The sequence below is a fragment of the Niallia sp. genome (genome assembly GCF_031978665.1).
Lineage (GTDB): Bacteria > Bacillota > Bacilli > Bacillales > Cytobacillaceae > Niallia.
In genome coordinates this window covers 69,063-126,733 of record NZ_DALZDK010000008.1, presented here as the reverse complement: position 1 = coordinate 126,733, position 57,671 = coordinate 69,063, and the positions used below count along the sequence as shown (strand labels likewise).

Below are 57,671 nucleotides of genomic sequence, written 5' to 3'. Positions count from 1 at the left end.
CTAACTTATACATATCACTATATACTAACAACTGCCTGATAACCGTTTGTCTCTTTTGGTAATCTTTTAATACTTCATGCGTTTTATCCGGATCAAAATCATTGGAGAACAATCCCCACACTTGATATCCCTGTTTATGCGCCCAATCCACATAAGCAGTTGACCCTAAATTCGTTACCTTTCCATCATTTCCAGAAAGCTTAAACCATGTTGGAGAAACAACATTTACTCCATTCATTTTTGGTATGGTAGATGTATCTGGATTACTAGAATACACCGCTTCCCACGTTAATTGAATAGGTCCATCGATTTTATTCAGTTTAGGTTCCTTCTCTTCCAATTTTACTTGAACAACCTCTGATTTTCCTTTTTCCACGTATTTCTTTTTCACAAAACCAGCGATTCCGTTCTCTTTTCTTACAAAATAAAAATCTTCTACCTCTTTTTCAATTGTTACATGCTCACCAGGAGCTAACTCTTCTGTATAAGGGGAAGATATTGCTGCCTCAGAACGCAATCTTGTGAAATCCTTCCTTACCTTCTTAGAAGTAAATGTTCCATCTGCCCTTTCTTGTCCACTCTCTTCTAGAAGTACAATTTGTTCCTCTTCTAAAATGGTATATTTAATTGGATAAAACTGAGCTAATGGATCAAGCGCAACATATATCGTCCCGTCCTCATCTTTTAAAGGATGAAAAGACAGTTCCGTATTTTTATCATTTACATAGTACGAAACAGAATCAGTTGGAAATTGAATAACCTTATCATCTGTTGTGACGATAACGGAATTGCTGTTCGTATCATAAGTAATGCTTTCATCTATTTTTTCCTGCCAAATGTTTAATGGTAAATACACAGTACCTTTGTCAAAAATGGCATTTCCAATTTGTTCTCCATTAAGGAAAACTGGATTTTCACCTTGAAAGTAAGTTACTTTCTCTTTATTACCAAACGGAAAAAAAATCAGTAGAATTGTCATACTAATCACTAATAATGCAGCTAGGATAAGACCAACCATTATTTTTCTATTTGTTGGTTTTTTCTGATACGAAAAATTTATTTCTGTCATTTGAACCTCCTTGAAGTAATTCTTGCGAAGTTATGCTACTAGAATAATAGACGTTATGCAAACATTCCTAGTTTCATATTACCATAAATTTCGACAAAAAAAGAACCATCCAGTATTTACAGATGGCTTCTTCAACTAATATTTAAGACTGATTGCTTTTCATAATATTTATTCTTCAAATGGAGTAAACTCACTATTCAACGAAAGTCTTTCTAAATCCATAAAAAGGACGAAATCCTTGATTTTCATAATAGGAATGAGAGGTACTCGAAGCAAGCATTTCTACTCTCGTTGTTGGAAATAAACAGTGTACATAGTATAGAAGATTATGCCCCAGACCTATTCCTCTGTATGCTTGATCGATTAGTAATTCACAAATATATAATGTAATCGAATGATCGGTCATTCCTCTGATATAGCCGATTGTTTGATTATCTAACGTTGCGACATAAGCAATGTTAGAATGTCTCCAAGCGGCTTTTGTCCCTTCTTTTTTCTCTACTAAGTTAGTCCATTGTTCTTGTTCATTTAATGCGTGAATCGATGGAAAGTCAGCTTCTTTATAGGAACGAATCTCAATTTCTATCTCATTTTTTAAGATAAGCATGCTTCTTGACCTTCTTCCTGTTAATTTCTATTCATTTAAGTGATGAATGAGAGAATAATCCTTATTAAAATGATTGTATCATCCATCTATAACATTTCACTATTATGTTGTATAAAACAAAAGACGCTCCTAACGGAACGCCTTTTTTTACAATTTTATTGGTTTTCGTTTTTATTAAAATGCAATACTTTCTAATTTTTAGAAACGCCATTTGATGGTCTATCAAGTACGATACGAGGAGCGGAAATTAATAAAAGAACAAGGACGATTGAACATAGAATAGTGGCTCCTAAGTAAGAACCACCGTTTACTATCAAGGAATTGATAAACGGTGACATTCCTTCAGGTGCATAGCTTGCCCAAATAGTTACTCCTGCGATGAAATGCCAAATATAACGTGTGAAACCACCAACTATTACCGCTAAAATAATTAGGCCAGTTGCTAATCCTTTTTGTTTCTTCTTTAAAGTATTTTGAATAGCTGAAGCAAATAAACCAGCAAATCCAATACATGCAAAAGCAAATAAATACTCTAGAATAACCTGCCAAAAGGTTAATGCCTGCAGGTCACCAACAACAATCTGTAAAACACCCCATAAGAAACCTGCAATTGTGCTTGCTTTAAATCCCCAGCGAAAAGCAACGATAAAAATAGGTACCATTGCAAAAGAAATGGATGTGTTAAAAACCGGAATAGATGGCAATAAATCTAAGATAAGTGCAATCGCAGCCATAATCGCCACTTCGATCATGACAACTAATTTCATATTTTTCATAAAAAAATCTCCTTTTTCTGCAGACCAAAAGGAGAACTTACGCGCGAAATGAATCATATAGTTATTACTATCTTAATTCTTCCCACATTCCTTCGCTAGTATTAACTAACAGGTTCGAAGGGTCAGATCAATGGATCACTCTCAGCATTACGCTCCCCTTGTGGTTTGCTTATTATCAAATTAAAGTCATTATAGCATAAATCATTCCGATAATATGCATTTTTTCTTAAATACAGAATTTTTCATTACTTTTATATAGAGAAGCAGAAACCTGCACTGGATTAATAAGTATGCGTTACATTCAAAAAAACTCCTCTAAATCTATTTCTTCTCTTCTAACCAAATGATATTCACAACTTGACGGCTTACTTACATAATCTCTTTTCCATTCTCCATGATAGATTAAAATCTTTTTGATTGCAGCTACAATATAATAGATGTCTTCATTACTCATCGTAGGATGAAGGGAAATCCGTACCCAACCTGGTTTATGCGAAAAAATCCCTTCTTGAATTTCTTTGCTTAATTCCTTTGATTGTTCCTTCGAAATAGGAAGTAAATAATGTCCATATGGTCCAGCGCATGAACATCCTCCTCTCACTTGAATACCAAATCGATCATTAAGTAGCTGCACAACTAAGTCATAATGGACATCTTCACAAATAATCGAAATTATTCCTAATCTATCTACATTTTCCTCTTCAAGAATCCGAACTTCGTTTATTTTTTTCAGCTCTGTCATTGCTAGTTCAACTAATTCCTTCTCTCTTTGTTCTATTTTATCAATACCCATTTCTTCTTTTAGTTGAATGCAAAGGGCTGCTTTAATTGCCTGTAGAAATCCTGGAGTCCCTCCATCTTCTCTTTCCTCTTCATCTTTTTTATATAGAATATCCCCCCATTCATTCGTGAAATCCACTGTCCCTCCCCCAGGATGATCTGGTGTATTCGAATATAGGAGATCCTTTGCCATTACCAATACGCCACTAGTACCAGGACCACCTAGAAATTTATGTGGGGAGAAATAAATAGCATCTAAACTTTCGTCGATATTATCAGGATGCATATTAATCGCTACATAAGGTGCTGATGCTGCGAAATCGACAAAGCAATATCCTTTATGCTGGTGCATGATTTTAGCAAGCTGATGATAATTTGTTTTTCTACCTGTTACATTGGAACAAGCAGTAAATGCTCCAATTTTTATTGGGATGTCCTTATATTTTTCAAGCATGGACTCTAAATAATCTATATCTACATCACCTGTTTTATTCGGCTTAATCATGATTACTTCTGCGTTTGTCTCAAGCCAAGATAAATAATTGGAGTGATGCTCCATATGTGTGACAAAAACCACCGCTATTTTTTCCTTTATATAACATGAATTCTTTAACCCTATTAATCTCTGCAATTTATTTACAACTCCAGTCATGCCAAAACCATCAAACAAGATAATATCGTTTTGACCAGCATGAACATGGTTTTTAATGATTCGTTTTGCTTCCTTATATGCTTTTGTCATATAAGTCCCTGTAATATTCGATTCAGTATGAGTATTAGCAACATACGGACCTAATTTATGAATAATCTTCTCTTCAATATTCTTATATAATCTGCCACTTGCTGTCCAATCAGCATACAGCAGCTTTTGTACTCCATAAGGTGTAGAAAAGGTGAAATTATTTCCGATAATATTGTTCTTTATTTTTGAAAAATAATGCTCCAATTCAGTATTATAATGGTATAAAGATTCACCAACTTTAATTCTGATCAATTTAAATAGCCCCTTTCTCTCTCCTACTTTAACCTATGTTAAAATAAGAAGAGAGGTTATTGCATTTCGAATTGTTTGAAAAAAATTCATAAGAAGGATGGAACACAAAATGATGATTACCTTACCTGATTATGCACTTGATTATATGGACAATTTAATCCAAACTGGACGAAGTAAACTAACATTAAAGCAGTATGAATCGGATTTAAAGAAATTTTTTAGCTGGCTAGCTGTTTATAAAGAAAACACAAGATTCGAAACGGTTAAGGCGTTACGTGCAGAGGATATCCGCGCCTATTTTCAATACTTAAAGGAAAAGCAATTATCTCAAGCTACGATTCGCCGTCTAGCATCTGTGCTGAGCCGATTAATGATTTACCATCAATGTGTTTGTGCACATGAAATTCATAAACTAGCTGAAGCTTCCCCATTGCGTTCCCTAACTACAAAAGATTTTATTACTCTAGAAGAATTTAATAAATTATCACGGCAGCTCTTAACGAAAGATTTGGAAGTAACAAAAAAATCAGCTCGAAATTATCTGCTGACAAGAAATTGGACAATCGTAGCATTATTAAGAACCTTTGGCCTAACACCTTTCGATATACATAGCATCATGATGAAGGATTTAAACCTTGCACAAGGAGAGCTTATGCTTACTAGAGATAAAGCTCCGTTAACCCTTCAACTTCCCCATGACATAATGGCAAAATTGCGAGATTACTATTTTTCCATACCTGAATCGTTTCGCCCAAAATATTATTCAAATGATCCCGTTTTTGTCGCTTTCAACAATATTTCTTATTCTTTCCAATTTGATTATGATCGTCAAAAACCAAAAGCCCTATCTGTCCGCGCCATTCAAGAAATGATTAAAGACGAAGTAAGAAGAACAGGATTACGGAAAATTTCTGCTGTTAATTTTCGAAATGCAGCTATATTAGAGGAACTAGCAGCCGGCACAAGCGATGAAAAAGTGATGGAACAATTTCATTTAACAAGTGAAGCGGCGTTACGCAGGTATAAACAATATTTACAGGCTGAAAGCAAAGGGTAAATGTATTAAAAAAGAGATGGACCTCTAATTTATCTGGTCCATCTCTTATTAATTTATTGTTGTGTTGCGTCGTTTTCTTCCCAGTATACTTTGCTGAAAACTTCTGCAAATGCCTCCATGCTCCGATTTAATTCTGCTTGAGTATTATCTATTCCCCCTACTTCTAAAAGAATAGCGCGATCTGAGAAGTTTTGGTTATAAATACCATTACCTTCATCTTGTCCTTTTAAGCCTACTCCCCGCGTTATACCTGGATACTTCTTTTTCAGTTCATCATTAAGCTTTTTAGCGAATTCCAGATTCTTTTCATACCCTTTATGCTCTTTACCAATGATAAAGAACAATCTTGCATAGCTCTTTCCATCTATTGTAGCCGTCGTTGTCTTTTTTCTTGCAGCATCACGATGAATATCAATTAAGTAGTTTAAATGTTTATTTTCACTGACCGCAGCTTCGACCACTTCTTTTGAAACCGTATAGGACGAAGCATAGGTCCAACTTCTGTCTAATAGCTTTTGATTAATATTTGTCTTATCTAATTGAACGCCTATGCCTTCTGCTTGCAATAGATTACTTAGTTTATTACTCAAGCCAACCACATTTGCCCGTTCGTCTGAGCTTACTGCTTCATTTTCGTTTGCATTCTTTAATAGTGGTAAATAGGCTTCTAGATTATGCGTATTGTAAACCAATACCGTTTTATTTTTAGGAGTTGTCACTGGTGCCTTATTCTCTGGCGGCTTTTCTTCTTTCTCTACTTTTTCCTCGTCCACTTCTTTTGGATTTTTCATTAGCTCTTCAGAGGGAGTAGATTCAAACGGGAGAGTAGCAATGGTTGTCCCTTCTTCGGCAACAACAATCTCCGTATGAAAATAGGTTAATGCAGGTAATTCTCTTCCTAACAGAGTTCTCGTATCATCTAACCGTATATTGGTTGCAATTTGGAACAGAATATTGCCAAGAGAAAGTCCTTTCCCATCTGCTTTTGGAAAAAGATGATTTTCACTATGAAAAATATCGGTATAAATATCCGTTGTATTCACTGATTTTAAAATACTGGCAACGTTATCAGAAGTCAATTTGAAGGAAAAAATAGAGGTCGTGATTCCCCCAATAAGGATAAACATTAGGATGATTCCTAATATTGTCGTATTCAAATATTGGATTAATGTACGTGTTTTGGAGGTTTGCATAATAGGTACATCCCCTTTCTCCATACAGATATATGCCTAGTTACTAGAAAATAGTCTTGTAATCTATGAAATATTTGATAGGGAAATGTAATTTTAATTTAGGGAATGTTTGAAGATTTTATAAATATTTTGAGTGCGTAAAATTCTTAAAATTACGCTTTTTTCATTTGTTTTCTTATGCCATTTTATGCAGTTATCCATAAAAACTGGTTCCTTCCATTCCCCTTTCGTTTTAATATAATTTTCAAAACCAATAATCTTTCTGAAAACATTTGAATAAAAAAGGTAGCTGAATTCAAAGTGTTTATCCTTTAATTTCAGCTACCTTTATGTTCACTCTACTTTTTTACTGGAACGAAAATAGAAATTCCGCTTCGCAAATCAATTCTCCAGCAACAGTTGCTTTTCCTTTTGCTTTGGCAAAGCTAGTTTTTACCTTTTCTACCATCACTTCCATACACAATTCATCACCTGGAAAAACAGGTTTTCGAATTCTTGAATGGTTGATACCGGCTAAAAGGGCGAATTTATTGTTATGCTTTTCTTCGCTATGAATGGCAACTGCTGAAACTTGCGCAATTGCTTCTATAATAAGAACGCCTGGCATGATGGGATTATTTGGGTTTTGCCCCGTTGCAAATGTATCTTCCTTATTAATTTGCTTAACACCTACAGCCATTTTTCCTTCTTTTAACTCTAATATTTCATCTACTAGAGGCAGAGGATACCGACTTAGTATATCCTTCACTTTCTGTAGATTCATCATTTCTTACCGCCTCTTTTATCTAATTCAGTTTGTAATTTTGCCATAACATCACTTAATTCCGTTGTAATATCGGCTGGATCTTTCTTTGTACCATCATCATTTTTTAAAGAAATAGGATCACCAAATATGACATGAATTTTCTTTCCACTTAATAGTCCTTTTAAATCCGTTGGTCCACTATAGGCAGCTGGAACAATCGGCACTCTTGCCAAATTCGCAATAGTAGCCGCACCTTTTTTTAAGGGTACATCCTCAGAAGTTCTTGTTCCACTAGGAAAAATTCCAACAACTTTCTTTTCCTTTAATAGTTTAACTGGCGTCTTAATACTGCTTGGTCCTGGATTTTCTCTATCAACTGGAAAGGCATTAATGCTATGCATGAATTTTGCTACATTCGGTTTAGCAAACAGCTCTTTCTTAGCCATAAAATGAATTTCCTTTGGTAACATGGCAGTTCCAAGTGCCACTACATCAACCCATCCAATATGCGAACAAGCAACAACATATCCTGTATCCTTCGGTAATTTATCTTTATTAATTACCTTCGTTCTCCCAAAAGTTTTTAATACTACATTCGCAAATCTACTCGTAAATGCATACATTCTTCTTTCTCCTTTATGTACAAAATAACTTAAATTATGTGAAATTTCTTATATGTAAGATTTTTATAAAGACGTAACGCTTATTCAAAACAACACTGATAAAAACCATTATTTTATATAAATAATACTATCTACTATTAGTAGTAGATACTATATTTTTTTACTACCTACTTATTATATCTCATTATTGCTAAAAAAAATAGTGTCTATGCATTCGGATAGCTGCTATCTATATTGTAATAAATCATTTGTCAATAAATGTTTTTTCGTTTCATAAATGGCTAGCTGTCTAATGAATTCAACAAAAAAGAAGAAGGACATACCTTCTTCTTTTTTGTTGAATTATATAGCAACCGAAGCTAAAACAAGTCGCGAGATTGTATTTGCTACACCATGCTGATCATTCGTTTCTGCAATTTCTATCGCTGCATTTTTCACATCTTCTCTTGCATTTCCCATAGCAACTGGATATCCTACTTTTTCTAACATGGAAAGATCATTCATACTATCACCCATTGCTAATATAGCTTTTAATTCTATGCCTAAATGATTTGCTAGTTTTACGAGTGCGTTTCCTTTAGAAGCCTCTTTATGTTCAAATTCAAAATTATAGGTACCGGATGTAACAAGTGTAATAGATGAATCGCATCTAAATGTTTCCCAGCCGGCATCTAACTTCTGTTTATCATAGGAAAAGGCTAAAATATTGTATACATTAATAGCTGGATTTTCTATTTCCTTATAGCTATCAATAAAAGAAAAACCTGTTTGCGAAAATTGGATTACCGCATGTTTCTCAAGGTCCGCTCTATTAATATCCGGATTAGCAGTACATAAACGATCAAGCTCTATTTCAATTAATTGTCTCCCTCGTTGTGGAGAGTATAAATAATTATCACTGAAAATCTCATAATAGTAATCTCTTTCTTCTAACCATTGAAGAAGCTTCATCGCTTTTTGTTTATCCATAGGAAGATGATCAAATCGGTTGCCATCTGGGTCATGAATCGTTGCTCCATTGGCTCCAATCACCCATGTTTTTAAACCAGTATCTTTAAAAATGTCGATAACATCTGGATAGTTTCGTCCTGTAGCTACAATAACTTCTACGCCTTTTTCTTGTGCTTTTTTCAAGCTGGCTAGGTTCTGTTCGCTTATCTTACTCTCATGGTTTAAAAGTGTCCCATCTAAATCTGTCACGATACATGTAATCATACTTCTCCATCCCTTCTGTTTGCTACTAATAATTCCACACCATTTTCCTTTAATAATTGAATAAATGAATCTTCTGGCTCTTTATCTGTGATAAAAAGATCGATATCAGAAAGCTCGGCAAATTGATAAAAATCGGTAATACCAATTTTGCTAATATCTCCTACGACAATGACTTGCTTTGCTTGCTGCATCATCTTCTTTTTGACAGCTCCATCTTCTTCATCTACAATTGTCAGTCCTTTTTCCGAAATCCCAACAATTCCGATAAAAACTTTGTCTACATAATATTTATCCAATCTTTGGATAACCGAATTACCGTATAAATAGCGATGTTCTTTCTGCATTACTCCACCTAATAAGTGAATTTTCGGCAATTGCTTATCGGATAGAATATCTGCCAAATTAATAGAATTCGTAATGACTGTACATTCTTGGTCAATATAATTTCCCATTGCCTGAACTGTCGTAGAGGCATCCAAAATAATATGGTCATTCTCTTGCACGAAAGAAGCAGCAATTTTGCCAATCGCTTTTTTGTCTTCTGAAACTGCTTTTAAACGATTATGGTAATTGTCAACTTTCCGATGAATTTTCGGTAATAATGCACCACCTCTTGTTCGAATAATCGCCTGTTCCTCTTCCAGCTTCACTAAATCTCGTCTAGCCGTATCTCGAGATACCTGAAAGAGTGTACAAATTTCCTCAACTGTGATTTTTTCATGTTTGTTTAAATATTTGACAATGTCTAATAACCTTTGCTCTTGTGCCATTTTACCTCCTTAAGTAATTTCTTCTCCTTTTATCATAAGTCATTTACTTATTTATTTCCACAAATATAAGTAATTTTAAGTAAAATAATTATTTTCATTTAAAAAAATACGCAAATGGATGCTAATACAACCCATTTGCGTATTTTTTTATTTACTTTCTAACCATTGAATCGTACCGCTTATTAATTCATTAAACTGACTAGCTGATGAAAAAGTGTGTTTCCCATTTTCGATAAGTAGCACTTCCACCGACCCCATTTCTCGCTGTAAATAATTATTTTTGTACTCATTCATATAGTGATAGGGTATATCTTGATCTGCTGAACCATGTGCTAATAGGACATCACCAGAAAAATAGTGGCAAATTTCTAACGGATGATATTCAGCTAATGATTCGAAATATGTTTGATAAAAGGAATAACCATTAAAATCAACCACTTCTTTTTCTGCTAACTCGCTCAACCTATCGGCACCAAATATTCTTCTAATATCAAATGCTGGATTCCCGACAGCAGCCCACTGAATTAAACGACTAACTCGAGAATCATTAATGGCAGTACATAATGCGACAGCTCCGCCTAGACTATGTCCGAGTAAAATAAGTTCTTTTATCGAAATTTCCTCATATGCAAATTGAATAATTGCTTCTGTTTGTTCTATTAAATCGGACAATCGATTACTACCATATTCACCACTAGATTCTCCACACCCTTTATAATCAAAACGAATCACTAAATAACCTTTTTCGGTAAGTAAATTACTTGTCTTTACAAATAAGCGATCTACACCAACTCTACTGCCAATTAATCCATGACAAATAATCACGGTCTTATATTCGTTATATTCTTCTTTAGGATAATCAATAGAAAGTACGATATTCTCATCTTTCCATTTGATCGTCTTCACCTCAGTCATTTCCGGTCCCCCCTAATTACGGTTAATAATTATTTATTATACATTATTCCTACCTGTTTAGTAAGTTTAAATTATTAATTTTCTGAATTCTTTTTCATCATAATAGGATGTTCTAATTATGACTAGTTGTGATTTTAAAAATATGAATATGATAAAATAGCTATAGCAAAAAAATAGCTACTGCCCAAATAAAATAGTCGTCATAAAAAGGAGCTTCTTATGTATTATATTGATTATCATCACCACTCCAATCATTCATTTGATTCGAAAGCAATAATGAAGGATATTTGCGAAAATGCAATAAGTAAGGGTGTAAATGAAGTTTGTTTTACAGAACATTTTTCAGTAAATCCAAATGCACCAACCTATGGTCATATGAATTGGACAAACTATCTAGCCGATATCCAAAAATGTCAGGTTGTTTATAAAGATCAACTTTTAATAAAGTTAGGGATTGAATTATGTGAACCACATCTAATGCGGGAACAATATAAAGCCGCTTTATCCACTATTCCATTTGATTTTATTCTCGGTTCTGTTCATAATCTTGATGGAATCACCCTTCGAAAATATATGAATTCACACCTAGATGAGGATATTTATCTTACCTATTTTAAAGAAGTGCACGAATTAGTTACCTATGCAGATATCGATGTCCTTGCTCACTTTGACTTAATGAAACGGTACGCCCATACTACAAGAGGACTTTATGTCTTTTCAGACTATCAAGACATCATTACTTCCATATTAAAAACAGCCATTAAGAGAGACATTGGATTAGAAATCAATACTTCAGGTTGGCGAACAAGCTTGAATGAATCATTGCCTTTTATAGACGTTTTAAAACGTTATCGAGAATTAGGTGGAGAAATATTAACAATTGGTTCAGATTCCCATAAGAAAGAAGATGTTGGCGCAGGGTTCATACAGGCTCTTAATCTTGCGAAAAAAGCTGGCTTTACTGCTTATTATATATTTGAAAAAAGAATACCAATTCGTATAGATATGTAGAATAATTGCTGATTGCTTATTCTTATAAATTATATCAACTTGTAATAGATTCTAAAATCATCAGAAAAGAAGAGTGTCCGATTAGACACTCTTCCTGTTTAAATGTAATAGACTTCGATTAAATATAGGAAACAATAATCTCTGCTTTCCCCTTTAATTCAAAATTACCAAATTTATTTGGAAGCAAGAAATGATCGCCTTTTTGGAATGCAAATTCTTCTCCGTTCTTATCAAGAGAACCATCTCCCTCGATTACGCTGCATAATAAGAAAGCTTGATTTTGCTCTCTTACTGTCTTTCCATCTAATACCCATTTTTCTACTGTAAAATAGTCACATTTAACAAAGTTCGTAATCTCTATCTCCCCTTGTTGTTCAACAGATGGCGAAGTCGCTGCTAATTGATGAGGAACGGTCGTAACATTAATTGATTGCTCAATATGTAATTCCCTTGTATTGCCTTCGCTATCACGACGATCATAATCGTATACACGATAAGTTGTATCGGAATTTTGTTGGGTTTCAAGAATGATAATTCCTTCTCCAATTGCGTGAATCGTTCCACTCGGTACGAAGAAGAAATCGCCTTTCTTCACAGGAACTTTGTTTAGTAACTCATCCCATCTATTTTCAGCAATCATTGCTGTTAATTCTTCTTTTGTACTAGCGTGATGGCCAAAAATGATTTCAGCCCCATCTTGACAATCAATGATATACCAGCACTCTGTTTTGCCAAGTTCTCCATTTTCATTAACTTTAGCATAGTCATCATTTGGATGAACTTGTACAGATAAATCCTGATTAGCATCTAATATTTTCGTTAATAACGGAAAACGATCGCCTTCCATATTCCCAAAAAGCTCACGATGATTTTCCCATAATTCCTCTAAATTTTTGCCCGCTAACGGTCCGTTTTTGACCATACTCTGTCCGTGTGGATGCGCGGAAAAAGCCCAACATTCGCCTGTTGTTTCGCTCGGTATTTCATAACCAAAGCTACGTAGCGCTGTACCGCCCCAAATTCTATCTTTAAATACTGGCTTAAAAAATAATGGTTCGTTCATATCGATAATAGAACTCCTTCTTTACAATATTTACTAGACTATTCTATCATATTCTTTAGAAAAACGGTTTTGATTTTCAAAAATAGAAAATAAAAGAAAAAGTGTAGAAGCTTCCTCACTTTCAAGATTAATCAAAGCAAGGAATGCATTTTTTCTAAGTTACAAAAATAAGGCTCTCCTTTATAAACATTATTGTTTCTTAGGAGAGCCTTATTTTTTTAAGCGCCTGTATTTAATTGTTCTTTCTTGGTTACTATTATTTCTTTTCTGATTAATTTACCATGCAAATAGTAATAAACAGCAATACCAATTAAAATATATATACTACTAAACGAATAAAAAGCATTAAGACCGATTGCATCCCCAATAATTCCTACTATATAGGAACCAAAACCAATCCCTATATCAAAAATAGATAAGAATGTTGCCGTTGCAAGCCCTCTTCTATGTGGAGCTGCTTTTTGAATAGCAATCGTTTGAAGACATGGAAACATGGATCCGTATCCTAAGCCAATTAATGCAGCTGAAAGTAAAAACATCCATTCAGATTGAGCCATTCCAAGCAAAATCATTCCAGCAGAAAATAATACGATACATGGATAAACAATTTTATTTGCGCCATAACGGTCGAACCATTTACCAGCAATAGGTCTAGCCATCAGCATAAAGATCGCATATACAACAAAGAAATACCCAGAAACACTAATAAATCCTTTATTTTCAGCATACACGGAAACAAAGGAAAGAATAGATGAATAGACAATTCCAAACATTGCTGCGACTATACTAATTTTCACTGCCGTATTTTCAAAAATTTGATTAAATTGAAATCCTTTTTTCCCAGGTCCCTCTATTTCCACCTTTTCTAGTTCTGCACCAGTTTCAATTTTCATAAATCCACCTGTTAAAATGGCTAAAAATGCAAAAATAATCGCTAGAATAAATAGAGTTGAAGTTCCCCATGAATTAATAGCTTGAAGGCCAATAAATGGACCGATAACCATTGCTAGATTCATGCTCATTGAATAATACCCCATGCCTTCTCCTCTTCTGGAGCTTGGCAGAATATCAGCAACAATTGTCCCTGTTGCTGTTGTTGCCATCCCAAACCCAATCCCGTGCAAAGCACGAACAATAAGTAAACCACTTAGAGAATCAGTAAATAAGTAAAAGATGGATGCCACTAAGAAAATAAGTAAGGATGTTAGAAAAATTGCCTTTTTCCCAACCTTTTGCATTAAATTACCGGCGACAGGTCGTATAAGAATAGCTGTAATAATGAAAACAGTAACGATTAAGCCTGCTGTTGACTGTTTTACGTTTAATTCTCGAATCGCGTAAATTGGTAATGAAACTAATAAAAAATAAAACGTTATAAATAAAAAAAAGTTACTTATCCATATTTGAATAAATCCCTTTGTCCATAAGGCTTCTTTATTCACTTTTTTTCCTCCTTGATTGCTAATGAATGGGACCACCTAGAAATGATTTGTTGTAAATATTCCCATGATTCAACTGGTAATTGTGCAAGCAACTCCTGATTTGCTTGTAAAACAACCTCTTCCCATTTTGCGTATTCTTGTAATGCTAAATCTGTTAGAAACACTTTATTTGTGCGTCTGTCTTCTCCTTTCACTTGGAGAACATATTTTTTTTCCACGAGCTTTTTAACCGTGCGTGTAACAGGAGGAGCTTCTATGGATAAATACTCGGCAATTTCCTTTTGTGCAAGAGGTCCTCTTTCTTTTAATACAAACAATATTGCCCATTCTGAACTATAAATATCGAATGGCTCTAACGCTATATTTAACTGTTTTGTAAATTGTCGCGCGAGCTGCTGGATAGAATGGAATAAGTCATGAGTTGTGTTCATCGCTTTCTCCGATCCGCATATTAATTACCTAGGTAACTATATCATATTTTAACAGTTGTAAGCAATCCCCTTATTAATCAAACGTTTGATTAATTTAGATAAAAAAACTGCAGACATTGTCTACAGTAAATTTTACATCCTTATTTTCCTTATAAGATAGTAATTTGATCTCCAACATAAATGGTTCCAGTCTGGATAACACGAGCATAGAAACCAAATTGATTGTTTCGTTCTTTTACGATCTGTTTTAATAGCTTAGGCTGTCTCTTACCCGTATTCGGATCAACCGTTATTATCACGCATCTTTCACAGTACTTTGTTATTTCAATAATTACCTCCAACCCTACTTTTAGCCGTTTCCCGATTAAATCTTGTTCCTTTATTCCACTATCTTGCAGATCATAAACAATATTCCCTCTAAATCTTCGCTCATCGATTGGTTCACCATATGATGAAGATAATTCTGATAGTGCTTTTGTTGAGATTATCAGAATATTGTCTACTTCAATAGCTGGAAACGGTACATGGGTAGTGGAATATGTAATTGTCTCTAACGTTCGATTTGTTTCCTTTTCCAGCCTCTTCCGTAATGCTTGATCCTCCCAATTGTATTGTGCTCCATCACTTGCTGAAACCTTTATTTTCGGAAAAGCATCTAACGACTCTTCTCCTAAAAATTGTGCTTTGTACGTTACCATTTCAGGAAATTGAGTAATCGTTAAATGCTTATCTTTATTAGTCTTATCAACAAAAGCATGACTTCTATCCCCATAGATGCCGTATGACATAATCTGTGCTTTTAAAACATTTTCCCCTGTAAAAGATTTTACAGGATAGCGCATGATTTTTTGTATATTGCCAATATTCATTACTCGTTCCCTCCCTTTCACTTTCTTTCATTAAAACAAAAAAACTCTCTAAAACCAATTACTTTTTAGAGAGTTTTTTGAAAATTATGGTTTTGTTTCCTGCATATCAACAGATATCAGACGTTCTGTTCTCGTATCAAAGGTTAAGTTTACAAAGACACCAATTTCCTTTTGATCGTTTTTTACAATAAGCTTAAACTTTTCCACCGATGTTCCTTTTTTATCTTCCTTGCCAACATGCAGATAATCAGTAACTTCACTATTAGGATATTTTTCTTGTGCTTTTATCATGGCAATTCTGCCCCATTTCACATAAGAAGGTAACCCTTCAGCCTCCGCGTGTATAGGAAGGTATACCTGCATAAAGAATAAACTAATTAACAAGACTCTTATGAATGGAAACTTTATTTTTTTCATGCAAACATCTCCTTTCATCCTACTTTTAGTATGAACATCCTATTAGAAATTATGTAAAATTAATATGTTAACTAAAAATTATTCAAGTTGACATATTCTTATTTGAAAAGTATATTTAATAAGGGAAATATCTTAAAAGGAGTGACAAATTTGAAACAGTGGAAGACGATTGAAATAACGATGATTGCATTATTTGTTGCTTTAATGGCAGTTGGTGCAAATATTACAAGTTTTCTTGTAATTGGAGGTGTTCCAGTAACACTGCAGACATTTTTCGCCATTCTTGCTGGTCTACTGCTTGGCAAAAGATTAGGAAGTGTTGCTATGTTTGTTTATATGCTCGTCGGTCTTATTGGAATTCCTATTTTTGCTGGAGTATCTGGAGGTCTCATCATTATTACAAAGCCGTCTTTTGGGTTTATATTATCTTTTATTATTACGGCATTTATCGTTGGCTTAATAGCTGAGAAAAAACAAACGATTCCAACCTTTATTTTCACTGCATTTATTGGATTAATAATCAATTACATAATTGGAACAACTTGGATGTATATGGCTTATAAAACATGGTACGCCGCTCCAGATGGCTTTACCTATCAACTATTATGGAGTTGGATGGCCCTACCGCTTATAAAGGATATTATCCTGACTTTTATCGCCGGGACTGTTGGCTATCGATTATATAAATCAGTTATTAAGAAAAGCTCTCTTCAAGTACATTGGAGTTCTCATTCCTCCCATAAAAAAACAAGACCCTTGTGAAAGGGTCTTGTTTTTTTAATCGATTACTTTCTATGTTTTTCGTCATTTAATGACTTATTTATTAAAAATCCTGTCTGATTCTGCGCTTTCCCGAGAAATACTTCTTTATTTCCATTCCCTTATTTTCAAAGAATCAAACCTTATCTTACTTGTATCGAAAAGGAATAATCGAGTGATTCTAATTCGTCCGTTAACACATGTACTTCCACATTCCAATTTCCTGGCTGATTTAGTTGGAGATTTTCTGCAAAATAATGCCCTTCCTTCTCTTTCGTTAAAGGAAAACTCGTTTCTTTGTCCCCATTTATTAAACTAATCGTAATTTGTTCAATTGGATCAATGGTTTTGCGATTATTATCAAACACAAATACTTCATATTGATTTTGAACACCTGTTTTTTTGGGTGTAATGGATAAACTGATATTTTCATTATATCCTAATTCTGCTTCCTCATAAAACGGCAAATCAATTGGCAAAGTTGGTGTTTGAATTTGTGTAAAACCACTAGTTACTAGCAATATTAAGATTCCAAGTGCTATTTCTATTTTAATGGATATTTTATAGAACTCTTTCTTTTTTAAAAGATTTCTGCTAACTAAGTGATAGGCTCCAAAAATCAACATTAGTACTAGTAATGCTATCTTAATAAGTAAGATTTTTCCGTAGGCAGTACTTACTAGCGAATGGAAATCCGGAATTAATAACGAAGCGTTTATCGCACCTGAAATAGCAAGAACAGCAACAGAGAAAAGGGCCCATAACGAATATTTTTCCATACTAGCCCAATATAGATCATGTCCTTCTCCTCGTTTAGCAAAAATCCCTTCCCTTAAAAACAAGATAATAACAAGCATTCCGCCTAGCCAAATAGAAGCTGCAACCAAATGAGAAAAATCAAATAAAATAGCGACTGTTTCATATGGCGAACTAGATGGATGACCAAGAAACGCTTTTGAAAGCAAAATACCTAAAAATGCTATTCCGGGGATAATCCAACGTTTTTTTTCTAAAAATCCTTCCTTTTTCAAAATGGATAGATGAGCAATAAATAGAGTAATCAAGAGGATTATTTGCACAATCCAAATGGTTCCTTCTTTCGTACTTTTCAACGTTTCCGTCAAATTACTAACGTTTAGAGAAGCTAGTAAACCACCACCTGCATAGCTTTGTGTTTGAATGAAGATGGAGCTGATAATACTAATGGCAAGTAAGCCTATAGCAGTAATCGAAACGGTCTTCGTTCTTTTTACTAATCTACCAGTTAATTTATTACCTTTATACCAAATCGCATAAAATAAGAAAAGTCCCATATATAAAGAAAAGCCAATATAAAGGAATCCCTTATTTATCATAGTACTAATGAATGTAAGCAGATTTCCATTTTCTTGTTGCGTTGGAAAGGTTGCACCCTCAGGTAGTTCTCCAATACTAAAAGGAATCATCCCAGAAACAGAATGCCCATCTGCTGATACTACTCTCCATTCAATCGTATAAATATCGTTTGGCAAGTCAGATTCTAAATCGACTTTTATCGATTTTTCCGTTTTTGGATCTATCTCGACATTCTTCTGATCTACCCTTTCTCCAGAAGAATTTAAAACATTTAATATAGTAAAACCAGTTTGGATTTTTTCATTAAACTCTATGTAAACATTAGTCGGTGCTTTCTCTAATATTTCATTTTCACTAGGATTAGAATTCGTTATGTATGCATGTGCTGATACTGTATGAATTCCGGTAAAACAAAATATAAGTGCAAACACTTGAAGCAAAAGCAGCTTTTTCCATTTCACGTTTTAAATCACGTCCTTCTATATTCATCCTGTATACCTTTCAATTATAGCGAATGAAATCCTATTCGTACAATGAAGCGAATTAACGGATAATGAATCGATTAAACCTGAAAAATTAAGTCATTTTTTGTCTTCCTATAGCAAATTCTGCGCTTTCCCAAGAAATAATTACTTTATTTTTTGTATTAACATCGTATATTTTTGTTCCTAGGTGTAAACAATAAGAACAAAATAAAAAGGAGGTAAGTCAATGGATATTAGCATGACTGCTGATGAAGTGATGTTGGCTATTCAACAATTGCGTTCAAATGGCATGAATATGAATAAAAAGAAAGTAAAACAAAGCCATCCAGATTTAATGCGCCATGCGCTACATTATTTCCCCGATTGGAACAGTGCGGTTGAAAAAAGTGAATTAGCTTAAAGTAACCGACCGCTTACTTCTTAGACATACATATTCAAAGTTTCGTGTGACAACACCATAGACTTACGAAAAAGCCTTCTGTAATGTTTTTTCTACAGGACCACTATAAAGAAGAATACAGAAGCTCATAGAAGCTTCCCATAAACATGAAAACTATCTTTTAAAGATGGCCATTTATTGGGAAGCTCTCTTTTTATTTCCATCTAATTGGATAATGTAAGGAAGAAGGGTACTACATTACGATGAAGGAATTCATAATTTTACTTAAAAATGGAAATCGCTCGGCGCTCCTTGCTGCGCTCGTAAATACAATTATCTCTATATTAAAAGGAGTTGCTTATTTTCTCACTGGCAATGTAGCTATGTTTGCCGAAACCATGCATTCTCTAGGGGACGCAGCCAACCAAATTTTTGTATTTATCGGGTCAGCATTAAGTAAAAAAGCTCCGACTAAGCGGTTCCCTGGTGGATTTGGTAGACTAGTTAATGTAGTTTTATTATTTGCTGTTCTTATTGTAGGTATTATGGCATACGAAACAGTCCGAGAAGGCATTGATCATGTCATTAACCCAGAGGAATCCACTGGCTTTTTACTAAATATCATTGTTCTTTCCATCTCTGTTTCTTTGGAATTTACTGTGCTAATAAAGGCAATGAAAGAAATTGTAACAACTGCTGGTTTAAAACCTAGAGGACTGAAATTATTCACCTCTAGTTTCACCTATTTAAAATCTGCAAAACCAGCAACAAAATTAGTTTTTTTAGAAGATTCAGTGGCAACAGCCGGGGGAATTCTAGCCATTCTTGCTGTAGTTGTATCTGAATGCACAAGTTTTAAACAGGCAGAAGGAATAGTATCCATCATAATTGGAATCTTTATGTTTATCGTTGTCGGAAGAGTTTTCTTAGACAATGCAGCAGGAGCAATTGGTGAAGCTGATTTAGAAATGCAGGGAGTAATTGGCGAAATTACGATGAGCGATCCTGATGTCCGTGATATTCAAGACCTCACTGTTATTAAAGAAGGCGAAGATTTCCATGTCGAACTTAGTATAGAAATCGATAGCAAATTAACAGTTGAACAAGTAGACAAAATAAGACAGCGCATTGCACAACAAATATTAACAGAAAAAGGAGTAACTGATGTTATTATTGAGTTCGATAAAGACGATGGCATTTTAAATTGGCCCCATTCCATTCATAAATATGAAAAACGCAAAAAAATGATAGAAAAACAATCAACATGGAAAAATGTTGATTGAATTATTTTGATTTTTTATTAGGTTGATTTTGTAAAATTTGTTGACAGCATATTTTTCTTTCGATAAACAATCTACTCTTAATTGAAACGCAAAAAAGGTCAGGAAATCTTAATTTAGACACCCTGACCAAAAAATCAAACTACTTATTCAATTATCGCATCTTCAAAGGGTGCATAAAATACTCCTTTTGGGGCGAGGATATTAGTTTCTGATTCCTCTTCCCTCCCATTAACTATATAGCTACCTGCTGGGAAGTAATCATAATAACCAGACTTCACATGCAAATCCACGTAATATTCATCCAGTTCTCTCATTAATACATGATAAGCTTCTCTATCCATAATTTCTCCTATTTCATCGAGTTCAAAATTTTCTCTAACTGCCTCTAAGAAAGGTTCGTAGGAGTCTGCGGCAACATATAAATCGACATCACAGCAATCCATGCAAAGTAGGACCTCTTCTCCTTTGATATTTTCATATGCATGATCGACCATTTCTTTTAAAATCTGTTCTATCTTTTCTTTATTAACCAAATTCATGGTTGTTTTCACTGAAATTCCCTCCACCTATTTACGAGCTACACAAAATACCGTATAGCTTAATCATACACAAAAACAAGTACAAAATGAACTAATATCCTTTTAGTACTTGTCTTGTTTCGTTTAGATAACGATATATGCATCTACTCGTATGAACGAAGACTATCTTCGCCTGAAAATAAATTAGTAATTTTCTATATAGCTGTTCCGTTTTAGTTTTCTCGTACAACTAAACTTTTCATTCTATTTTAGTCTAAATGATTTAATAACTGCTTGCTATTCATATACTCCATTGTTTCCTGTTGATACCTCGAAAGGATGTATTCGATTTGCGGCAACGGAGATACAATTGGTATTTTCTTTTTTTTAATAATCCGAATGATTGGCTTCGCAGTTGATTTTGAATCCTTTATTAGCCATTTCTCCTTTTTCTTTTGCAGGGTCAAATCGATAATCCCTAGATGATTCCCCCAATTCCCTGCTTGTACAGATGGTATCCCATTAATCAATCCTTTTTCATGGTTAACCCCTTTAGGGCCCTTTTCTCCTTTTACTGGAAAAACGCCATGTGAATGACCATAAAGAATGACGTCAATGCCCTCCACCCTACTAATATCCCTAACATTATTACCAGATTTCGGTCTGTAATCCTGATCAGAGTACAAACCAGCATGTACTAAGGCAATAATTAAGTCAGCACCCTCTATTTTCATTTGCGGGACGATTTCTTCGGCTGTTTTCCGCATATTTTTTATTATTAGCTTATTTTCAAAATGTTCCTTATCCCATACCTGGGTTATGGGGGTAATTAGCCCAATTACTCCCACCTTTATCTTTTCTATTTTTCCATTTTCGTTTACGACTTCTTTATCTAATAATAAATATGGTTGAAAAAAATGGATGTCGTCCTGTTCATAATCATTGCGATCATCGACATAAATATTCGCATTTGTATATGGGAAATCCGCCCCCATTAATGTATTTACTAGAAAGTCCAAACCATAATTAAACTCATGATTTCCGACTGTTGCTGCATCATACCCCAATAAATTCATGCTTTTATATGCTGGATGAATATCGTTTGAATAAAACATTGGGGAACTCGCAACATATTCTGCTAATGGACTTCCCTTTATAACATCACCTACATCAAACAATAATGTATTCCTTTGTTCCCTTTTTGCTTGAAGAATCATGCTTGCAACACGGTTAAATCCATATTCAATCGTTTTCTTTCTTTTCTCATAATTATAATCCAATAGATAAGAATGAATATCTGTTGTTTCTAAAATTCTCAGTTTTACTATAGATTCTTCGATATTTGTACTTTTTGCTTGTATTTGTTTAGCGCCAATTTGGATGAAAAGGATAAGTGCGATGGAAAGAATAAATACAAATTTCTTCTTCATATGGATATCTCCCCTATTTCCAGCTTTCCTTTCGATTCTCTTAGTTTATACATTTAACGATAGAACTACACAAGAATCATGAAAGGATTCTACAAAATGATTTCCTGTATTAGAAAAATCGGGAAAATTGTCAACAAATTAGAAGTTTTGATAGCTTTTGTCTTGTTGCAGGATAATCCTTAACCATTCTTTAAATATTACATTAAAGATGATTATATTACGGTGATTATTACAAAGGAGAGAGAGAAATGAAGGCATATACGATAAGAGAAGCATCTAAAAAGCTTACAACAACACCTACAACGTTAAAACAATGGGAAAAGGATCTACAAGGAATTCTCGTGATACCTAGAACCAAAACAGGTGCCCGTATTTATACAGAAAAAGAGATTACTTTACTCCATGAAGTAAAAAACTTATATAAAGAAAAACGAAAGACTGCAGAAGTCAAAGAAACTTTAACAATGCTCATTAATCGACCTAAAAAAGTAGAAATTCAAGAGCAAAAGACAGTCGAACCAATAACACATACTTCGATTGAAGTACTTGAAAATAATGTGAACGAATCATTAGAAACGGATTATTCAAATACAGCAGAGAAAAACTTCCGGTTGCTTCTTTCCTCTTTGGAAAATTATAAGCAAGATTTTCTAGAAGAAGTCAAAGGTGAAATCAGAAATGGAATAAAAAAAGAAGTTCTAGAAACGATTACGAAGGAAATGAAAGCGGGCCATGAAGAAACGATTCATCATATTACAAATACAGTGAACAAGACTCAGAAAAAAACTACTGAACATTTAGAGGAATTCTCAGAACTATTACATACCAATACCGAAAAAACAACAACTGAATATGAAGATATCCGTACCAAAATCAAAAAACTTTCACAAATATCGAAAGCTGAAAGAAAAACGTATTCTAAACAATGGACATCAAACGAATCTTCTACCAAGGAAATTAAATCAATGATTGACCATCTTTCGAAATCGAATGAGGAATTGAATAAAACAGTCGAGCAATTAAATGAAAATGATCAATATTTAATGGAAACACTTCGACTAGAGCGAGAACAAATGAATAAAGAAATCAAACAAAGAGAAAGAAACTTTCAAGAGTTAGTGCAAACCTTTCGTCATACAGCTGTAGCCAATGAAAAAAGGAGACAATGGTGGAAAATTTGGTAAAAATCGAATGGATTAAGCTTTATTCCAGCCTTACCCTCCATATACAATAAATCTTCTGTAAATTTAACGTAAAGAGTAATCAAAAATTTCTCCCTTTTTGATTACTCTTTTTCCTTTGCTCTTTTTATATGATAGTATGTAATGGCAGAGATGTATTAGTATTTATTAATTGGAGGTAAAAATGTCTACAAATTATAAAATTTTATTCCTTGATATTGATGGAACCATCTTAACACCAGATGATACAATTCAAGATTCAACGAAAGACGCAGTACAATTGATGAAGGAAAAGGGATTAGAAGTCTTTTTAGCCACAGGAAGACCATTACATGAAATCTCACATATCGGGGAAACACTTGCTATAAAATCGTTTATCGGCTACAATGGCGCATACGCAATACATAATGGCAAAGACGTATTTAGACAGCCGATGCACCCAGACTTAGTAACTAAATACTTAGCTATCGCAAATGAAAAAGGAAACGAATTAATTTTATATACAAATATGCATAATCTTCTTTCCCATCCGGAAGGAGAAATGACTAAGCAATTTAGCCAGAAGTTCCATCTAAAGCAAAATAAAGCTTTTACACTAGAGGAAAAAGAAAATATCCTTGGAATTACAATTATTAACTTAAAAGAAGAGGATATTGCCTTATATGAAGAATTCCCAGATATCCATTTATCTCAAGTAAACATCGATGGGTTTAGACATTCTTATGATGTCATAAGTGATAAAGTCAATAAAGGGTTTGCTGTATCCCTCATTCTAAAAAAATTAGGGATCGAGAAGGAATCCTCTATTGCCTTTGGAGATGGCCTTAACGACAAAGAAATGCTACAAGTAGTTGGGGAAGGTTTTGCAATGGGAAATGCCCATGATATGCTTTTTTCCTATGCAAAACATAAAACTACTTCTGTTACAGATTCAGGCATTTATAATGGACTAAAGTGGCTTGGATTAATTAACGAATAGATGTAAAACGGACTATAAATCAAAAGGGTCAGTCCTCCGTATTTCCTGGAGGCTGACCCTTGTTTTAAACTTCTGTACTCTCTTCGCTAATATCCTTGTCATTTAAATGCTGCAATATTTTCTTATCGAAATATTCTTCGTTCATTTTGTAGGAAATTTCAAACGCCGGCGTTGTTGCGAACTCTCTTTTTATCCAATAATAATTATCTTCTTTTAATGGCTCTGCTAAATCAAGCATAATGGAAACTTCAAGAGAGATAAGATTCTTATTCTTTGTAATAGTTACCGTTGGATTCGTACTTCTTGCCACTTTATTTATTAGCTTTTTATTAAAAAGCATGGAAAAATGAAGCTCATTGCCGCTTTTATTTTTTTTGTTTAGTTTCAGTAAATAGGAATCACCTAGATCTACTAATTTCTCTTTATCCATATCTTCAATTGCTAAAACTAATCGTATGTACATGTTTTCCACAGGGGAAATATTTATTTTTGTCGAACTCATTCGTAACCTCCTCTTACTTGAAACCGTGAAATTGACCCTTTTTATCATATGACAACATACCCTTTATTATAACGAAAAAAACAATCCAAAAAAATATCAGAATGAACAAAAAAATTATTTCAATATATTTTCCCTAACACGCTTTTTTCTGCCAACTTTTCCTACCTTGTATATTCTTCTCTTTCTAATGCTATATTGCAAATAAAATGCTTAGACTTTACTTCATAACGATTAAAAAAATGCTTCACAAAGGTAAAAAATGCTGCTTAAGTGTATAATAAACGTTATATAACTTATTAATAGTTAAATGAAATTTATAATGAGGAGTTTAGAAAATGAAAAAAATTAAAACAGTAGAATCATTTGAAGAAATCATTCACAATGGGGAAACAAATATCGTGAAATTTTTTACAACTTGGTGTCCAGATTGTACAAGAATGGATATGTTCATCGGTGAAATCATCGAGGCTAATAATGACAAAACTTGGTATACCCTTAATAAAGATGAACTACCAGAAATAGCTGAAAAATATGATGTAATGGGAATTCCAAGTCTACTAATTTTTAAAGATGGCGAAAAAACAGGTCACTTACACAGTGCAAATGCAAAAACGCCTGAACAAGTAGAAGAATTTTTAGCAGCTCATAAGTAATGCTATTTTTTAGAGTACACAAAAAAGACGAGAGGAATTCTCGTCTTTTTTTGCCTTCTCTATATTTCCATCAACCAGTATTGCGTAAGCCTGCAGCAATACCATTGATCGTTAAAAGAACTTGATTCATTAATTCCTTATCTGGCACTTCCTGTTCGCGAAGCTGCTTAATTAACTCCACTTGGAAGAAATTCAATGGATCCACATATGGATTTCTTCGATATACTGATTCTTGAATACTAGGAGTATGATCAAGCAATTCTTCAATCCCTGTAATTTCCAATAAGATTGCCCTTGTTTTATCATATTCATCTTTTATATTTTGATAAATACGATTCCCAATCGCTTCATTTTCAACAAGTGATGAATATTCTCTAGCAGTCGTTAAATCTGCTTTCATTAAAGCCATCTGCAAATTATCAATTGTTGAACGGAAGAATGGCCATTTAGCATACATTTGCTTGAGGACATCAATATTACCTTGCTTTTGTTTTGCAAATTCAGATAGACCCGTACCAGACGCATACCAAGCTGGAAGCAATTGTCTACTTTGCGTCCACGCAAATACCCATGGAATGGCACGTAAATTTTCAAATGTTGTCTTATTTTTTCTGCTCATTGGTCGAGAACCAATTTTTAAATTGCCAATCTCATTTAAAGGAGTTGCTTCCTTAAAATAGGTCATAAAATCAGGATCATTAAATACCAATGCTTGATATTTTGCAAGCGAAATAGCTGATATTTCTTCCATGCAATTTTCCCACAGATTTCTTTCCTCTTTATGTTCGCTAACATCCTTCGAGATATGGGCAATGGCCATAAGCAATGTTGACGTTGCTTGTTCTAAGCTTCGATAAGCAATATCCTCTAATAAATAACGGGATGATAATACTTCCCCTTGTTCTGTAATCTTTACCCCATCCCCTAATGTTTCAGCTGGCTGAGAAAGAATACTTTTATTTAAAGGACCGCCACCACGACCAAGTGAACCGCCACGACCATGGAAAAACTTCAAGCCGACTTGATAATTACTTGCCATTTTATGAATTTCTCGTTGTGCCTTAAATAGCTTCCAGTTTGCCGTTAATGTTCCTCCGTCCTTACTACCATCGGAGTAGCCTAGCATAATTTCCTGTTGGTCATTGTGTTGTCGTAAATGCTCACGATATACTGGCATACGGAATAAAGTTTCAACAATTTCGGGACCAGCAATTAAATCGTCAATTGTTTCTAACAATGGCGCGACATTTAAATGACTTTCAACCGTTCCGTCTGCATGTAAGCGATAAATCCCTGCTTCTTTTGCTAATACTAACACTTCAAGAATATCACTTGGTGATCTTGTCATACTTATTAAATAGACATTTATAGCCCGTTCTCCAAATTTCTTATGTGCCTCTCTAATCATTGTAAATGTACTAATCATTTCCTGTGTTTCTTTTGAGTAGTCCTCATTTAACAACAGAATCGGCCGAGGATCATTTAAGACTGATTCAAGAATACGTAATTTTTCATTTTCAGGCAGGTTTTTATAATCATCTGATATGCCAACTTTACGTAAAATCTCATCAATTGCTGCTTCATGTTCCCCACTATGATTACGAATATCCAATGTTGCTAAATGGAAACCAAACAATTGCACTTGACGAATCAATTTTTGTAAATCCTTTTGTTGATGTGCTTTCGGTTGATGTAATGCAAAGCTCTCTTGAATTAAAAATAGATCATCTAGTAATTCTTCTGCTCTAACATAGCCTTTTTCAGACTTTCCATACTCTTTCAATCTTTCTAAAATAATAGAAAACTTTCTTCGATAAACTTCTTTTTCTACAGGCCATTTCTTTTCAGGAGTTAAATATAGCTGTTCTTCCTCCGTAATCGTCTGTATTAACTTGGAGCTCACCTTGACGCGATTTGTAGAATGACTAAATTTCTTCATTAATTCGTCAACTGCTTCAATGTATTTCTGAATAACCAATTCATTTTGCTTATGAAGTGTCTGCCATGTAACATCTGGTGTTACATTCGGATTTCCATCTCGGTCTCCACCAATCCAAGAACCAAACCATAGGAAATTAGGTACTTTCCATTCAAAGTTTGGATAGTTTTCATGAAGTGCATCCTGAACTTCTTGATGGATTTCTGGCAAAACATCAAACAAAGTTTGCTCAAAATAATACAGCCCATTTCTTACTTCATCCATTACAGTAGGTCGCTCTTGACGAAGTTCATCTGTCTGCCACATGATAGTAATTTCTTCAAAAAGATCATCGTTTAAATGTTGGCGTTCTTTCTTTGTTAACATTGGATTATCCAGTTGTATAAGGATATCCGCTATTCTTTTTTGAATTTCTAAAATAGTACGTTTCGTTGATTCAGTCGGATGTGCAGTAATAATTAGCTCTAAAGAAAGAGTGTTTAATACTTCTTGTATTGTTTCTTCCGATAAATTTTTATCTTTAAATGCCATAATTGCACGATCAATTGAATATGGCTGGACACCTTTTTCTTGGCTTAATTGATATTCTCTTCTACGACGAATGCGATGATTTAATTCGGCTACATTCACTAAATGAAAATATTTAGAAAACGCTCGAATCACTTGACGTCGCATAGGTTTCTCTAATTTTTCCATTTCAATCTTTAATTGATTATATGTATGTTCATTATTCGTTTCCCGCAGTTCTTTTGCTAACTTCCGAATATTCTCTACCTTTTCCAATAATTCATGGCCGCCATGGTGGATAAGTACTTCACCTAGTATATTACCAAGGTGTTTAACATCTTTTCGTAAAGGTAAACTGCTCTCATTTCCTTTTATCGTTGTTGTCATTAGATTACCATCCCTTAATCTAAATTTTTTAACATAAATACTTTATTACCATTAATCCTATCACTATTCTTTTAAAAATTCATTAACAAAAACCAATAATTAATAGATAGAAAAGATAGATTTCTGCTAATTTATCTAATTTTTATATCATTCATTCAAAAACAGGAAAAAATTGTATTTCATACAGCGGATTTGCTGAAACTAATCGGTCGATAATTTTTTTTCTGCAACCTGATAATTTATGTTACATAATGTATATAACCTAAATAATTTAATGTGTAAACCTTTTTTCGTAAATTCATTTGAATTTGACGGTTATTTTTTAGTACAAGTTCCATTAAGTAGCAACTTGGTTAAAATATCAAACATAATGAAAAAAATGCGAGAAATTATATATTGTGGAGTATGTAAAAAGGAAGTGTTTCCACTTCCTACTTTTTTAATGATGATGATGTTCTTTAGCTGGATTATAAATTGTAAATCCTGGTTGTGGCACATGGAAATATTGAATCCATACGCCATCCAAGAAGTCAGCATCTCTAGTATCCAATAATATTGGAATGTCCTTGTCCGACTGCACAACTTCATCATGCTCAGTCTTTTGGTCCAATTTCAGATCATAATGAGCATGATTTCCATGATTCTCTGTTATGTAGACGCGAATCATTTCCCCTTCTTCAGCTTTTGCTAGCATTTGGTTAAGTACTTTAACCGCGTGTCTGTTTATTTTGACTTTCATCTAAAAATTCCTCCTAAGCAAACCTTTTGCCTTCTTCTAATACTCTTCCATTGTAATCGCCTGATGTGTCGTTTGCAAATAATCAAGACTTTTTGGTGAATTTAATAAAAATATAACTTATTCACAAAGTCTTCTTTCGAACGAACAAATTCTTATTTTTCAATAAATACAGTTAATTTAGATAGACGCAGCAACACACTATCCGAAAAGCCAAATAAAAAAGCAACCCCGCAGCGAAGTAGGATTGCTAATTAAATTTACAGAATTAAATCATTGCAAGTTCTTTTTGTATAGACTTTAATTCATTTAACTCCCTTGCAAACACTTCAAAATCCGCTTTATTTAACCCATCTAAGGACTCGTTTACTTTATATTCTAAATAATTCATTCTCAATTCCATATCCAATAATGCAGTTATTTTCTTATTAGCGACAAATTCTTCAATTTCATCTACAAACATATAGAAACTATAATCCTTGATCATGACAAGTATAAGCCAACCAAGTGAATCCACATATTTTCTTTCCTCTGTAACCGCAATAATATCTCCTTTATGTAAATCTAGAATGAATGTATGTTCAGGTCTAGGACAGGTACATTCGATCATATATTGAAATGGAGTTAAAACAATGAAATCATTATTCATTATATCTTACACCTTCCTATTCTTTTCATTTATTTGTTATCATTTTAAATGAAAATGATTATCAATGTCAATTATTTTCCCTATAATTATACTGAAAATATAAATATAATTATTTGCCATCAAAAAAAGAAACCCTCTCATATATTCTTTGATTTTCTAATCAGAGAATATCCATGAAAGGGTTTCTTTTTTCTTAACTTAAACCGACTGTGTTTCTACAACTTGGGAAACTTTTTCTACATTGCTTTTGCTCGTATTTTGACTAGCTATTTTTTCCTTAAAGGTACTCATCATAAAGGAAATAATAAACACAGACACAATACTATATAAACCTCTTATTAAACCTACACTATATAAGCCAATTAAAATAACAATTGTATCAAAAATAAAATTCGTTTTCCCCATATTCCAATTAAATTGTTTTTGTAGGGTAATAGACAGAATTTGTGCCCCACCCAAAGACGAACCATTCATAAATAAAATAATTGTGCCTATTCCGATAATGAACCCACCGATTATCGAACCTAATAAAGGATAAAACGCTATTCGTGGCAGAATGATTGGAAGCAGATATGAAAACAGGGTAACTAATGACACGGCTAATATCGTTGAAAAAGTAAATTTCTTGCCCATTTTAAAGTAAGCTAAAATATAAAACGGGATGTTTATTAAAGTGAATAAAATGGAAAAAGAAATTGGTAGCAAATAAGATACACTTAATGCAAGCCCTGCTGTTCCTCCAGTAACAATGGACGATCCTTTTAATAAATACAAACCAAATGATGTAATGAAACATCCAAACATCATAACTATTATTTTTTTCAAATAAAACACTCCTAATGTAATGTCAAGTAAGTGGAATGATAAAAGAGGATTCATGGGTGAAATCCTGAACTATATGTGGTTTTTTTGGTGGATTTATTACATATATAATGATAGAATATATCGAAGCAATTTTACATACCAATATGAATGTATTTATCCTGTACACCCTCAAATTCGTATGAATAATCGTACCAATACATTCAATTTGCAAAAAGGAGCATTTATTTAAATGGATAAACTTGACATACAATTACTTAAAATTTTACAAGAAGATGCCAGAATTACTGTTAGTGATTTATCCAAAAAATTAGCTTTAAGCCGTCCTAGTGTTTCGGAAAGGTTGCTGCGACTACAAGAAAAAGGCATTATCTTAGAGTTCAGTGCGAGAATATCCCCTGCAAAACTAGGGAGAGAAACACTTTTATTCATTCAAATTAGTGAACTTAAAGAAGAACCACATGCGTTTGAGGAATTTATCAAAACCGAGACAGATATTATCGAATGCCACCGCGTAACCGGTCCAGTAAGCTATACCATAAAAGCAGCTGTTTCGGGAATAGATGGGATGAGAAACTTAGTCGATCGACTGATTCCGTATGGCACGATTAACACATCTGTCATCCTAGCATCCCCTGTCCCATACAGGCATATCTTACCAAACGAACAACCAGTAGATTAAGAAAAGCTTATATACTTTTTCTTTGTTTATAAGCTAAACAAATGAGCTGAAAATAAAAGTAGCCTGGTAATCATAAGCAACATTTGATGCTTCATATGATTACCAGGCTTTTATTCTCTCTAATCTAATAAAGACAATAATTCATGAAGATGTTTGATTTCATAAGTAGGCTGGACATCCTTTGTTTCTATGTTTTCACGATTTATCCAGACTGACTTAATTCCCGTTCGATTAGCACCTATTATATCTGTCATTAAATTATCGCCGACCATTAAGCATTCCGACTTGTCTACACCGAGTAAAGATACAGCATATTCAAAGATCGAAGGGTCAGGCTTCCCTTTTCCAAAATCCCCAGAAATGACAATATGATCAAAATAGGGAGAGATTTCAGGCGTAATGGATAGTTTGGTATTTTGTAAATGTGGGGAACCATTTGTTAATAATAATAAGGAGTATTTCCCCTTTAACTGATCTAAAACAGAAAAAGTTTCTTCAAAAACGTATGGTGATTTCTTTCTGTTTTCTGGAAAAGCTTCTGCCAATTCCTCTCCAAATGAGGAATCATTAATCCCCAACGCCAGCAAGCCCTTTGTCCATGCCTCTTTTCGATAAACAGGAATAAGCTCCCTCATTTTCGGAAATAAAGCATGTTCTTCTAGAAACTCCCCCCAAAGTCCTTCAAACGGATTTATACCAATCATTTTTGTAAACGCATATGTATCATAGCCTTCATATAAAGCTTTCGCCTCTTTTCGAACCGCTTCTTCTAAACGTTCAGCAGAGATATTATGTCTTTCTTCTGCAAGCTTGCATGTCTTCCAAAAAGCATCTTGTACACTTTTTTTATCCCATAGCAACGTGTCATCCAAATCAAAAAGAATTGCTTTAATCGTCATTCTCCACGTTCTCCTTTTTTATATGAGGTTTATCAAAAAAGTACTTTTCCATTACATTTTCATAAAAAAAGTAATCTTTCATTATAAGATTACAAGTGTTTCTATATCTCGTAAACCCTTCTTTTAAAAAAAAGGATTTTACATCCATTGGCAAAATCCTTATTTTCTGAATCCATCCTCAGAAAATAATATCCTAAAATATCATTTAAGTTTTTTTATAAAAACGACTTTCAAATAATTACTTTCTTTCACTTCTTTGATATTGGCAAAATCCTCGGGGAGGCCAAATTGCTCTAAAATCTGATATCTTTCTTTTTGATGATCAAAGGCTGCATCAATAAAGCTTTTAAACTTTTTCATATCAAAGGTGGAGCAATTTGTAGAAGCGACAATAACCCCACCGGTATTTGTAATTGCAATGGCTTCTTTCAACAAATTTGTATAGTCCTTTGCTGCCCGAAAAGTGTGTTTTTTTGAACGAGCAAAGCTTGGAGGGTCAAGAATGACCATATCAAAGGAAAGCTGTTTCTTTACAGCATATTTGAAATAATGAAAAACATCTTCTACTATAATTTTTTGCTGTGTTAAATCTATTTTATTTAGCAAGAAATTCTCCGCTGTTTTTTGCTTTGAGCGATTCGCCAAATCGACGCTCGTTGTCGATAAGCTCCCTCCGACTGCTGCTGCTACAGAAAAGGCACCTGTATAAGAGAAAGTATTTAGGACGTTTTTGTCTATCGCATATTTGTCTCGAATCGTTTTACGAACATCTCTTTGATCTAAAAAGATCCCAGTCATTGCCCCTTCATTTAAGTTTACCGCGTATTTAACCCCATTCTCTAAAATGGTCATGGGAAAATCTCCTTTTTTCCCACTAACAAAATCATCATCTTCTAAATAGGTTCCGTTATTATCAAATCGCTTTTTCTCATAAATACCGTCTACATCTAATAACCGCTGTAAAGACTCAACGATCCAGCTTTTATAATTATATATGCCGATACTGTACCACTGTATTAAAAGATAATTGTTATAAAGATCAACGGAAAAGCCACCAATACCATCGCCTTCTCCATTAAAAATGCGAAATGCTGTAGTTTTAGTATCCTTAAAGTAGGAAGCTCGTTTTTCAATCGCTTTCTTCAAATGCTGCTCAAAAAATGGAGCATCTATAGGCACATTTTTATCTCTCGTTAAAATCCAGCCAATACCTTTATTTTGAATAGCATAATATCCTCTGCCTATAAACTTATTCTTTTTTGTTACAACATCGATTACTTGGCCTTCTTCTAGCCTGTTGCTAGTTGCAATAGCGTCTTTATATATTAAGGGATTACCATTTAGTAAGTTTTTTTCAAAGGCTGCTTCAATTTGTACTGTTACAATATTCATTTTGTCTCCTTTTACTTTCAGAGCTAATATTTTATTTCTTTTTCTATTATACATGAAAAGAAGATAGACGCTAGTACACAGGGGTGTTCCATCAGAAAAGGCATCCTGACACGGATGCCCCCCTTTTTCTATTCTATTTTGCGGTAATTATCTCATCCACAATCCCATAGCTTTTTGCTTCCTCTGCACTCATAAAATAATCTCTTTCCGTGTCATTTGCGATTTTTTCGATAGACTGGCCCGTTTTCTCTGCAATAATGTGATTAATATGACTTTTAAGCTTTACTATTCTTTTTGCTGATATTTCAATTTCTGTCGCTTGCCCTCTTGTACCTCCAAGCGGCTGATGAATCATAATTTCACTATTTGGCAAGGCATATCTTTTTCCTTTTGCACCTGCAAGGAGCAGTAATGCTCCAAAGGATGCAGCCATTCCTGTGCAAATCGTCCGAACATCTGGCTTAATGTAGTGCATCGTATCATAAATAGCAAAACCAGCTGAAGTCGAGCCACCTGGACTATTAATATATAAGGAGATATCTTTATCTGGATCTTCCGCTGCCAGAAATAACAATTGGGCAACAATATTATTGGCAACTTGATCATTGATCTCATCTCCAAGCATGATAATTCTATCCTTTAATAAGCGTGAATAAATATCATAGGACCTTTCTCCGCCTGCTGACTGTTCAATAACATAAGGAATCGTACTCAACCCTTTTCCCTCCCATTCAAATAAAGTTACTATGCTGCTGTAAGCATGGCATTGCATGTTGGATATTTTTTCACTGGTTTCGCTAATACCATTTCTTTATAAATGGTATCCATTAGAATAGCTGGATCTTCCATTTTTAACACTTCATAATACATCAAACGAATTGCATCTCTATTTTCATGATGATTGACTTTCCATGTTGATTCTTCATTTTTCAACTGATTCCTCGCCCGAAATAAAATCGATTTAACAGCCGTTTCTGTTATATTTAATAGCTCTCCAACTTCTTTCAAACGAAATTGAAACCCTTCTACAAGCATATAAACAATCCCTTGTTTAAGCGTCAGTTTTTCAGCGAGATATTCTGCAAGAATCATGGATGTTAAGCTGCTATTTTCGGTCCCGCTTTCCTTAACTTCTATTCCAATGATTTCTTTCTTTTTTCTTATCTTATCAATCCGATGATTATTGGCAATTTTTTTTAGTAAAGCAGGGGTAATATCATTCTCATGGTAATTTTCCATTGCCTTCAAAAAGGAGTCTTGGATTAAATCTTCCTTCTCCCATTTATCCATCGAAAGATACTGACAATAATGATCAAGTTTCCGATACATTTCCTTTATATTTGCTATTTCCCCCCTCATCATTGAATCCCTCCTTTAACTGTTTATATATAGAACGTTTGAAATAGCGAAAAAGATACGGGGATATGAAAATTTTCTTTTTATTTATCGTCGCTATCTTCCAATCGATATTTTTTTCCATTCTGTTTATTTGGCTTACCATTTTCAAAATCAATCGTCCCAAGTAATCGTCTTGCTCTGTCATCTACCATATTATAGCTTTGCCACTTAACATCACTTTCATCGAGAAGCTTCTTTTTAGCAAGCAACAAATGTTTTACGCTATTCATTTCCGGGTTCTTTTGATAATATTCGGTTAATACTGGAATAGTGGAATAGGATAATGATTCTATATACTCCCAATCAACTAAATTTGTTTCTTCAAAACGTTGTAAATTTTTACTAACGATAAATCGATCCATATCGATTAGATTTAAACCACAGTAATATAATAAGGAAAGCAATAAGAAGAAGCGCATAAGCTGAATTTTCTCTAACCAAATTTTAATAAACGTAAACGCAAAGAACACCGCTAATAGGAAAATAAAGGAATGAGAAAACAAACGTAAATATGTATAACCATAAGCCTGTTCATATAGGGATAATCGTAAATGAGCAGATATGAGAATAATAAAACTAAAAACAATTAAGAAGGATAGACCCATTTTTAAGAAGACAGTTCGTTTATTAGTATATATGTTAACTAATAAAGTGATTGAAATATTAATTATCGTTACGATGATAAGTTCAAAAAACCCCTTTTTTGCATAAGCAGCATAGGTAAAGCCCTTCATTAATACATCATTGAAAAAATATTGAAACTGAATAATTGTATAAAGCAGATACAATCCATTAATGGCCATGAGTATCGTTAATAAAGTAGCTTGCTCCCATTTCCCTTCTGTTACTTTGCTTTCCAGCGGAATAATAACCGACTTCTTACTAATTGTTTTCATTAATAATGCTAGAAAAACAAATAAAAATACGATTCGAAGGAAAATACCTATTTCTTTTATATTTAACGAGACAAGGTGAGCTAGTATTTTTTCAATCATGATACTAAAATTCTGGTCTGATAAACTTAAGAGGAAAATTAATATCATTAATATCGGTAATGCAATGATGATTCCTAATAGTATTCTTTTTATATATGTATAATTCCTTTCATTCCCACGTTCCTTTATCGATTTTCGGAAGAAAAAAATTAGATATTTGCCTAATTTAAAAAAGAAGGAAACTTTCTTTTGCATATAACGAAAGATGTCGACATTGCTCCAGCTAAGAAAAGAAGGACTTGTGATTAGAATAGTATGTACACTAATTAAAAGAAAGATTATTAATAGATTGAAGCGATAAAAATAAGGGTTGGCAATGAACACGAAAGACAATGTTAAAACCCAAATGCATAAAAATAAAAAAATACCTATTATTCGATGTGTATGTATCTCTTTTTTTGTTATGTAAAAATAAAAAACGTAAAATGCGACAACAAAAATGCTTAAAGAAATTCCGATTGTCTCTGTAAATAATGTCACTTCTGAGATAATGGCAAGTAATAAACAGCCAATAAAATATATACTATTTTTCTTGTTCATTTAAATCTTCTCCTTTACATAGAAATTCTATATAGAAATTAAAAATAAGAAGAATTACGATATACAGTAATTCTAGGTAGTTAGCCGCAAGAACAACTTAGATTGATCTCGTTGTTCCAAAGCGAAATGCGAGAAAACATATTGGATATAGAATAATCGTAAAAAAGATGCAGATTAGAATAAATTTAGGCGTTAACAAAGGATCAAATACAGATAAAGGAATAATCTTAAAAACAACAAAGCACATAAGTAAAAGATTGGGAACCAAAGAGACAACAAATGTTCTCATCAACAGTTTTTTACCACCAAGTCCAAATTCCTTGCCAACTTCATATCCTAGCAAGAGCCAAAAGAATAAATAAAGCAGAATTAGAAAAAAAGGAATACTCGTAAGAAATAACCATAATTTACTGATGGTTGGATTCGATAGGTGGTGGTAAATCACGGTTAAACCAATACCTCCAACAAAGAACAGCAAATTAGCAAAAAAGAAATTCCATTGTGTTTTCTTTGCTGTCATGGTTAACTCTTCTTGATACAATGCTGCAATTTCCTCTGGAGAACCTAACCTTTCAACCACAGCAATCATCGCTTCTTTTTCTATACATTGCTTTTCCAAGAGAATATCTTCTAACAAATCGGATAGATGAAGCTCATATTCTATGCATATTTCCTCTGTTTGATCATGATCCTTCAATAAATCCCTAAGTTGTTTCATGTAGGATTCTCTTGAATAAATCATATTCCTTTTCTCCCAATCACTTTATCAATGGTTTGCACAAAGTTTTTCCATTCTGTTGTTTTTTGCTCCAGAATTTGATGGCCAGCCTCTGTTATTCGATAATACTTTCTTGCAGGTCCTTTCTCAGACTCCTTCCAGAAAGATTCCACATATTCTTGTTTTTCTAATTTATGTAGTGCCGGATATAGCGTCCCTTCTTTTACTTGCAGAGAATAGTCGCTTCTTTTTTCCATCTCTTTTACAAGTTCATATCCGTACATTTCTTTCTCTGCCAAAAGCTGTAGAAGTATTAAGGATGTACTCCCTTTTACTAATTCCCTGTTAAACATATTTTCACCTACCTAGAATTAAAATGTACTATGTTAGTATTTTAACGTTCGTATCCTGATAATGCAATATATAAATAGCTATTCGTTCCGCTAATTTTTTTCTGGCATTTATTTATGCTACTATATACTACGTAATCAGTTTGTGTATTTTACATAGGTGAAAGGTGTTTTAATCATGGCAAAAACCCACAAAAAAGAAAGTACCTCCCATTTAATCATGCGATACTTGTTACTCACAATTGGTGCTGGTTTTGCAGCAATTGCGATTGATTTATTTTTAGCTCCAAATACGATTATTGATGGAGGAGTCATCGGGATTTCCTTGATTCTAAAATATAGTTATGGCTTGAGCTTTGGAATCCTCGTGTTTATTCTCAATCTCCCTTTTTTATTTGCGGGCTATAAATACATTGGGAAAAACTTCTGTATTTCTTCCCTTTATTCCATTATCATGCTTGCGATTATTGAATTTTTGCTCGAACATTTTGAACCAATTACAACCCAGCCACTCCTTGCTACAGTTTTTGGCGGTTTATTGCTTGGAGCAGGTGTAGGAATTGTAATCAGAAATTCAGGTGCGTTAGATGGGACCGAAATATTAGGAATTCTTCTTACAAAAAAAATTCCTTTTTCTGTCGGAGAATTTGTAATGTTTATTAATGTCTTCATTTTCTCTTGGGCTGGTTTTGTTTTAGGTTGGGAGCAAGCTATGTTCTCCATCCTTACCTATTATATTGCGAGTAAAGCGATTGATGCTGTTATTCAAGGGTTTGATGATACCAAAGCTGCGATGGTTATCTCAGATGAGTATGAAGAAATCGCGCAAGCACTATCAGACCGTTTAGGCAGAGGGGTTACAAAGCTTAAAGGAAAAGGCGGTTATTTGGATAAAGAGAAGGAAGTATTATATGTTGTATTTACAAGGTTAGAAGTAGCAAAATTTCGAAGCATCGTCCAGGAAATCGATCAAAATGCTTTTATTACCATTATGGATACGCAAGAAGCTCATGGGGGGAAATTTTCTAAATCTGCGATTCATTGATCTTTTTTCTAATCATCTAATCGATTTCTGTTAATAATCACAAAGAGGCAGAGACATAAGCATACAAGCAATAGCCCAACCTGAACAACCATAAGGAAATTTCCATATAGTTGTTTGGGTTTTTATTAGTTTAATAAACGGCTGTTTCAATAAAGTTAGCGTTAGTACCCACAGTCAAGAGGCTCAACTTCCTACCCGACGCATCGTGTGTCTGCAGCGCAATGGAACAAATAGTTTTTTACACTTGATTAAATTTATAATCATAAATATAATCTTATTTAAATGTCCATGATAGAACGTATAATTGTAACAAATATACTAATATAGCTCATTACTTTTCATCATTTTCTTAGTTCATAATAATCCAAATTTCCTTATTTATTAATTTTCTATATTTAGCTTGTATTTCTCTTTTTTTATTATTAACTGATTTCATATTAAACTCCTCTTGATAAATGTTTAATTATATCAATTAAACCTTCAGTAACTTACTTGCTAAATCAATATTAAGAGCTAATACTTTTCAAAAAAACCCCTTAAAAATAAAAAATTCCCAACATTACTTTTATTATTAAGGACTAAATATTTCCATTCTTACCAACCTCCATTAATATTTATATCGAATCTCTAAAATATCGAGATATTTTAGAGATTCATAGTTATATTAGGGATAAAATAACCGGCAAAGTTATTAAACTAGCTAATGTACTAAAAAAAGTCGCACTAGAGACAAAATCGGGCTCTGTACCATATTGAACAGCATAAAGTGTTGTGTTCGCCGCTGCTGGCATTCCAGCAAGAAGGATCATGATTTGCTTTAGCATCTCATCGACTGGCAAGACGAATGTCAATAGCCATGCCATGACTGGTGATACGATAAGCTTTAAAAACAACGAAATAGATAGTGGTCGATACGCAATCTTTCTGACACTTACATTAGCAAGCTGGATACCTAAAACAAGCATCACTGTTGGAATCGCTGCATTACCAACTAGTTTAATAGCTTCAAGCATAGTCTCTCCGACCGGAATATGAAGGGAATGAAAAACGGCTCCAAGGATGGCACCATACATGACAGGTACTTTAAGCACCTTATATAATGTATCTTTGCCATTTCCATCATCAACAGAGCCTTTCGCAGCATAATAGACACCTATTGTTACCATTATTAATTGCTGTATTACCATCAAGATTACCGCATAATGTAATCCTGGCTCACCGAAAACAAATAAAACGAGAGGTGTTCCATAGTTGCCATTATTCATAAAGGCAGAGGATAGAATCATTCCACAAGTCTTTTTTACAGAATATCCTCTAAAAAAACCAATAATATATACAATTGCTATAATGCCCAATACTAACGTTAGCGCATAAATAGTCATATACAAATAATCAATCGTGAACGTTGTTTCATAAAAAACACTAAATGACAATAAGGGTGTCATTAAATAGACAGACACAGCTGAAACAGATCTTATATCAATCTGAAGTGCCTTTTGGCCAATAAATCCAACTGCAAAAATAAAAAAAATCGGTAATAAAATACTTAAATACCCCAATATCATCATCCAATCTGCATATAGTTTGACATACAATCCCAGGTGCAAAGCTAAGTATTTGTTGTAATTCTTTAAAATAATTCCTATTTAGTTTCTAATTTGACCTTCTCCATAAATAAAGAATTTAACAGATGTTAATGCATTGAGCCCCATCGGACCTCTCGCATGTAGCTTTTGTGTACTGATGCCAATTTCTGCGCCATAGCCAAATTCAAATCCGTCTGTAAATCTAGTACTAGCATTATGATAGACAGCTGCAGCATCTACTCCTGACAAAAACAACGCCGCATTTTCCTTGTTTTCGGTTATAATTGCTTCTGAATGCTTTGTGCCATACGTATTAATATGTGTGATGGCATCTTGCACTCCGTCTATTATCTTTATGCTAATCTTTAAAGCAGAATATTCAGTAAACCAATCTTCTTCAGTCGCTTCTTTTGCTAATGAAAACATGTGACACACTGTATAATCACCGTAAATTTCCACATCTTTCTTGTGTAATGCCTCTAATAGAGCAATCCCATGTTGTTCAAACCAATTTTTTTCTATTAAAATAGTCTCTAAAGCATTACAAACAGATGGACGCTGCGTTTTTCCGTTTAAACTGATGTTAATTGCCATTTCCTTATCTGCAGTTTCATCTATAAATAAATGACAATTTCCTGCCCCAGTTTCGATAACGGGTACAGTGGCTTCCTTCACTACTGTATCAATTAGCCCTTTTCCGCCGCGGGGTATTAATACATCTAAAAATTCCTTTAGATGAAAGAGTTCTTTCGCCGTTTCCCTGTTCGTATCTTCAATTAATTGTACAGCGTCTTTTGGCAAGGCAGATTTTTCGAGCGCTGCATGGATAGAATTAACAAGCGCGATATTCGATTGCTTTGCAGAAGAACTACCTCTTAAGACAATGCTATTTCCTGTTTTCAAGGCAAGGCTTGCCGCATCTATGGTTACATTTGGTCTTGCCTCATAAATCATCCCCATTACGCCGATTGGAACAGTTTTCTTAACTATTTTTAGTCCATTTTCTTTTTCTATTTCTTCTACAACAACGCCAACGGGATCATTCAGATTAACTAGCTCCTGTAACGCTAAAGCCATATCCTTAATCCGTTTTTCATCGAGCATAATGCGATCTAAAACAGAAGGAGATAGACCATTTTCTCTTCCATTTTCGAGGTCGATTTTATTTTCCTTTATTATCAAGTCTGTATCTTCTAACAATTGATTGCTTATAAGCAACAATGCTTCATTCTTTTCTTCTGTTGTATAATTCAATAACTGAAAGCTTGCTTTCTTTGCTAATTTACCTTTTTGAAAGACCTCTCCCATTTCTATCTCTCCTTTTTCACATTTTCACCCATTTATCACGGTGAATTACTTCCAATTTTGGATGCTTCTCTATTCTTTTTTCTTGCACTCTATTTGTAATAATTTCTTTTAACTCTTCAGAAGAATAAAGCACTTCTCCTTTTCCGATAATACCATTTTTTCCATACACTTCTACTACATTCCCTTTTTCAAAAATACCTTCCACATTATAAATTCCTGCTGGCAACAGACTGCTTCCATTATTAACTAACGCTGTTTCTGCTCCTTCATCGACATAAAGGCTCCCTTGTACTGTGGAATGTAGTGAAATCCACTGACGATTACTATTAATCGATGTTAATGCATTAGAACCAATATATGTTCCATCTCCTTCACCTTCGATTATATCGATTAGCTTATTTTCTCCAGCACCTTTACCAATAAATACTTTTACACCTAATGTAAGAGCAGTTTCTGCTGCGATGAGCTTCGATTTCATGCCGCCTGTACCGACCTTTGATCCAGCTCCCTTTGCTGCATCCTTCCATTCATCGGTGATTTCTGGCAAATAATCGATTCGTTTTGCTGATGGATCTTCATTTGGATTTTTGTCATATAAACCATTAATATCTGTAAGTATAATCAAATGATCTGCATGGATTAGCCCACTAACAAGAGCGGATAACATATCATTGTCTCCAAATGTTAATTCTTCTACAGATACAGTGTCATTCTCATTTATAATTGGCAAAATATTTCTTTCTAACAATTCTGTAAGCGTGTTATAGGCATTTCTGTATCGATCTCGCTTGGAAAAATCATTTCTCGTAATTAATACTTGTGCCGGAACTATTCCATACTTACTTAATTGTTCATTATAGCTTTGAATTAATAAGCTTTGACCAACTGCGGCCGCTGCCTGCTTTCCTTTGAGTGTAACCGGTCTAGTAGGATAGCCTAATTTTGCAAAACCTGCTGCCACTGCACCAGAAGAAACTAATAGTACTTCATGGCCATTATTTCTTAGATTGGCAATGCTTGCGATATGGTCACTTAATTTCGACTGGTCGATAGCACCTTTTGAATCTGTTAAAGAGCTGCTGCCGATTTTTACGACGATTCTTTTTTTCTCCATGATATTTCCTCCGAACTTTACTAAAAACCCTGTGCCTATTTTTTTACAATACAATAGAAAATAGCCCTTTTTCTTCCTTGTAAAAGGACGAAAAAGGGCTTTCCGTGGTACCACCTTAATTGAATCAATAATACATTGATTCCACTCTTTCTGATAACGCAAGAAATGCGCCTACTGTAATAGGACTTGAAAGGTAGGTTCTGTGTACTTTCATTATGAAGTCTTTCAGCTTATAAACTTCACTCTCTTTTATAAAAGCTTACCACATACTAGTCCTTTCGCTTCGTTCAATTTTCTTTTAACTTATTATAAGCAGTTTTTTCTGTCGTTTCAATTGTTTTTTGAAATTAATTGTTTAGAAAAATATTTTTCGAGCTGATAGTTAGGAAGGATTATTTTTTTATTTCTGCAACCTCCTTTTTTAAAGCCCACTTTCTGATTGCATAGGCTACACCACTCTCATTATTTGCTAAGGTGACAACATCTGCTGTCTCCTTTACAATATCCTGTGCATTCCCCATTGCAACCCCAATACCCGCTTCTTTTATCATACTAATGTCATTCAGACTGTCTCCTGCTGCCAACACTTGATCCATGGAGATATGTAATAGCTCACATACTTTTTTGAGCCCCTTTGCTTTATTTATCCCTAAGGCATTTACTTCGATATTTACTGGGGAGGAATTACTGATTTCAAAGCAATTTTTCTCTTTTAAACTTTTTAATACTTTATCACGTATTTGATCGTCTTCAATATGAAATCCAAACTTTAGCCACTCTGATTTACTTACTTCTTCTGGCATTTCATCGATCCATAAACGATCACAGCTTGTTGCCCACATTTTTGCTTTATTCTGCTGTGCTAATTCCCACATCCATTGGATATGATTTGCATCCACAAGATTTCTTTCAATTAGATTGCCGCTTGTATCCCAAATCTCACTACCATTTACTGTAACTAAATAAGATTTTAATAAAAGACTTTTTGCATGGTCATTGCATGTAGCAATGGAACGGCCAGTACTCAATACAACATGCAATCCATTATCATGAGCCTCTTTAATTGCCTTCCGGTTCTCTTCAGGGATTTCCCCTTTTTCATTCAATAGTGTTCCATCCATGTCAAGTGCTATTAATTTAATCTCTTTTTCTTCTAACCTCTTTGTCATTTTGCTTTTCCTCCTAACAATTATTTTTAGAAGTGATAGCCAAAAAAACACGACTGTCAGAAATACCGCATTCTTAAAGGCTGTACATACATCCATTCGCTGACTTAAGCTTGATTTTAAAATAAAGTAGCCTTTTCCGTTAAACTTTTGAATTTCTAGCTTTATTCTTGCTTTTGCCAATCCACGATGCTACTAAACATCTACTTGCTTCTGATTAACTCTGAATTTCAAACGATTCCTTCTCCTTAACATAGTATACTGATTTTGTATAAAAAAGTAAAAAATTCCGATAAATCTAAATAAACTTCATATAATTATAAGAATCTTAACAAATTTTTAACGATTTGGCTAAAGACAATCACAAAAACCATGGTTATGCTTCCACGCTAGTATTTATGTGTATTTTCTTACTCGAATATACACTATGTAATATCATTCCGAACATCACAAAGCTAATGCCAAGGAAACTGACAGGGCTTGGTAAATGCGCCGATAGAAAAAGCACTTCCCCTAATAAAGCAAATAATACTTCCAATGATTGGGTTGCTTCAACAGCTCCTAGCTTAATCATATTGTCTTTAACCAAGTCAGTTGCTGCGAAAAATAATATCGTCGCAATTATTCCTGAAAAAACTGCAACAATTGCTGATTGAATAACCTGCTGCTTTCCAGGTAATCCTCCAGTTAATACACCACCAATTGATAAAAGTATCCAAAATGGAAGACTTGCGATTGTCATCCCTAATACTCGCTGAAACACATCTAATCTTCCATCACAAATCTCCATCATCTTCCGATTACCTAAAGGGTATGCAAATGATGCGATCAGAATAGGGATAAGACAAAACAAAGCATCCTTCAAAGCAATCGAGACAGCAAATTCCAGCTGCATAATGATGACACCTAAAACAATGAAAATAGAAAAAGTTAAACTTCTAAATGGAATTTTCCTTCGTGTTAATTGCATACTCCCATTTCCACTGATCTTTTTCTCATAAAATAATGGTGCTAAGAGTGTACCAGAAATGATGGTAAGCTGCCATGTACCTGCTACAAGCCAACCTGGACCATAGGCACCTGCAAAACAAATTCCTCCATAAAAAAGTCCAAAGCCGACTGTGCTCCAAATCAACCAAGAAACTGGATTTGCTTTTAACTCCTGCCAAACTTCTGCTAAATTCTTTCTACATGCCACAATCAGGACTAATAAAGGAACCATAAAAAAATAGCGTAGTGAAGCACTCCATACCCAGCTGCCTCCACCTATTTCCATGGACTGATTTAGTACAAAGGTAAATGCAAAAAAAAGTGCAGCAAATATCCCTAGAATAATGGGTCTCAAAAGTCCACATCCTTTCTTATTTGAATTATCAAAAAACTTATATCCAATATATCGCATATCGGACATTTAGAATAGTTTTTTATTCTATAGACTTCTTAAAAATGGTAGTCATAAGCAGTGTATGCTTCTTACCAATAAGCCTTCAGGAATAAATTAAGGTCTGTACCATTAAAAGTACAGACCTTAATATTATCGCTGATATTGAACACGATGAAGGTTAGCAAAAATTCCATTACGTGCTATTAATTCATCATGCTTCCCTTCTTCTTCTATACCATTTTCTGTTACTACGACAATGCGATCTGCATTGCGAATAGTCGCAAGCCGATGTGCAATAACTAGTGTAGTTCGGTTTTTAGCTAGCTCATTTAAAGAGTTTTGGATAATTAATTCCGTTTCTGTGTCTAGCGCAGATGTCGCTTCATCTAATATGAGAATTGGCGGGTTTTTTAGGAACATTCGAGCAATCGCGATTCTTTGTTTTTGGCCGCCTGATAGCTTCAATCCTCTTTCACCAATTTGTGTTTCATATCCATCAGGTAATTTAAGTACTAAATCTTCGAGATGCGCTCTTCTTACAGCTTCATGGATTTCCTCGTCTGTCGCATCCAATTTACCATAGGCAATGTTTTCTTTTAACGTGCCTGTAAATAAAAATACATCCTGCTGTACAATTCCTATTTGCGATCTTAGTGATTTCTTCGTCATGTCGCGAATATCGATTCCATCAATTTTGATACTACCACTATTCACATCATAAAAACGGGGAATTAACGAACAAATCGTTGTCTTTCCAGCACCAGAAGGACCAACAAAAGCAATTGTTTCGCCAGCATTTATGGAAAGGTTAATGTTTTTCAAAACAGGATTACTGTCATAGCTAAATGTTACATTTGATAATACGATGTCGCCTTTTAATCCATTTACTTCTATTGCATCTTTCCGATCTAGAATTTTGGGTTCTGAATCTAATAATTCCAAGAAACGCTTAAAGCCAGCCATTCCCTTCGGATATAGTTCTAATATTGCACTAATTTTATCAATTGGTTTTTGCAATATATTTACAAAGAGAATGAAGGAAACCAATTCCCCAATTTTCATTTGCTCATTAAATGTTAACCAGGCACCAAATACTAAAACAACTAAAGTAAAGAATCTCATCAACATATATACTGATGAAGAAGTAATCGACATTACTTTATATGCGCCTATTTTTGCCTTACGAAATCTTCTATTGTTTACTGTAAATCTTGAAATCTCATATTCTTCATTTGTAAAAGATTGAACAACACGCACACCAGATACACTATCTTCCACTCTAGCATTTACGTCAGCAATATCTCCATACATTTGCCCCCATGCTTTATTCATGCTTCGGTTACAGTATGTAATCAGCCAAACAAGAATTGGAACGATGAAAATAACAATGAATGCTAGTTTTATATTAATCGTAAGCATAATCCAAAATGCCCCAACAAAAGTCATAATGGCAATAAATAAATCCTCTGGACCATGGTGGGCAAGTTCTCCAATATCAAATAAATCATTGGTAATGCGACTCATAATATGCCCTGTTTTCGTATTGTCGAAAAACGAAAACGATTGTCTTTGCACATGCGTAAATAATTGGCCACGCATGTCTGTTTCAATATTTATCCCTAACTTATGACCCCAATAGTTAACAATGTATTGAAGAAAGGTACTCGTTACATATAATAGCAGTAATCCCACACCTACAGACAAAATCGAGCTCCAATTCCCTTCTGGAAGTAAATCATCAATATACCAAGAGACCGCAAGTGGAAAAGCGAGCTCTAGTAGTGCAACAACTATCGCACTGGAAAAGTCGAGCTTAAATAATTTCTTATGTGGCTTATAATATGAAAAAAAGCGTTTAATCATGATTTTCTCCTTTACACCTATCCTTTTTTATAGTTTTTATTCCTCTTATTTGTCGTTCGTTTCTATCACTGCCTAAACAGAACTATCATGACTCCATTTATGTATAGGCTGTTTCGAACGATTTCTAATCATTTATGGAACACATACATTGAGAATCATTATTGATTATAGAGGTTATTTGTTTTTTCTACAAGAAAAATATTTATATTCCCGAAATAATTGGTGTGCATCCCTTTGCAAAATAGGCTTATTGTCTGATTGATGGAATAATTATAAAAACGTATAAAATTTATTTTGGTAAATATTCATTATTTTTCAATTATTCTATCAACTTCTATTTTTATCCTGACACAATTTTAGTATAATAATAGAAAGAAGTAGTTTTCTCTGCAATTTACTATAGAGTAGCTTTAGCCATTTTACTCCATACACTTATACAAATGTATCTAAGTAGCAGGGCATAATATCGTTTTATGAAGGAGCGTGATTTTTTGGATTACCATTTATTAACCTTTGTAACAGTTGCAGAGAAGCTTAATTTTACTAGAGCTGCAGAAAGCTTACATATTACTCAATCTGCTGTGACACTTTCTATAAAAGCACTGGAAAAAAAATACAATGTCACCTTTTTAGACAGAACGAATAAATATGTAAGACTTACAGAAGCAGGCGAACTATTTTATTTTCATGCAAAGAAAATATTATCAGAATACAAAGAAGTGAAAGATTTAATTAATTACCTTTCAGAAACGAAAATCCGTCCTCTATCTATTGGTTCGAGCTTTACATTTGGAGAGTATTTACTACCTAAAGTAATTGCCGAATATATAAAAATGGACAAGAAACATGATAATCCAATGATAAGTATAAGAAACTCCAATCGTATTGTTGATCAATTATTACATGGAGAAATTGATTTGGGGATTATTGATAGTCATCTAACAAGTCATCCACACCTTTCCATAACACCTTTTAAGGAAGATGAACTAGTCGTAATCGTTAGTAAAAATCATCGATTAGCCAATTTTCCCTCAGTTGAATTAAGAGATTTATATAATGAAACTTGGATTCTTAGAGAAGATGGATCAGGAACAAGAGAAGTCGTAAAACACTTTTTTCATAAGCAAGGATTTCATCCTCCAATTATCCGCTCATTCGGTAGTACACAGATTATTAAAGAATCAGTTGAAGCTGATTTAGGAATATCCATCCTTTCTAAATATGCAATCCAAAAAGAAGTTAATATGGGCAGTCTTAAGTTATTACGAATTAAAAATGAGACAATTAAAAGATACTTTTCCTATATCGTGCCTGAATTTTCCTTTAAACAGCATGCGACAGCTCCACTGATCAACGAGCTAACACGGGAATACAAGCTATATAGAAACGTTTCTATTGGAGAGTAATTTTTTGTAAGGGCTGGGCTTTGCACAGCCCCAATCTTGGGTTTAGACCAATGATTTCCCCCTTATGCGCTTACCGTTACAGAAACTAGTTCTTCTCTTTAAAATTCTCCATTTAAAAAGTGAAAAACCTCCTTACTGTCAAATCAGAAGGAGGTTTTTCACTTTTTAAATAGCCGATAACGTATTTCCTTTTTTACATGCGGCAATCAATGCCTTTATTTCCTCTAAGTTATTCTCTGAAAATAGTTCAACGATTCTACTACCGACAATTACCCCATCACAGTATTCTGTCATGCTCGCAACATGTTCTGGCGACGAAATTCCGAATCCAGCAAGAACAGGGATATGGCTAACTTCCTTCACCTTTAGTAAATGTGCACCTAGATGTGCTTGAAAGCTAGTTCTTGAACCAGTTATACCTGTAACCGTGACAGCATATAAGAAGCCATTTCCTTTTTTTGCGATGTTTTCAATTCGATCTAAAGGACTTGTTAAGGTGACTAAGCGGATAATTTCAACTTGATGCTTTGCCGCTAATTCTTCTAAAATTACTTCCTCTTCCACCGGTAAATCCGGCACAATCAATCCATTGATCGCTGCTTTTTCACAGTCTTGGAAAAACGTCTCTACTCCATAAGCTAAAATAGGATTTAAATAAGTCATCATGACGAGGGGAATAGTAGTTTCCTCTCTAAAAGATTGAATCGTTTCAAAAACACCTTTAAGCGTTGTTCCTGCCTTAAGAGAACGGATGCCTGCAGCTTGGATAATTGGTCCATCTGCTACTGGATCAGAAAATGGAATGCCAAGTTCAATTGCAGTTGCTCCTGCCTCTTCCAGAAAAAGTACTTTGTCCTTTAATGTTTGAAGGCCTCCATCTCCTGCCATAATATATGGAACAAACGCCTTATCTCCTTTTTCCAGTACCTCTTTAAAGGCTGCTTGGATTGCTTTCATTTCTTATTCCTCCATTCTTTCCATTACTGTATTTACATCCTTATCTCCTCTACCAGATAAGCAGACAATGATTCCTTCTTCCTTATCCATCTTGCTTGCTAGTTTCACTGCATAACTAATTGCATGAGCACTTTCTAAAGCAGGAATAATCCCTTCTATTTTACAAAGCAATTGAAGTGCTTCAAATGCTTCATCATCTGTAATCGATTCATACTTTGCCCGGCCAATATCATGAAGATAGCTATGCTCTGGACCAATACCAGGATAATCTAATCCCGCTGAAATCGAGTGTGCCTCTTGAATTTGTCCATCTTCATTTTGCAGCAAGTACATATAAGAGCCATGTAACACACCTGGTTTCCCTTTCGATAGGGATGCAGCATGCTTTTCAGTGTGAAGGCCATGCCCTGACGCCTCTACACCGTATAAAGCGACACCTTCATCTTCAATAAATGGATAAAAGATACCCATGGCATTACTACCACCACCAATACAGGCAACGATTGCTTCTGGCAGGTTTCCGACTTTTTCAACGTATTGTTTTTTCGCTTCTTTACCAATGACACTTTGAAAATCACGTACCATCATTGGAAATGGATGTGGACCCATTACGGAACCTAGTATATAGTGTGTATCTACTACATTGGTTACCCAATAGCGTAAGGCTTCATTACAAGCATCCTTCAGCGTGGCACTTCCAGAAGTAACCCCAACGACTTTAGCTCCTAGTAATTCCATTCGGAACACATTCAACTTCTGTCTTCTAATATCTTCTTCTCCCATAAAAATCGTACATTCTAAGTCTAATAGTGCACATGCTGTTGCAGTTGCTACTCCATGCTGTCCAGCACCCGTTTCCGCTACAACTTTCTTTTTCCCCATTCTTTTTGCGAGCAGCGCTTGACCAAGGGAGTTGTTTATTTTGTGAGCACCTGTATGGTTTAAATCTTCTCTTTTTAAATAGATTTTTGCTCCGCCAGCGTATTTTGTTAGATTCTCCGCAAAATAAAGGGGGGTTTCTCTTCCAACATAATTCTTTAATAATCCATTTAATTCTTCGTGAAAGGCTGGATCTTGTTGTGCTTTTTTATATTCCGTTTCAAGTTCTGTTACTGCTTGCATTAATGTCTCTGGAACGTATCTTCCTCCATACATTCCGAAATGTCCTTTATTATCTGGAAACGCGTATGTTTCTGCCATGATAAGCTCCCTCTTTTCTTAAATATGAACTGACTTTGCAATTCGTAAAAAATTCTTTATTTTCTCTAAATCTTTCTTACCGTCTGTCTCAACCCCACTGCTAACATCCACCATAAAAGGATTTGTTGTATAGACAGCTTCTATTAAGTTCGTTTCATTTAGTCCACCAGCAAGAATGATTTTCGTATTACCAAAATTATAATCTTTTATTATGCTCCAGTCGAAAGCTATTCCATTTCCTCCATGATACTGCCCTCTTGGACTGTCCAATAATGCATAATCACATGGAAAAGAAATTACCTGTTGTAGATCTTCCTGTGAGGAAATACTAAAAGCCTTTATGATTGGCAAAGAAAAGCTTGAAGCAAAGTCTGCCGTTTCATCCCCATGAAGCTGGATAGCATTTATACCAGAAACCTTCACAATCTTCTCTATCTCTTCTTTGGACTCATTGACAAACACGCCTACCTTCATTAAACCTTCAGGAAGAGTATCGATAATTTCTTTTGCCTGTTGTGCGCTTAATTTCCTTTTACTTTTTGCAAATACAAATCCAAGCGCATTTGCTCCATATTGAATGGCAGCTGTTGCTGCATCTATTGTTGTAATTCCACAAATTTTTACATTCACTTTATCCCCGCCCTTAAAGATACTTTCATTTCTTTCATTTTACTTTCAAGATCTGAGGCTTTCATAAAGGTTTCCCCAACTAAAATGGCATTTGCTCCACTAGAAGTAACCTTCAAAATATCGTCATAAGTGGATATGCCACTTTCACTAACCATATATCTGCCATTTTCTTTTATTCTTGCAGCTAATTTTTCGGTTGTTTCCAGTGTTACTTCAAAGGTTTTTAAATTTCGATTGTTCACCCCTATTAATTGGGCGTCTGTTTTTAAAGCTCTTTCCAATTCTTCTTCATTATGAACCTCCAGCAATACTTCAAGACCTAATTCCGTTGCATACGTATATAATTCATGAAGCTTTTCGTCCTCTAATGCTGCGGCTATTAGTAATACGATATCCGCACCATACGCTTTTGCAAAATCGATTTGAATTTTATCAATAATGAAATCCTTGCAGAGAATTGGCAGATTTACCGTTTCTCTCACCATAGCCAGATCATCGTATGTCCCTTTAAAAAAAGGTGTATCTGTTAAAACAGAAATGGCATCAGCACCATATAGTTCGTACATTTTAGCTTGCTCCTGTGGGTCCTTATCTATATTAATATCCCCCTTTGATGGAGATGCCCTTTTAAACTCTGCTATTATTGCTAAAGTTTCCGACTGCTTTATTTTTTCTAGAAAAGATCTTTTTTTTATGTTGCGAGTTACCGTCTCCAGCTCTTCTTTTCGATTATATAACTCTTCGATCGTTTCCTTTTTTTGTGCAATAATTTTATCCAAAATTGTCTCCACTTTAAATCCCTGCCCCTTCGAATTCTTTACTTGTTTCCACTAATCGGTTTAATTTATGAAGTGCTGCCCCTGAATCAATGCTTTCCTTCGCTAAGTTAACGCCATCTAAAATACTTTCCGCTCTTCCAGCGGTAAAAATGCCGATGCCTGCATTTAAAAGAACCGTATCACGGAAAGCGCCTTTTCTCCCTTTTAAAACATTCAACAATATAGCTGCATTTTCCTTTGCGTCTCCCCCGCGGATTTGTTCATTTGTGTAATAAGGAAGGTTTACCGTTTCTGGAGTAAGAATTGTTTTCTCAATTTTTCCATTTTTTAAAATTACAAGCTGATTATCACCTTGTAAGGAAGCTTCGTCCATTCCTCCAGCACCATTTAATACAACTGCTCGTTTTCTTCCTAATTTTCGTAAGCTTTCAGCAAATGTTACGAGTAAATCACTTCGATATATCCCTAGTACTTGTGTTTCGAGTGATATAGGATTCGTTAATGGACCAATCAAATTAAAAATAGTCGGCAACTTTAATTCTCTGCGTACCTTCATAATTCTACCCATGTTCGGTTGAACATGCTGGGCAAATAGAAAAGTAATCCCTACTTCTTCTAATTGGCGAACATTTTGCTCTGGGCTCACATTCAATTTTATCCCAAGCTCTTCTAGAACATCGGCACTTCCAGTCTTACTGGAAATACTGCGATTTCCGTGTTTTGCGACAGGTATTCCAGCTCCCGCTAACACAAATGCTGAAGTACTGCTTATGTTAAAGCTTTGAGATCTATCTCCACCTGTACCACAGTTATCAATGCAGCCAAGTGTGTTTTGAGAAAAAGGAAGAGTTTGCTTCCTTACAGCCTTTACAATACCAACAATTTCGTCTACGGTTTCTCCCTTCATTTTTAAGCTCGTAATAAAGGCAGCAATCTCCGTATCCGTTATTTCCTTTGAAAAAAGTAGGCTAGCTGCATCTTCCATTTCCGTTTCAGTTAATGATTGTTTACCCATTAATTTTTCCACGTATTGTTTCATCTTTGAACTTCCTTTCTTGTTTCAATGATAAAATTTTGCAATAACTGTTTTCCGCAGTCAGTCCCTACTGATTCTGGATGAAATTGATAGCCATAAAGTGGATAGTTCTTGTGCTTTATCGCCATAATCTCGTCATCATCCGTTGAGTAAGCCAAAACTTCAAAATCGTCGTTTAATGTATCTTTTTTAATAACAAGGGAATGGTAGCGCATCACTTCGATCGGTTCTTCTATATTTCGAAAAACGGAATTACCAGTTACCTTTAATTTCGATGTTTTTCCGTGCATCACATTCGTTGCCTTTACTACCTCGGATCCAAATGCATATCCGATTCCCTGATGACCAAGACAAATACCTAGAATCGGAAACTCTTGATAAAGCGTTTGAATGAGTTCGATTAAAATCCCTGCATTTTCCGGTCTACCTGGTCCTGGTGACAAAACAATTCGATCTGGATTTAAGTGACGAATAGCATCAATAGATATTTCATCGTTTCGAACAACCGTTATGTCTTCCCCTAATTCCCCTAAATATTGAAATAAGTTATACGTAAAAGAGTCATAATTATCGATTAATAAAATCATGTTGTTCCTCCAAGAATAATTTTAGTTTATGAATCGTTTCTTCATATTCCTTTTCTGGAACAGAATCATGGACAATTCCTGCACCAGCCTGAATATATGCCTTTTTGTCTTTTATAACCATCGTTCGAATGGCAAGGGCAAAGTCCATGTTTCCATTTTTCGAAAAGTAACCGACAGCCCCTGAATATACTCCTCTTTTTGTACCTTCTAATTCATTTATAATCTGCATGGCACGTATCTTAGGTGCTCCCGAAACTGTTCCTGCAGGCAAACAAGAAACGAGTGCATCTACACATGTGTAATCTTTCATTAAATCGCCACTTACTTCTGAAACAAGATGCATAACATGCTTATACTTTTCTACTTTTATATACTTATCAACGGAAATACTGCCAAATTCACTAACTTTTCCAACATCATTCCTTGCTAAATCAACAAGCATTTTATGCTCTGCTAATTCCTTTTCATCTCGCTGTAGTTCTTTCTCTAAACTTATATCCTCTTCTATCGTCGTCCCTCTTGGCCTCGTTCCAGCAATTGGATTAGTTATTACTTTTCCATCTACTGCTTTAATTAAGCTTTCCGGTGAACTTCCCAGCACCGCATAATCGCCAAAATCGAAAAAATACATATAAGGTGACTGATTTTTGATTCTTAGTTTTCGATAATAAGAAAAAGGAGATCCCTCTATCTTGGCGGTCATTCTTTGCGAAGGAACGACTTGGAAGATATCTCCTTCCAAAATATATTCCTTCGCTTTGTTAACCTTTTCGATAAATTGTTCCTTCGATATACTTGCCTGGAAAGGGGTAAGCTTTACTTCAGGTAAATCCTCTTTGTATGGGGCAGTAACTTCTAGCTTTCTTATCTGCAGCCGAAATCTTAGCTCTTGCTCTGTTGTTGTATCCTTTAAAGGGCTTGCAACCAAAAAAACTTTTTGTTCTAAATGGTCAAAAATTACTAAATCTTCAAAAAACATAAGATGTACATCTGGTATCCCTATATCATCCTTTGCTTCTGGACCAATGTTTTCATATTGTCTTATATTGTCATAGCCTACATAACCGAATGCTCCAGCGTTGACTGGTAATGAATTAGGAAGCACTGCTTTATTTTCAGGTATTAATTTTTTTACTAAATCAAGTGCCCGTTCTTTTCTTACTTCTCGTTTATCTCCTTCAAGAATCACTGTTTCAAACCCTTTTCCAATAAGTTCAAATGTGGGATCACATCCTATGATGGAATATCTTCCTGAATCCTCATGTTTTAAAGAGCTTTCCAGCAAGAATTTCTTTTTTCCAGATAGTCGTTGATAAATGCTTATAGGTGTCAGTGTATCACCTTGAATTTCATCGATTAATAAAAGATTGTTTTCCATCCTTATATCCTCCTAATTATCTATTGGTAAAAGTTGCAAATTTATAAAAATCTATAAAAAAAGTCCTCTATCTGCATGATTCTTTTGCAGATAGAGGACGATTTGTTAACCGCGGTACCACCTCAGATTAGAGTGAAGATTCACTCTCGCTTATCGAGTACTATTATACTCTATCCCGTTAACGGGGGATGCCGTTAAGCCCTACTACTATTTCAGGCCCGCACTCAGAAGTCCATTCCGTATAATGGATGTATCGGTTCTCACCAGCCACCGACTCTCTTTAACATCGTTATATACTTACTACTCTTCTTCAACGTTTTAGATTTATATATATTTTTGGAAAATAAAAAAGGGTCTCTCTCCTATAAAAAGGACGAGAAACCCGTGGTGCCACCTTCATTAGCTTAATAAATTAAGCTCACTTTAAGAAATCAGTCGCTTAACGACAAATTTCTGTCTCTTGTAACGATGAGACGTTCGCTAAAGCCTACTACATCAAGCTGGTTCGGTTTAGAAGCTCAGAAGTCCATTCTCTTTATCGTCCACACTGGTTTACACCAACCACCAGCTCTCTGAAGTCTCCAATAAAGGTACTACTCTTCTTCATTGCCGTTCGATATGTTACTTATATGATATTGAACTACACAATAAAAGTCAATCATTTTCCGAAAAAAATTATTTCAGTTTAGCTAGTGCTGTTTTATAGCGATTTTTCCAATCCTCTGCTAATTGCTCGATTTGCAGAATCGATAGCATGGCCTCTTTATTTTTCCGATCAAGAAGCATTACTTTTGTGGCATCCCACACGGACACTTTTTCTTGCAGACGATCTACTAATTGAAAGGTTGAATGATTGCTCACCTTACCCTCTTTTATTACTTTTAGAAAATAACCCGTATAACAAGTTTCCACAATTCTGCTTAAAAATGCATCGACATTGTTATATTTAGAAATAGTAGAACAGGGAACCCTTCCTTGCGTTACTTGTACAATAGCTTCTCCTAAAGAAAAGATATCACCAATATATGTATTTTTTTCCGTGAATTCCGTGCCACAAATATTTTCTCCAAACGCAGGAGGATTCATCGTTATTTTAAATTCCTTTTCCCATTTTTGATAATGCTCAAAGGGATAATAGCATACAGCTCGTTCTTTTCCGCCATGGAAAGCTGTATTTACAACACCATCTCCAACAAATCCATCAAATGTTAAAATCGCTTCTGTTACTTTCTCTTTTCCAATTGCTGATTGAATATTTTTATCTTTCCATGTAAACGTTTTTCCCTTTCCAATGCTTAGTGCAACAACTTCCCCCATGTATAGACACCACCATATTTTTTATTACATCATATCATATTATTTAAAGAATAGAAGGAATAAACAGAATTATAAAATCCATTTTTTGGATGATGAAAATCGCGTTAATTTTCATCTTGCCTGTACATATTAACTATAGTTAACTATTTGAAAGCAGGGAGAATGAAAATGGATCATGTAAATGATGATAAAAGAATAGTAAACCTTACAACCAAAGTTCAAAAAACAGCAAAGCAACAAAATGTAAAGGTTTCTAAAATGGCAATATTCTCACTTTCTTCCATCCCGTTAGTTATGACCCTTGGAAATAGCATGCTAATTCCTGTATTGCCATCGATTGAGCAAAAGCTGAATATATCTTCTTTTCAAGTAAGCATGATTATAACTGTATATTCAGTACTAGCGATACTACTCATACCTGTGGCGGGATATCTATCTGATCATATTGGCCGTAAACGGGTGATAATCCCTAGTTTAATTATTGCTGGAATAGGCGGGGTGATATCAGGACTTGCTGCATGGTTGCTGGATAATAGCTATTGGGTCATCCTTATCGGCCGTGCTCTACAGGGTGTTGGAGCAGCCGGAGCATTCCCTATTGTCTTACCATTAGTAGGCGATTTATTTAAAAGTGAAGAGGAAATTAGTAGTACTTTAGGAATTATTGAAACAGCTAATACATTCGGAAAAGTGCTTAGTCCCATTCTTGGTGCACTTTTAGCAGGATTTATATGGTTTATCCCATTCATGTCTATTCCAGTTTTTTGTTTGATTTCCATTGTTTTAATTTTACTCTTTGTAAAATCACCAAAGAGTAAAAACAAACCTTTACCCTTCAAAGAATTTATAAAGCATACGAAAGAAATATTGCATCAAGATAAAAAATGGCTATACGCCATTTTCTTTATTGGGGCTATTGTTATGTTCATTCTATTTGCCGAGATGTTTTACTTATCGGAAATATTGGAAAAGCACTATCATATTAAAAACATAAAAAAAGGTTTCTATCTTGCTATTCCACTTGGCGCTTTATGTCTTACTTCCTACTTTACAGGAAAAAAAATTAAAAAAGACAAAAATTTAATGCGGTGGATTACATTTATCAGTATACTTGCAATCGTTATTGGCACAATTGCCCTTAATTTCTCAGAAAAAATGTGGTTCATCATTATTTTCTTGACCATTGCAGGTATTGGAATAGGTGGGAGTTTACCTCCATTAGATGCCCTGATTACGGAAGGAATTGAAAAGGAAGAAAGAGGAACCATCACAAGTATTTACAGTAGCATGCGCTTTATTGGGGTCGCAGCCGGTCCCCCAATAATGGCCATTTTAATGAAGCATATGGAGCATTATCAATTTTACTTGCTTTGTGCGATTACTTTGATTGCTGCTATTGCCGCTTTCTTTCGTTTAAAGC

At 34.4% G+C, this 57,671-nt stretch carries 56 protein-coding genes, 1 riboswitch and 3 other annotated features (1 of these 60 only partly in view); of the genes, 12 read left to right on the top strand and 44 right to left on the bottom strand.

All coding sequences use genetic code 11. The features are described 5' to 3' along the window. The 4 genes from RTL21_RS06520 to RTL21_RS06505 form a co-directional block, all read right to left on the bottom strand. A protein-coding gene (locus RTL21_RS06520) for a glycosyl hydrolase family 18 protein (protein WP_312094535.1) crosses the window boundary here: on the bottom strand, nucleotides 1-1,069 show its 5' portion. Its footprint begins 644 nt before the window's first position; the window shows 1,069 of its 1,713 coding nt (coding positions 1-1,069); its start codon is at nucleotides 1,067-1,069; the stop codon falls past the left edge of the window. Between the two features lie 193 nt (nucleotides 1,070-1,262). Then, entirely contained in the window at nucleotides 1,263-1,676 is a 414-nt protein-coding gene (locus tag RTL21_RS06515) for a GNAT family N-acetyltransferase (protein ID WP_312094533.1), read from the bottom strand. Nucleotides 1,677-1,867: 191 nt separating this feature from the next. Next, entirely contained in the window at nucleotides 1,868-2,452 is a 585-nt protein-coding gene (thiT, locus tag RTL21_RS06510; RefSeq protein WP_312094531.1) for an energy-coupled thiamine transporter ThiT, read from the bottom strand. A gap of 70 nt (nucleotides 2,453-2,522) precedes the next feature. Then, nucleotides 2,523-2,621: riboswitch (TPP riboswitch) on the bottom strand. Between the two features lie 132 nt (nucleotides 2,622-2,753). After that, entirely contained in the window at nucleotides 2,754-4,226 is a 1,473-nt protein-coding gene (locus RTL21_RS06505) for an aminotransferase class V-fold PLP-dependent enzyme (protein WP_312094529.1), read from the bottom strand. Between the two features lie 109 nt (nucleotides 4,227-4,335). Between RTL21_RS06505 and RTL21_RS06500 the strand changes: the two genes are divergently transcribed. Continuing rightward, complete coding sequence (locus RTL21_RS06500; RefSeq protein WP_312094527.1) at nucleotides 4,336-5,283, top strand: tyrosine-type recombinase/integrase; 948 nt, start codon at nucleotides 4,336-4,338, stop codon at nucleotides 5,281-5,283. A 53-nt stretch (nucleotides 5,284-5,336) separates the two neighbouring features. Here RTL21_RS06500 and spoIIP read toward each other — a convergent pair whose 3' ends face one another. The 6 genes from spoIIP to RTL21_RS06470 form a co-directional block, all read right to left on the bottom strand. Then, complete coding sequence (gene spoIIP / locus RTL21_RS06495; RefSeq protein WP_312094525.1) at nucleotides 5,337-6,476, bottom strand: stage II sporulation protein P; 1,140 nt, start codon at nucleotides 6,474-6,476, stop codon at nucleotides 5,337-5,339. 346 nt (nucleotides 6,477-6,822) lie between these two features. Further along, entirely contained in the window at nucleotides 6,823-7,242 is a 420-nt protein-coding gene (gene fabZ / locus RTL21_RS06490) for a 3-hydroxyacyl-ACP dehydratase FabZ (protein ID WP_312094523.1), read from the bottom strand. Next, complete coding sequence (locus RTL21_RS06485; RefSeq protein ID WP_312094521.1) at nucleotides 7,239-7,844, bottom strand: lysophospholipid acyltransferase family protein; 606 nt, start codon at nucleotides 7,842-7,844, stop codon at nucleotides 7,239-7,241. Before RTL21_RS06485 ends, fabZ begins: the two co-directional genes overlap by 4 nt. A gap of 342 nt (nucleotides 7,845-8,186) precedes the next feature. Further along, the gene (locus RTL21_RS06480) at nucleotides 8,187-9,059 is read right to left on the bottom strand and encodes an HAD family hydrolase (protein ID WP_312094519.1); all 873 of its coding nucleotides are present in this window, start codon (nucleotides 9,057-9,059) and stop codon (nucleotides 8,187-8,189) included. Next, nucleotides 9,056-9,829, bottom strand: coding sequence for a DeoR/GlpR family DNA-binding transcription regulator (locus RTL21_RS06475; RefSeq protein WP_312094517.1), 774 nt, complete (start codon nucleotides 9,827-9,829; stop codon nucleotides 9,056-9,058). Before RTL21_RS06475 ends, RTL21_RS06480 begins: the two co-directional genes overlap by 4 nt. A 147-nt stretch (nucleotides 9,830-9,976) precedes the next feature. Next, nucleotides 9,977-10,744 carry an alpha/beta hydrolase family protein gene (locus tag RTL21_RS06470; protein WP_312094515.1) on the bottom strand — a complete coding sequence of 256 codons (768 nt, stop codon included), beginning with the start codon at nucleotides 10,742-10,744 and terminating at the stop codon, nucleotides 9,977-9,979. A 219-nt stretch (nucleotides 10,745-10,963) separates the two neighbouring features. Between RTL21_RS06470 and RTL21_RS06465 the strand changes: the two genes are divergently transcribed. Next, on the top strand, nucleotides 10,964-11,755 hold the full coding sequence (locus RTL21_RS06465) for a histidinol-phosphatase HisJ family protein (protein WP_312094513.1): 792 nt from the start codon (nucleotides 10,964-10,966) through the stop codon (nucleotides 11,753-11,755). 118 nt (nucleotides 11,756-11,873) lie between these two features. Here the strand turns inward: RTL21_RS06465 and manA are convergent, their stop codons facing one another. The 5 genes from manA to RTL21_RS06440 all read right to left on the bottom strand — a co-directional run bounded on the left by manA (nucleotide 11,874) and on the right by RTL21_RS06440 (nucleotide 15,977). Continuing rightward, nucleotides 11,874-12,818, bottom strand: coding sequence for a mannose-6-phosphate isomerase, class I (gene manA / locus RTL21_RS06460; protein ID WP_312094511.1), 945 nt, complete (start codon nucleotides 12,816-12,818; stop codon nucleotides 11,874-11,876). 218 nt (nucleotides 12,819-13,036) lie between these two features. After that, complete coding sequence (locus RTL21_RS06455; RefSeq protein ID WP_312094509.1) at nucleotides 13,037-14,260, bottom strand: MFS transporter; 1,224 nt, start codon at nucleotides 14,258-14,260, stop codon at nucleotides 13,037-13,039. Continuing rightward, nucleotides 14,257-14,691, bottom strand: coding sequence for a MarR family winged helix-turn-helix transcriptional regulator (locus tag RTL21_RS06450; RefSeq protein WP_312094507.1), 435 nt, complete (start codon nucleotides 14,689-14,691; stop codon nucleotides 14,257-14,259). The genes RTL21_RS06455 and RTL21_RS06450 overlap by 4 nt, the downstream gene beginning before the upstream one ends. A 149-nt stretch (nucleotides 14,692-14,840) precedes the next feature. Next, the gene (locus RTL21_RS06445) at nucleotides 14,841-15,560 is read right to left on the bottom strand and encodes an MOSC domain-containing protein (protein WP_312094505.1); all 720 of its coding nucleotides are present in this window, start codon (nucleotides 15,558-15,560) and stop codon (nucleotides 14,841-14,843) included. A gap of 84 nt (nucleotides 15,561-15,644) precedes the next feature. After that, a complete protein-coding gene (locus RTL21_RS06440; RefSeq protein ID WP_312094503.1) occupies nucleotides 15,645-15,977 on the bottom strand; it encodes a DUF3889 domain-containing protein in 333 nt (110 codons plus the stop codon). A 150-nt stretch (nucleotides 15,978-16,127) separates the two neighbouring features. Here RTL21_RS06440 and RTL21_RS06435 point away from each other — a divergent pair, with 150 nt between their 5' ends. Continuing rightward, nucleotides 16,128-16,739, top strand: a complete 612-nt coding sequence (locus tag RTL21_RS06435) for a biotin transporter BioY (RefSeq protein ID WP_312094501.1) — start codon at nucleotides 16,128-16,130, stop codon at nucleotides 16,737-16,739. 140 nt (nucleotides 16,740-16,879) lie between these two features. Here the strand turns inward: RTL21_RS06435 and RTL21_RS06430 are convergent, their stop codons facing one another. Further along, the gene (locus tag RTL21_RS06430) at nucleotides 16,880-18,532 is read right to left on the bottom strand and encodes a copper resistance CopC/CopD family protein (protein WP_312094499.1); all 1,653 of its coding nucleotides are present in this window, start codon (nucleotides 18,530-18,532) and stop codon (nucleotides 16,880-16,882) included. A 250-nt stretch (nucleotides 18,533-18,782) separates the two neighbouring features. Between RTL21_RS06430 and RTL21_RS06425 the strand changes: the two genes are divergently transcribed. Together RTL21_RS06425 and RTL21_RS06420 are read left to right on the top strand one after the other, a co-directional pair. Continuing rightward, nucleotides 18,783-18,956 (top strand): hypothetical protein, encoded by a 174-nt coding sequence (locus RTL21_RS06425; RefSeq protein WP_312094497.1) that lies wholly within the window; start codon nucleotides 18,783-18,785, stop codon nucleotides 18,954-18,956. A 242-nt stretch (nucleotides 18,957-19,198) separates the two neighbouring features. Beyond that, nucleotides 19,199-20,218, top strand: a complete 1,020-nt coding sequence (locus RTL21_RS06420; RefSeq protein ID WP_312094495.1) for a cation diffusion facilitator family transporter — start codon at nucleotides 19,199-19,201, stop codon at nucleotides 20,216-20,218. Between the two features lie 143 nt (nucleotides 20,219-20,361). Here RTL21_RS06420 and RTL21_RS06415 read toward each other — a convergent pair whose 3' ends face one another. Beyond that, nucleotides 20,362-20,769 (bottom strand): hypothetical protein, encoded by a 408-nt coding sequence (locus RTL21_RS06415; RefSeq protein ID WP_312094493.1) that lies wholly within the window; start codon nucleotides 20,767-20,769, stop codon nucleotides 20,362-20,364. Between the two features lie 236 nt (nucleotides 20,770-21,005). Next, on the bottom strand, nucleotides 21,006-22,166 hold the full coding sequence (locus RTL21_RS06410) for a metallophosphoesterase (RefSeq protein WP_312094492.1): 1,161 nt from the start codon (nucleotides 22,164-22,166) through the stop codon (nucleotides 21,006-21,008). Nucleotides 22,167-22,414: 248 nt separating this feature from the next. Here RTL21_RS06410 and RTL21_RS06405 point away from each other — a divergent pair, with 248 nt between their 5' ends. Further along, the gene (locus RTL21_RS06405) at nucleotides 22,415-23,350 is read left to right on the top strand and encodes a MerR family transcriptional regulator (protein ID WP_312094490.1); all 936 of its coding nucleotides are present in this window, start codon (nucleotides 22,415-22,417) and stop codon (nucleotides 23,348-23,350) included. 181 nt (nucleotides 23,351-23,531) lie between these two features. Then, nucleotides 23,532-24,326, top strand: coding sequence for an HAD family hydrolase (locus RTL21_RS06400; RefSeq protein WP_312094488.1), 795 nt, complete (start codon nucleotides 23,532-23,534; stop codon nucleotides 24,324-24,326). Nucleotides 24,327-24,390: 64 nt separating this feature from the next. On the opposite strand, the gene RTL21_RS06395 is transcribed toward RTL21_RS06400, so the two are convergent. Beyond that, nucleotides 24,391-24,828, bottom strand: coding sequence for a hypothetical protein (locus RTL21_RS06395; protein ID WP_312094486.1), 438 nt, complete (start codon nucleotides 24,826-24,828; stop codon nucleotides 24,391-24,393). 335 nt (nucleotides 24,829-25,163) lie between these two features. On the opposite strand from RTL21_RS06395, the gene RTL21_RS06390 reads away from it, so the two are divergent. Continuing rightward, entirely contained in the window at nucleotides 25,164-25,481 is a 318-nt protein-coding gene (locus RTL21_RS06390; protein ID WP_312094484.1) for a thioredoxin family protein, read from the top strand. A gap of 70 nt (nucleotides 25,482-25,551) precedes the next feature. On the opposite strand, the gene ppc is transcribed toward RTL21_RS06390, so the two are convergent. The 4 genes from ppc to RTL21_RS06370 all read right to left on the bottom strand — a co-directional run bounded on the left by ppc (nucleotide 25,552) and on the right by RTL21_RS06370 (nucleotide 30,533). Then, complete coding sequence (ppc, locus tag RTL21_RS06385) at nucleotides 25,552-28,314, bottom strand: phosphoenolpyruvate carboxylase (protein WP_312094482.1); 2,763 nt, start codon at nucleotides 28,312-28,314, stop codon at nucleotides 25,552-25,554. A 439-nt stretch (nucleotides 28,315-28,753) separates the two neighbouring features. Further along, nucleotides 28,754-29,053 carry an iron-sulfur cluster assembly accessory protein gene (locus RTL21_RS06380; RefSeq protein ID WP_312094480.1) on the bottom strand — a complete coding sequence of 100 codons (300 nt, stop codon included), beginning with the start codon at nucleotides 29,051-29,053 and terminating at the stop codon, nucleotides 28,754-28,756. 265 nt (nucleotides 29,054-29,318) lie between these two features. Then, nucleotides 29,319-29,699, bottom strand: a complete 381-nt coding sequence (locus RTL21_RS06375; RefSeq protein WP_312094478.1) for a hypothetical protein — start codon at nucleotides 29,697-29,699, stop codon at nucleotides 29,319-29,321. Nucleotides 29,700-29,897: 198 nt separating this feature from the next. Further along, a complete protein-coding gene (locus RTL21_RS06370) occupies nucleotides 29,898-30,533 on the bottom strand; it encodes a YitT family protein (protein WP_312094549.1) in 636 nt (211 codons plus the stop codon). A gap of 220 nt (nucleotides 30,534-30,753) precedes the next feature. Here RTL21_RS06370 and RTL21_RS06365 point away from each other — a divergent pair, with 220 nt between their 5' ends. Then, the gene (locus RTL21_RS06365) at nucleotides 30,754-31,203 is read left to right on the top strand and encodes an Lrp/AsnC family transcriptional regulator (protein ID WP_312094476.1); all 450 of its coding nucleotides are present in this window, start codon (nucleotides 30,754-30,756) and stop codon (nucleotides 31,201-31,203) included. 119 nt (nucleotides 31,204-31,322) lie between these two features. On the opposite strand, the gene RTL21_RS06360 is transcribed toward RTL21_RS06365, so the two are convergent. The 7 genes from RTL21_RS06360 to RTL21_RS06330 form a co-directional block, all read right to left on the bottom strand. Beyond that, nucleotides 31,323-32,102 carry an HAD family hydrolase gene (locus tag RTL21_RS06360; RefSeq protein WP_312094474.1) on the bottom strand — a complete coding sequence of 260 codons (780 nt, stop codon included), beginning with the start codon at nucleotides 32,100-32,102 and terminating at the stop codon, nucleotides 31,323-31,325. Between the two features lie 201 nt (nucleotides 32,103-32,303). Then, nucleotides 32,304-33,494, bottom strand: a complete 1,191-nt coding sequence (locus tag RTL21_RS06355) for a class I SAM-dependent rRNA methyltransferase (protein ID WP_312094547.1) — start codon at nucleotides 33,492-33,494, stop codon at nucleotides 32,304-32,306. Between the two features lie 133 nt (nucleotides 33,495-33,627). Next, on the bottom strand, nucleotides 33,628-34,209 hold the full coding sequence (gene clpP / locus RTL21_RS06350) for an ATP-dependent Clp endopeptidase proteolytic subunit ClpP (RefSeq protein ID WP_312094472.1): 582 nt from the start codon (nucleotides 34,207-34,209) through the stop codon (nucleotides 33,628-33,630). A 29-nt stretch (nucleotides 34,210-34,238) separates the two neighbouring features. After that, the gene (locus RTL21_RS06345; RefSeq protein WP_312094470.1) at nucleotides 34,239-34,853 is read right to left on the bottom strand and encodes a sigma factor-like helix-turn-helix DNA-binding protein; all 615 of its coding nucleotides are present in this window, start codon (nucleotides 34,851-34,853) and stop codon (nucleotides 34,239-34,241) included. 80 nt (nucleotides 34,854-34,933) lie between these two features. Then, nucleotides 34,934-36,427, bottom strand: coding sequence for a DUF4153 domain-containing protein (locus RTL21_RS06340; protein ID WP_312094469.1), 1,494 nt, complete (start codon nucleotides 36,425-36,427; stop codon nucleotides 34,934-34,936). A 97-nt stretch (nucleotides 36,428-36,524) separates the two neighbouring features. Beyond that, nucleotides 36,525-37,145, bottom strand: coding sequence for a hypothetical protein (locus tag RTL21_RS06335; protein WP_312094465.1), 621 nt, complete (start codon nucleotides 37,143-37,145; stop codon nucleotides 36,525-36,527). Nucleotides 37,146-37,165: 20 nt separating this feature from the next. Further along, on the bottom strand, nucleotides 37,166-37,498 hold the full coding sequence (locus tag RTL21_RS06330) for a PadR family transcriptional regulator (protein WP_312094464.1): 333 nt from the start codon (nucleotides 37,496-37,498) through the stop codon (nucleotides 37,166-37,168). Nucleotides 37,499-37,670: 172 nt separating this feature from the next. Between RTL21_RS06330 and RTL21_RS06325 the strand changes: the two genes are divergently transcribed. Beyond that, nucleotides 37,671-38,540, top strand: coding sequence for a YitT family protein (locus RTL21_RS06325; RefSeq protein ID WP_312094545.1), 870 nt, complete (start codon nucleotides 37,671-37,673; stop codon nucleotides 38,538-38,540). 659 nt (nucleotides 38,541-39,199) lie between these two features. Here the strand turns inward: RTL21_RS06325 and RTL21_RS06320 are convergent. From RTL21_RS06320 to RTL21_RS06295, 6 genes are all read right to left on the bottom strand, one after another. Then, the gene (locus RTL21_RS06320; RefSeq protein WP_312094462.1) at nucleotides 39,200-40,099 is read right to left on the bottom strand and encodes an AEC family transporter; all 900 of its coding nucleotides are present in this window, start codon (nucleotides 40,097-40,099) and stop codon (nucleotides 39,200-39,202) included. A gap of 87 nt (nucleotides 40,100-40,186) precedes the next feature. Further along, a complete protein-coding gene (locus RTL21_RS06315; RefSeq protein WP_312094460.1) occupies nucleotides 40,187-41,434 on the bottom strand; it encodes a glutamate-5-semialdehyde dehydrogenase in 1,248 nt (415 codons plus the stop codon). A gap of 16 nt (nucleotides 41,435-41,450) precedes the next feature. Then, nucleotides 41,451-42,548 carry a glutamate 5-kinase gene (gene proB, locus RTL21_RS06310; protein ID WP_312094458.1) on the bottom strand — a complete coding sequence of 366 codons (1,098 nt, stop codon included), beginning with the start codon at nucleotides 42,546-42,548 and terminating at the stop codon, nucleotides 41,451-41,453. 80 nt (nucleotides 42,549-42,628) lie between these two features. Then, nucleotides 42,629-42,839 (bottom strand) — a binding site (T-box leader). A gap of 101 nt (nucleotides 42,840-42,940) precedes the next feature. Then, the gene (locus RTL21_RS06305) at nucleotides 42,941-43,717 is read right to left on the bottom strand and encodes a Cof-type HAD-IIB family hydrolase (protein ID WP_312094543.1); all 777 of its coding nucleotides are present in this window, start codon (nucleotides 43,715-43,717) and stop codon (nucleotides 42,941-42,943) included. Between the two features lie 373 nt (nucleotides 43,718-44,090). Then, nucleotides 44,091-45,059: a DMT family transporter gene (locus RTL21_RS06300; RefSeq protein ID WP_312094456.1), complete on the bottom strand. Its 969-nt coding sequence runs from the start codon at nucleotides 45,057-45,059 to the stop codon at nucleotides 44,091-44,093. Between the two features lie 189 nt (nucleotides 45,060-45,248). Next, nucleotides 45,249-46,961, bottom strand: a complete 1,713-nt coding sequence (locus tag RTL21_RS06295; protein ID WP_312094454.1) for an ABC transporter ATP-binding protein — start codon at nucleotides 46,959-46,961, stop codon at nucleotides 45,249-45,251. Nucleotides 46,962-47,452: 491 nt separating this feature from the next. On the opposite strand from RTL21_RS06295, the gene RTL21_RS06290 reads away from it, so the two are divergent. Beyond that, entirely contained in the window at nucleotides 47,453-48,367 is a 915-nt protein-coding gene (locus tag RTL21_RS06290) for a LysR family transcriptional regulator (RefSeq protein ID WP_312094452.1), read from the top strand. A gap of 165 nt (nucleotides 48,368-48,532) precedes the next feature. Here the strand turns inward: RTL21_RS06290 and trpA are convergent, their stop codons facing one another. From trpA to RTL21_RS06250, 8 genes are all read right to left on the bottom strand, one after another. Beyond that, complete coding sequence (trpA, locus tag RTL21_RS06285) at nucleotides 48,533-49,324, bottom strand: tryptophan synthase subunit alpha (RefSeq protein WP_312094450.1); 792 nt, start codon at nucleotides 49,322-49,324, stop codon at nucleotides 48,533-48,535. Between the two features lie 3 nt (nucleotides 49,325-49,327). Then, nucleotides 49,328-50,524 (bottom strand): tryptophan synthase subunit beta, encoded by a 1,197-nt coding sequence (trpB, locus tag RTL21_RS06280; protein ID WP_312094448.1) that lies wholly within the window; start codon nucleotides 50,522-50,524, stop codon nucleotides 49,328-49,330. Between the two features lie 18 nt (nucleotides 50,525-50,542). Continuing rightward, nucleotides 50,543-51,154, bottom strand: a complete 612-nt coding sequence (locus RTL21_RS06275) for a phosphoribosylanthranilate isomerase (RefSeq protein WP_312094446.1) — start codon at nucleotides 51,152-51,154, stop codon at nucleotides 50,543-50,545. Further along, nucleotides 51,151-51,945 carry an indole-3-glycerol phosphate synthase TrpC gene (trpC, locus tag RTL21_RS06270; protein ID WP_312094444.1) on the bottom strand — a complete coding sequence of 265 codons (795 nt, stop codon included), beginning with the start codon at nucleotides 51,943-51,945 and terminating at the stop codon, nucleotides 51,151-51,153. Before trpC ends, RTL21_RS06275 begins: the two co-directional genes overlap by 4 nt. 1 nt (nucleotide 51,946) lies before the next feature. Then, nucleotides 51,947-52,972: an anthranilate phosphoribosyltransferase gene (trpD, locus tag RTL21_RS06265; protein ID WP_312094442.1), complete on the bottom strand. Its 1,026-nt coding sequence runs from the start codon at nucleotides 52,970-52,972 to the stop codon at nucleotides 51,947-51,949. Continuing rightward, nucleotides 52,969-53,556 carry an anthranilate synthase component II gene (locus RTL21_RS06260; RefSeq protein WP_312094440.1) on the bottom strand — a complete coding sequence of 196 codons (588 nt, stop codon included), beginning with the start codon at nucleotides 53,554-53,556 and terminating at the stop codon, nucleotides 52,969-52,971. The genes trpD and RTL21_RS06260 overlap by 4 nt, the downstream gene beginning before the upstream one ends. Then, nucleotides 53,537-54,934: an anthranilate synthase component I gene (gene trpE / locus RTL21_RS06255; protein ID WP_312094438.1), complete on the bottom strand. Its 1,398-nt coding sequence runs from the start codon at nucleotides 54,932-54,934 to the stop codon at nucleotides 53,537-53,539. Before trpE ends, RTL21_RS06260 begins: the two co-directional genes overlap by 20 nt. A gap of 90 nt (nucleotides 54,935-55,024) precedes the next feature. Beyond that, nucleotides 55,025-55,257, bottom strand: a binding site (T-box leader). A gap of 43 nt (nucleotides 55,258-55,300) precedes the next feature. After that, nucleotides 55,301-55,550, bottom strand: a binding site (T-box leader). Between the two features lie 59 nt (nucleotides 55,551-55,609). Next, nucleotides 55,610-56,251, bottom strand: a complete 642-nt coding sequence (locus RTL21_RS06250; RefSeq protein WP_312094436.1) for an MOSC domain-containing protein — start codon at nucleotides 56,249-56,251, stop codon at nucleotides 55,610-55,612. Between the two features lie 168 nt (nucleotides 56,252-56,419). Between RTL21_RS06250 and bcbE the strand changes: the two genes are divergently transcribed. Further along, nucleotides 56,420-57,671, top strand: a 1,252-nt coding sequence (gene bcbE / locus RTL21_RS06245) for a bacillibactin exporter BcbE (RefSeq protein ID WP_312094434.1), incomplete at its 3' end; no start/stop codon positions are given.

Coding starts and splice junctions, on each gene's coding strand:
- RTL21_RS06250 (WP_312094436.1), bottom strand. CDS start 56,251: ATGGGGGAAGTTGTTGCACTAAGCATTGGAAAGGGAAAAACGTTTACA.
- fabZ (WP_312094523.1), bottom strand. CDS start 7,242: ATGATGAATCTACAGAAAGTGAAGGATATACTAAGTCGGTATCCTCTG.
- RTL21_RS06340 (WP_312094469.1), bottom strand. CDS start 36,427: ATGAACAAGAAAAATAGTATATATTTTATTGGCTGTTTATTACTTGCC.
- RTL21_RS06425 (WP_312094497.1), top strand. CDS start 18,783: ATGGATATTAGCATGACTGCTGATGAAGTGATGTTGGCTATTCAACAA.
- RTL21_RS06355 (WP_312094547.1), bottom strand. CDS start 33,494: ATGAATATTGTAACAGTACAAATTGAAGCAGCCTTTGAAAAAAACTTA.
- RTL21_RS06365 (WP_312094476.1), top strand. CDS start 30,754: ATGGATAAACTTGACATACAATTACTTAAAATTTTACAAGAAGATGCC.
- RTL21_RS06260 (WP_312094440.1), bottom strand. CDS start 53,556: ATGATTTTATTAATCGATAATTATGACTCTTTTACGTATAACTTATTT.
- RTL21_RS06410 (WP_312094492.1), bottom strand. CDS start 22,166: ATGAAGAAGAAATTTGTATTTATTCTTTCCATCGCACTTATCCTTTTC.
- RTL21_RS06445 (WP_312094505.1), bottom strand. CDS start 15,560: ATGAATATTGGCAATATACAAAAAATCATGCGCTATCCTGTAAAATCT.
- RTL21_RS06395 (WP_312094486.1), bottom strand. CDS start 24,828: ATGAGTTCGACAAAAATAAATATTTCCCCTGTGGAAAACATGTACATA.
- RTL21_RS06470 (WP_312094515.1), bottom strand. CDS start 10,744: ATGACTGAGGTGAAGACGATCAAATGGAAAGATGAGAATATCGTACTT.
- RTL21_RS06475 (WP_312094517.1), bottom strand. CDS start 9,829: ATGGCACAAGAGCAAAGGTTATTAGACATTGTCAAATATTTAAACAAA.
- RTL21_RS06480 (WP_312094519.1), bottom strand. CDS start 9,059: ATGATTACATGTATCGTGACAGATTTAGATGGGACACTTTTAAACCAT.
- thiT (WP_312094531.1), bottom strand. CDS start 2,452: ATGAAAAATATGAAATTAGTTGTCATGATCGAAGTGGCGATTATGGCT.
- trpB (WP_312094448.1), bottom strand. CDS start 50,524: ATGGCAGAAACATACGCGTTTCCAGATAATAAAGGACATTTCGGAATG.
- RTL21_RS06380 (WP_312094480.1), bottom strand. CDS start 29,053: ATGAAAGTCAAAATAAACAGACACGCGGTTAAAGTACTTAACCAAATG.
- trpD (WP_312094442.1), bottom strand. CDS start 52,972: ATGAAACAATACGTGGAAAAATTAATGGGTAAACAATCATTAACTGAA.
- trpE (WP_312094438.1), bottom strand. CDS start 54,934: ATGGAAAACAATCTTTTATTAATCGATGAAATTCAAGGTGATACACTG.
- RTL21_RS06375 (WP_312094478.1), bottom strand. CDS start 29,699: ATGAATAATGATTTCATTGTTTTAACTCCATTTCAATATATGATCGAA.
- RTL21_RS06450 (WP_312094507.1), bottom strand. CDS start 14,691: ATGAACACAACTCATGACTTATTCCATTCTATCCAGCAGCTCGCGCGA.
- RTL21_RS06345 (WP_312094470.1), bottom strand. CDS start 34,853: ATGAGGGGGGAAATAGCAAATATAAAGGAAATGTATCGGAAACTTGAT.
- RTL21_RS06465 (WP_312094513.1), top strand. CDS start 10,964: ATGTATTATATTGATTATCATCACCACTCCAATCATTCATTTGATTCG.
- manA (WP_312094511.1), bottom strand. CDS start 12,818: ATGAACGAACCATTATTTTTTAAGCCAGTATTTAAAGATAGAATTTGG.
- RTL21_RS06485 (WP_312094521.1), bottom strand. CDS start 7,844: ATGTATGCATTTACGAGTAGATTTGCGAATGTAGTATTAAAAACTTTT.
- RTL21_RS06360 (WP_312094474.1), bottom strand. CDS start 32,102: ATGACGATTAAAGCAATTCTTTTTGATTTGGATGACACGTTGCTATGG.
- RTL21_RS06335 (WP_312094465.1), bottom strand. CDS start 37,145: ATGAAACAACTTAGGGATTTATTGAAGGATCATGATCAAACAGAGGAA.
- RTL21_RS06405 (WP_312094490.1), top strand. CDS start 22,415: ATGAAGGCATATACGATAAGAGAAGCATCTAAAAAGCTTACAACAACA.
- proB (WP_312094458.1), bottom strand. CDS start 42,548: ATGGAGAAAAAAAGAATCGTCGTAAAAATCGGCAGCAGCTCTTTAACA.
- RTL21_RS06305 (WP_312094543.1), bottom strand. CDS start 43,717: ATGACAAAGAGGTTAGAAGAAAAAGAGATTAAATTAATAGCACTTGAC.
- RTL21_RS06315 (WP_312094460.1), bottom strand. CDS start 41,434: ATGGGAGAGGTCTTTCAAAAAGGTAAATTAGCAAAGAAAGCAAGCTTT.
- trpA (WP_312094450.1), bottom strand. CDS start 49,324: ATGAAAGCAATCCAAGCAGCCTTTAAAGAGGTACTGGAAAAAGGAGAT.
- RTL21_RS06420 (WP_312094495.1), top strand. CDS start 19,199: ATGAAGGAATTCATAATTTTACTTAAAAATGGAAATCGCTCGGCGCTC.
- RTL21_RS06330 (WP_312094464.1), bottom strand. CDS start 37,498: ATGTTTAACAGGGAATTAGTAAAAGGGAGTACATCCTTAATACTTCTA.
- ppc (WP_312094482.1), bottom strand. CDS start 28,314: ATGACAACAACGATAAAAGGAAATGAGAGCAGTTTACCTTTACGAAAA.
- RTL21_RS06440 (WP_312094503.1), bottom strand. CDS start 15,977: ATGAAAAAAATAAAGTTTCCATTCATAAGAGTCTTGTTAATTAGTTTA.
- spoIIP (WP_312094525.1), bottom strand. CDS start 6,476: ATGCAAACCTCCAAAACACGTACATTAATCCAATATTTGAATACGACA.
- RTL21_RS06400 (WP_312094488.1), top strand. CDS start 23,532: ATGTCTACAAATTATAAAATTTTATTCCTTGATATTGATGGAACCATC.
- RTL21_RS06390 (WP_312094484.1), top strand. CDS start 25,164: ATGAAAAAAATTAAAACAGTAGAATCATTTGAAGAAATCATTCACAAT.
- RTL21_RS06500 (WP_312094527.1), top strand. CDS start 4,336: ATGATGATTACCTTACCTGATTATGCACTTGATTATATGGACAATTTA.
- RTL21_RS06295 (WP_312094454.1), bottom strand. CDS start 46,961: ATGATTAAACGCTTTTTTTCATATTATAAGCCACATAAGAAATTATTT.
- RTL21_RS06515 (WP_312094533.1), bottom strand. CDS start 1,676: ATGCTTATCTTAAAAAATGAGATAGAAATTGAGATTCGTTCCTATAAA.